At 75.2% G+C, this 56044-nt stretch carries 59 protein-coding genes, 1 rRNA gene and 1 pseudogene (1 of these 61 cut by a window edge); 10 read left to right on the top strand and 51 right to left on the bottom strand.

Going from position 1 to position 56044, the window contains the following annotated elements; all coding sequences use genetic code 11:
• The 9 genes from BM414_RS13375 to BM414_RS13415 all read right to left on the bottom strand — a co-directional run.
• Positions 1-259: ribosomal RNA gene (locus BM414_RS13375) — 16S ribosomal RNA — on the bottom strand; the annotation flags it as partial.
• 346 nt (positions 260-605) lie between these two features.
• The gene (gene dapB / locus BM414_RS13380) at positions 606-1412 is read right to left on the bottom strand and encodes a 4-hydroxy-tetrahydrodipicolinate reductase (protein WP_093579948.1); all 807 of its coding nucleotides are present in this window, start codon (positions 1410-1412) and stop codon (positions 606-608) included.
• On the bottom strand, positions 1409-1825 hold the full coding sequence (locus BM414_RS13385) for a VanZ family protein (protein ID WP_093579949.1): 417 nt from the start codon (positions 1823-1825) through the stop codon (positions 1409-1411). Before BM414_RS13385 ends, dapB begins: the two co-directional genes overlap by 4 nt.
• A 22-nt stretch (positions 1826-1847) precedes the next feature.
• The gene (locus tag BM414_RS13390) at positions 1848-3188 is read right to left on the bottom strand and encodes a M16 family metallopeptidase (protein ID WP_093580111.1); all 1341 of its coding nucleotides are present in this window, start codon (positions 3186-3188) and stop codon (positions 1848-1850) included.
• A gap of 40 nt (positions 3189-3228) precedes the next feature.
• On the bottom strand, positions 3229-5526 hold the full coding sequence (locus tag BM414_RS13395) for a polyribonucleotide nucleotidyltransferase (RefSeq protein ID WP_217644711.1): 2298 nt from the start codon (positions 5524-5526) through the stop codon (positions 3229-3231).
• Positions 5527-5770: 244 nt separating this feature from the next.
• Positions 5771-6040, bottom strand: coding sequence for a 30S ribosomal protein S15 (gene rpsO, locus BM414_RS13400; RefSeq protein ID WP_093579950.1), 270 nt, complete (start codon positions 6038-6040; stop codon positions 5771-5773).
• 126 nt (positions 6041-6166) lie between these two features.
• Positions 6167-7135, bottom strand: a complete 969-nt coding sequence (locus tag BM414_RS13405) for a bifunctional riboflavin kinase/FAD synthetase (protein WP_093579951.1) — start codon at positions 7133-7135, stop codon at positions 6167-6169.
• Positions 7136-7166: 31 nt separating this feature from the next.
• Positions 7167-8306: a branched-chain amino acid aminotransferase gene (locus BM414_RS13410; protein WP_175551584.1), complete on the bottom strand. Its 1140-nt coding sequence runs from the start codon at positions 8304-8306 to the stop codon at positions 7167-7169.
• 115 nt (positions 8307-8421) lie between these two features.
• Positions 8422-8745: an antibiotic biosynthesis monooxygenase family protein gene (locus tag BM414_RS13415; protein ID WP_093580114.1), complete on the bottom strand. Its 324-nt coding sequence runs from the start codon at positions 8743-8745 to the stop codon at positions 8422-8424.
• A 73-nt stretch (positions 8746-8818) separates the two neighbouring features.
• Between BM414_RS13415 and BM414_RS13420 the strand changes: the two genes are divergently transcribed.
• A complete protein-coding gene (locus BM414_RS13420) occupies positions 8819-9499 on the top strand; it encodes an HAD family hydrolase (RefSeq protein WP_245784701.1) in 681 nt (226 codons plus the stop codon).
• A gap of 21 nt (positions 9500-9520) precedes the next feature.
• On the opposite strand, the gene truB is transcribed toward BM414_RS13420, so the two are convergent.
• The 11 genes and pseudogenes from truB to rimP all read right to left on the bottom strand — a co-directional run bounded on the left by truB (position 9521) and on the right by rimP (position 19627).
• Positions 9521-10441, bottom strand: coding sequence for a tRNA pseudouridine(55) synthase TruB (gene truB, locus BM414_RS13425; RefSeq protein ID WP_093580116.1), 921 nt, complete (start codon positions 10439-10441; stop codon positions 9521-9523).
• The gene (locus tag BM414_RS13430; protein ID WP_093579953.1) at positions 10438-11754 is read right to left on the bottom strand and encodes an MATE family efflux transporter; all 1317 of its coding nucleotides are present in this window, start codon (positions 11752-11754) and stop codon (positions 10438-10440) included. Before BM414_RS13430 ends, truB begins: the two co-directional genes overlap by 4 nt.
• Positions 11751-12758, bottom strand: a complete 1008-nt coding sequence (locus BM414_RS13435) for a DHH family phosphoesterase (protein ID WP_093579954.1) — start codon at positions 12756-12758, stop codon at positions 11751-11753. Before BM414_RS13435 ends, BM414_RS13430 begins: the two co-directional genes overlap by 4 nt.
• A 4-nt stretch (positions 12759-12762) precedes the next feature.
• Positions 12763-13008 (bottom strand): hypothetical protein, encoded by a 246-nt coding sequence (locus BM414_RS13440; protein WP_093579955.1) that lies wholly within the window; start codon positions 13006-13008, stop codon positions 12763-12765.
• A 73-nt stretch (positions 13009-13081) separates the two neighbouring features.
• Complete coding sequence (gene rbfA / locus BM414_RS13445; RefSeq protein WP_093579956.1) at positions 13082-13567, bottom strand: 30S ribosome-binding factor RbfA; 486 nt, start codon at positions 13565-13567, stop codon at positions 13082-13084.
• 81 nt (positions 13568-13648) lie between these two features.
• Positions 13649-13942: a DUF503 domain-containing protein gene (locus BM414_RS13450; RefSeq protein ID WP_093579957.1), complete on the bottom strand. Its 294-nt coding sequence runs from the start codon at positions 13940-13942 to the stop codon at positions 13649-13651.
• A gap of 91 nt (positions 13943-14033) precedes the next feature.
• Positions 14034-15866, bottom strand: coding sequence for a translation initiation factor IF-2 (gene infB, locus BM414_RS30825; protein WP_245784702.1), 1833 nt, complete (start codon positions 15864-15866; stop codon positions 14034-14036).
• Between the two features lie 1263 nt (positions 15867-17129).
• Positions 17130-17276, bottom strand: a pseudogene (locus BM414_RS31375) (translation initiation factor IF-2 N-terminal domain-containing protein); the annotation flags it as partial.
• A 94-nt stretch (positions 17277-17370) separates the two neighbouring features.
• Positions 17371-17751, bottom strand: coding sequence for a DUF448 domain-containing protein (locus BM414_RS13460; protein WP_093579959.1), 381 nt, complete (start codon positions 17749-17751; stop codon positions 17371-17373).
• 8 nt (positions 17752-17759) lie between these two features.
• A complete protein-coding gene (nusA, locus tag BM414_RS13465) occupies positions 17760-18893 on the bottom strand; it encodes a transcription termination factor NusA (protein WP_093579960.1) in 1134 nt (377 codons plus the stop codon).
• Entirely contained in the window at positions 18890-19627 is a 738-nt protein-coding gene (rimP, locus tag BM414_RS13470; protein ID WP_217644712.1) for a ribosome maturation factor RimP, read from the bottom strand. The genes nusA and rimP overlap by 4 nt, the downstream gene beginning before the upstream one ends.
• A 234-nt stretch (positions 19628-19861) precedes the next feature.
• Here rimP and BM414_RS13475 point away from each other — a divergent pair, with 234 nt between their 5' ends.
• Positions 19862-20344: a hypothetical protein gene (locus tag BM414_RS13475; protein WP_093579961.1), complete on the top strand. Its 483-nt coding sequence runs from the start codon at positions 19862-19864 to the stop codon at positions 20342-20344.
• 24 nt (positions 20345-20368) lie between these two features.
• On the top strand, positions 20369-20827 hold the full coding sequence (locus BM414_RS13480; RefSeq protein WP_093579962.1) for a ferritin-like domain-containing protein: 459 nt from the start codon (positions 20369-20371) through the stop codon (positions 20825-20827).
• 654 nt (positions 20828-21481) lie between these two features.
• Here BM414_RS13480 and BM414_RS13485 read toward each other — a convergent pair.
• The 5 genes from BM414_RS13485 to dxr form a co-directional block, all read right to left on the bottom strand.
• Positions 21482-23389, bottom strand: a complete 1908-nt coding sequence (locus BM414_RS13485) for a penicillin-binding transpeptidase domain-containing protein (protein WP_093579963.1) — start codon at positions 23387-23389, stop codon at positions 21482-21484.
• A 109-nt stretch (positions 23390-23498) separates the two neighbouring features.
• Entirely contained in the window at positions 23499-24350 is an 852-nt protein-coding gene (locus BM414_RS13490) for a GNAT family N-acetyltransferase (RefSeq protein WP_093579964.1), read from the bottom strand.
• A 27-nt stretch (positions 24351-24377) separates the two neighbouring features.
• Positions 24378-25556 (bottom strand): flavodoxin-dependent (E)-4-hydroxy-3-methylbut-2-enyl-diphosphate synthase, encoded by a 1179-nt coding sequence (ispG, locus tag BM414_RS13495; RefSeq protein ID WP_093579965.1) that lies wholly within the window; start codon positions 25554-25556, stop codon positions 24378-24380.
• A gap of 41 nt (positions 25557-25597) precedes the next feature.
• A complete protein-coding gene (locus BM414_RS13500; RefSeq protein ID WP_245784703.1) occupies positions 25598-26944 on the bottom strand; it encodes a M50 family metallopeptidase in 1347 nt (448 codons plus the stop codon).
• A 38-nt stretch (positions 26945-26982) separates the two neighbouring features.
• Positions 26983-28185 carry a 1-deoxy-D-xylulose-5-phosphate reductoisomerase gene (dxr, locus tag BM414_RS13505; RefSeq protein ID WP_093579966.1) on the bottom strand — a complete coding sequence of 401 codons (1203 nt, stop codon included), beginning with the start codon at positions 28183-28185 and terminating at the stop codon, positions 26983-26985.
• A gap of 115 nt (positions 28186-28300) precedes the next feature.
• On the opposite strand from dxr, the gene BM414_RS13510 reads away from it, so the two are divergent.
• The gene (locus BM414_RS13510; protein WP_245784704.1) at positions 28301-28621 is read left to right on the top strand and encodes a DUF2631 domain-containing protein; all 321 of its coding nucleotides are present in this window, start codon (positions 28301-28303) and stop codon (positions 28619-28621) included.
• Positions 28622-28732: 111 nt separating this feature from the next.
• Here the strand turns inward: BM414_RS13510 and BM414_RS13515 are convergent, their stop codons facing one another.
• The 3 genes from BM414_RS13515 to BM414_RS13525 form a co-directional block, all read right to left on the bottom strand.
• Positions 28733-29467, bottom strand: coding sequence for a VIT1/CCC1 transporter family protein (locus BM414_RS13515; protein ID WP_245784705.1), 735 nt, complete (start codon positions 29465-29467; stop codon positions 28733-28735).
• A gap of 8 nt (positions 29468-29475) precedes the next feature.
• Positions 29476-30651, bottom strand: a complete 1176-nt coding sequence (gene rlmN, locus BM414_RS13520) for a dual-specificity RNA methyltransferase RlmN (protein ID WP_093579968.1) — start codon at positions 30649-30651, stop codon at positions 29476-29478.
• 62 nt (positions 30652-30713) lie between these two features.
• On the bottom strand, positions 30714-32096 hold the full coding sequence (locus BM414_RS13525) for a hypothetical protein (protein ID WP_093579969.1): 1383 nt from the start codon (positions 32094-32096) through the stop codon (positions 30714-30716).
• Between the two features lie 126 nt (positions 32097-32222).
• On the opposite strand from BM414_RS13525, the gene BM414_RS13530 reads away from it, so the two are divergent.
• Genes BM414_RS13530 through BM414_RS13540 form a run of 3 tightly spaced genes read left to right on the top strand, consistent with a single transcriptional unit; the run spans position 32223 to position 34740 of the window.
• Positions 32223-32867, top strand: a complete 645-nt coding sequence (locus BM414_RS13530) for a TrmH family RNA methyltransferase (protein WP_245784706.1) — start codon at positions 32223-32225, stop codon at positions 32865-32867.
• A gap of 32 nt (positions 32868-32899) precedes the next feature.
• A complete protein-coding gene (locus BM414_RS13535) occupies positions 32900-33664 on the top strand; it encodes a polyphosphate kinase 2 family protein (protein WP_093579971.1) in 765 nt (254 codons plus the stop codon).
• Positions 33661-34740, top strand: coding sequence for a GNAT family N-acetyltransferase (locus BM414_RS13540; RefSeq protein ID WP_093579972.1), 1080 nt, complete (start codon positions 33661-33663; stop codon positions 34738-34740). The genes BM414_RS13535 and BM414_RS13540 overlap by 4 nt, the downstream gene beginning before the upstream one ends.
• 67 nt (positions 34741-34807) lie before the next feature.
• On the opposite strand, the gene BM414_RS13545 is transcribed toward BM414_RS13540, so the two are convergent.
• From BM414_RS13545 to rpsB, 5 genes are all read right to left on the bottom strand, one after another.
• On the bottom strand, positions 34808-36040 hold the full coding sequence (locus BM414_RS13545; protein ID WP_245784707.1) for a phosphatidate cytidylyltransferase: 1233 nt from the start codon (positions 36038-36040) through the stop codon (positions 34808-34810).
• Positions 36041-36061: 21 nt separating this feature from the next.
• Positions 36062-36619 carry a ribosome recycling factor gene (gene frr, locus BM414_RS13555; protein ID WP_093579973.1) on the bottom strand — a complete coding sequence of 186 codons (558 nt, stop codon included), beginning with the start codon at positions 36617-36619 and terminating at the stop codon, positions 36062-36064.
• A gap of 72 nt (positions 36620-36691) precedes the next feature.
• Positions 36692-37480, bottom strand: coding sequence for a UMP kinase (gene pyrH / locus BM414_RS13560; protein ID WP_093579974.1), 789 nt, complete (start codon positions 37478-37480; stop codon positions 36692-36694).
• A gap of 153 nt (positions 37481-37633) precedes the next feature.
• Complete coding sequence (gene tsf, locus BM414_RS13565) at positions 37634-38449, bottom strand: translation elongation factor Ts (RefSeq protein WP_093579975.1); 816 nt, start codon at positions 38447-38449, stop codon at positions 37634-37636.
• Between the two features lie 92 nt (positions 38450-38541).
• Positions 38542-39489: a 30S ribosomal protein S2 gene (gene rpsB / locus BM414_RS13570; protein WP_093579976.1), complete on the bottom strand. Its 948-nt coding sequence runs from the start codon at positions 39487-39489 to the stop codon at positions 38542-38544.
• Between the two features lie 302 nt (positions 39490-39791).
• On the opposite strand from rpsB, the gene BM414_RS13575 reads away from it, so the two are divergent.
• Positions 39792-40295, top strand: a complete 504-nt coding sequence (locus BM414_RS13575) for a M23 family metallopeptidase (RefSeq protein WP_175551585.1) — start codon at positions 39792-39794, stop codon at positions 40293-40295.
• Between the two features lie 47 nt (positions 40296-40342).
• On the opposite strand, the gene whiG is transcribed toward BM414_RS13575, so the two are convergent.
• The 15 genes from whiG to rpsP form a co-directional block, all read right to left on the bottom strand.
• Complete coding sequence (whiG, locus tag BM414_RS13580; RefSeq protein WP_093579977.1) at positions 40343-41146, bottom strand: RNA polymerase sigma factor WhiG; 804 nt, start codon at positions 41144-41146, stop codon at positions 40343-40345.
• Between the two features lie 74 nt (positions 41147-41220).
• Positions 41221-42156: a tyrosine recombinase XerC gene (locus BM414_RS13585; protein ID WP_093579978.1), complete on the bottom strand. Its 936-nt coding sequence runs from the start codon at positions 42154-42156 to the stop codon at positions 41221-41223.
• 79 nt (positions 42157-42235) lie between these two features.
• Entirely contained in the window at positions 42236-43486 is a 1251-nt protein-coding gene (dprA, locus tag BM414_RS13590; RefSeq protein WP_093579979.1) for a DNA-processing protein DprA, read from the bottom strand.
• Positions 43483-45003: a YifB family Mg chelatase-like AAA ATPase gene (locus tag BM414_RS13595; RefSeq protein ID WP_093579980.1), complete on the bottom strand. Its 1521-nt coding sequence runs from the start codon at positions 45001-45003 to the stop codon at positions 43483-43485. The genes dprA and BM414_RS13595 overlap by 4 nt, the downstream gene beginning before the upstream one ends.
• Positions 45000-45359 (bottom strand): YraN family protein, encoded by a 360-nt coding sequence (locus BM414_RS13600; RefSeq protein ID WP_093579981.1) that lies wholly within the window; start codon positions 45357-45359, stop codon positions 45000-45002. The genes BM414_RS13595 and BM414_RS13600 overlap by 4 nt, the downstream gene beginning before the upstream one ends.
• Before the next feature lie 131 nt (positions 45360-45490).
• Entirely contained in the window at positions 45491-45811 is a 321-nt protein-coding gene (locus BM414_RS13605; protein WP_073421822.1) for a DUF2469 domain-containing protein, read from the bottom strand.
• Positions 45808-46587 carry a ribonuclease HII gene (locus BM414_RS13610; protein ID WP_093579982.1) on the bottom strand — a complete coding sequence of 260 codons (780 nt, stop codon included), beginning with the start codon at positions 46585-46587 and terminating at the stop codon, positions 45808-45810. The genes BM414_RS13605 and BM414_RS13610 overlap by 4 nt, the downstream gene beginning before the upstream one ends.
• Before the next feature lie 176 nt (positions 46588-46763).
• Positions 46764-47483: a response regulator transcription factor gene (locus BM414_RS13615; RefSeq protein ID WP_093579983.1), complete on the bottom strand. Its 720-nt coding sequence runs from the start codon at positions 47481-47483 to the stop codon at positions 46764-46766.
• Between the two features lie 244 nt (positions 47484-47727).
• A complete protein-coding gene (gene lepB, locus BM414_RS13620; protein ID WP_093579984.1) occupies positions 47728-48630 on the bottom strand; it encodes a signal peptidase I in 903 nt (300 codons plus the stop codon).
• A gap of 87 nt (positions 48631-48717) precedes the next feature.
• On the bottom strand, positions 48718-49074 hold the full coding sequence (rplS, locus tag BM414_RS13625; RefSeq protein WP_093579985.1) for a 50S ribosomal protein L19: 357 nt from the start codon (positions 49072-49074) through the stop codon (positions 48718-48720).
• Positions 49075-49254: 180 nt separating this feature from the next.
• The gene (locus BM414_RS13630; protein WP_245784708.1) at positions 49255-49737 is read right to left on the bottom strand and encodes an NUDIX hydrolase; all 483 of its coding nucleotides are present in this window, start codon (positions 49735-49737) and stop codon (positions 49255-49257) included.
• A gap of 25 nt (positions 49738-49762) precedes the next feature.
• Positions 49763-50518: a tRNA (guanosine(37)-N1)-methyltransferase TrmD gene (trmD, locus tag BM414_RS13635; RefSeq protein WP_217644713.1), complete on the bottom strand. Its 756-nt coding sequence runs from the start codon at positions 50516-50518 to the stop codon at positions 49763-49765.
• Positions 50515-51039: a ribosome maturation factor RimM gene (gene rimM, locus BM414_RS13640; RefSeq protein ID WP_093579986.1), complete on the bottom strand. Its 525-nt coding sequence runs from the start codon at positions 51037-51039 to the stop codon at positions 50515-50517. The genes trmD and rimM overlap by 4 nt, the downstream gene beginning before the upstream one ends.
• Positions 51040-51056: 17 nt before the next feature.
• Entirely contained in the window at positions 51057-51293 is a 237-nt protein-coding gene (locus tag BM414_RS13645) for an RNA-binding protein (protein WP_093579987.1), read from the bottom strand.
• Positions 51294-51296: 3 nt separating this feature from the next.
• A complete protein-coding gene (rpsP, locus tag BM414_RS13650) occupies positions 51297-51809 on the bottom strand; it encodes a 30S ribosomal protein S16 (RefSeq protein ID WP_093579988.1) in 513 nt (170 codons plus the stop codon).
• Between the two features lie 158 nt (positions 51810-51967).
• Here rpsP and BM414_RS13655 point away from each other — a divergent pair, with 158 nt between their 5' ends.
• On the top strand, positions 51968-52366 hold the full coding sequence (locus BM414_RS13655; RefSeq protein WP_217644714.1) for a VOC family protein: 399 nt from the start codon (positions 51968-51970) through the stop codon (positions 52364-52366).
• Here BM414_RS13655 and BM414_RS13660 read toward each other — a convergent pair.
• Entirely contained in the window at positions 52363-54111 is a 1749-nt protein-coding gene (locus BM414_RS13660; RefSeq protein ID WP_093579989.1) for a proline--tRNA ligase, read from the bottom strand. The two genes, BM414_RS13655 and BM414_RS13660, sit on opposite strands and share 4 nt — an antisense overlap.
• A gap of 142 nt (positions 54112-54253) precedes the next feature.
• On the opposite strand from BM414_RS13660, the gene BM414_RS13665 reads away from it, so the two are divergent.
• On the top strand, positions 54254-54826 hold the full coding sequence (locus tag BM414_RS13665) for a hypothetical protein (protein WP_093579990.1): 573 nt from the start codon (positions 54254-54256) through the stop codon (positions 54824-54826).
• 43 nt (positions 54827-54869) lie between these two features.
• On the opposite strand, the gene BM414_RS13670 is transcribed toward BM414_RS13665, so the two are convergent.
• Together BM414_RS13670 and ffh are read right to left on the bottom strand one after the other, a co-directional pair.
• On the bottom strand, positions 54870-55973 hold the full coding sequence (locus BM414_RS13670; RefSeq protein ID WP_245784709.1) for an amidohydrolase family protein: 1104 nt from the start codon (positions 55971-55973) through the stop codon (positions 54870-54872).
• A protein-coding gene (gene ffh / locus BM414_RS13675) for a signal recognition particle protein (RefSeq protein WP_093579991.1) crosses the window boundary here: on the bottom strand, positions 55970-56044 show its 3' end. 1497 nt of this gene lie beyond the right edge of the window; the window shows 75 of its 1572 coding nt (coding positions 1498-1572); the start codon falls outside the window, past its right edge — the gene reads right to left on this strand; its stop codon occupies positions 55970-55972. The genes BM414_RS13670 and ffh overlap by 4 nt, the downstream gene beginning before the upstream one ends.

A 56044-nucleotide genomic window follows, 5' to 3' on the forward strand; every position in this document is an offset into this window, starting at 1 on the left:
CCACTACCCCACCAACAAGCTGATAGGCCGCGGGCCCATCCCCAGCCGGAAACCCTTTCCACCACCCACCATGCGGTGCGCGGTGACCATCCGGTATTAGCCCCAATTTCTTGGAGTTATCCCAGAGCCGGGGGCAGGTTGCCCACGTGTTACTCACCCGTTCGCCACTGATCCCCACCGAAGCGGTTCACCGTTCGACTTGCATGTGTTAAGCACGCCGCCAGCGTTCGTCCTGAGCCAGGATCAAACTCTCCGTAGATGTTCAATCACCGGCTGAGAACCGAGACCTGACAGATCTCGATCAATCAACCAAAGGAACCCAAGACCCGACCAGACACAAAGCCCGACCAGGCCACGGGGTACTACTTGGCACTGACTTTCGGCACGCTGTTGAGTTCTCAAGGAGCGGACGCACACCAACTCGACCCTCTCGGGCTTCGTCGGTGGCTTGTCCTACCTTACGCCGTCTCCCGGAGTCCTGCACCGCTGGGGTGCTCCTCCGTGGCCCTCGCGAGCTCCGTCCGGCGCGAAGAGAACCATACACGACTCCCGGGGGACGTGCACGGGAGGTCCCGGTCACACCTCGGGGCGCACGGACCGCGTGGTCAGAGCCCCAGGAAGGACTCGATGCCCACGGTGAGGCCGGGCCTGCGTCCGATCTCCCGGACGGCGAGGAGCACGCCCGGCATGAAGGACGCGCGGTCGTAGGAGTCGTGCCGCAGGGTCAGGGTCTCCCCTGCCGAACCCATGAGGACCTCCTGGTGCGCGACCATGCCGGTCAGCCGCACGGCGTGCACGGCGATCCCCTCGATCTCTGCACCCCGGGCACCGGGCAGCGAGTCGGTCGTGGCGTCCGGCGACGGCGGGAGGCCGGCGGCCCGGCGGGCGGCGGCCACGAGACGGGCGGTGCGGACGGCGGTGCCCGAAGGCGCGTCCACCTTGTTCGGGTGGTGCAGCTCGACGATCTCTGTGGAGGGGAAGAAGCGCGCGGCCTCCTGGGCGAAGCGCATGAGCAGCACGGCGCCGATCCCGAAGTTGGGCGCGATGACCACGCCCAGGTCGGGCTTGGGCTCGAGCCACTCGGCGACCGTGGCCAGCCGCTGCTCGTCGAAGCCCGTCGTCCCCACGACGCAGGAGATGTTCTGGTCGATGCAGAAGCGGATGTTGTCCATGACGACGTCCGGGCGGGTGAAGTCCACGACCACCTGCGCGCCGGCGTCGGCCACGTTGAACAGCCAGTCCCGCTCGTCGACCATCGCCACGAGCTCGAGGTCGTCGGCGTCGTTGACCGCCCTGACCACCTCGGTGCCCATCCGCCCCCGGGCTCCGAGCACGCCGACCGAGATGCGGGGCGGCTCGCCGACGGTCGCGGCGGTCGCCTGCTGGTCGGGTCGGGGGGTGCTCGTGGTCACCCGGTCAGGCTTCCCGGCGGCCCGTCCCGCCGCAAGACGGCCCGGGCGGTCCGCCGCTCCCCCAGCGTCCACGCCAGCAGGCCGAGTCCGACGCCGGCGGCGTCGGCCAGCCAGTCGAGGACCGAGCCGGAGCGCTGCAGCGCCGAGACCGCCTGCACGACCTCGCTCACCGCGGCGTAGACGAGCAGCAGCACCGCCAGCGGGCCCGGCCGCGTGCCCGCCCACCGCCCGGCGAGGGCCAGCGCCGCGAACAGCAGCAGGTGGACGACCTTGTCCACCCCCGGGGGCGCGGCCGGGACGTCGGACGCCGGTGCGAACAGCACGGCGAGCGAGACGAGCACCGTCACCGCGAAGGCGCCCCGGGACAGGGCGCCGTGCACGCGGAACACCGGGTGCGGACGCGGGTCGGTCATCGGTCTCCGGAGGGCGGGTGGGTCAGAGCCGGTCGAGGTCGGACTCGCGGTAGGGGCCGACGACGGCCAGGCAGGTCTCCCGGCCCAGCAGGTCGGTCGCCACCGCACGCACCTGGTCCTCGTCGACGCCGGCGATCCGGTCGAGCACCCCGCGCACCGGCACGTACTCCCCGTGCGACAGCTCGCTCTTGCCCAGCCGGCTCATCCGCGACCCGGTGTCCTCGAGACCGAGCACCGTCCCGCCGCGCAGCTGGCCCCGGCCGCGGGCCACCTCCTCCGACGTCAGCCCGTCGGCGGCCACCCAGGCCAGCTCCTCGCGGACGAGGCGCAGCACCTCCGGCACCCGCTTCTTGGCACACCCCGCGTAGACGGAGAAGGCGCCGGTGCCCGCGTAGGCCGTGAGCGCGGAACCGACGCTGTAGACCAGCCCGCGCTTCTCCCGGATCTCCTGGAACAGCCGCGAGCTCATCCCGCCCCCGACCGCCGTCTCCAGGACCGCGGCGGCGTAGCGCCGCTCGTCGAAGCGGCTGAGTCCGAGGCTGCCCAGGAGCAGGTGGGTCTGCTCGGTCTTCCGGTTCACCAGCCCGGCCGGGGAGGCCGGTCGGTCGAACACCAGGTCCGCCCCGCGGCGCAGCGGCGCCGGGGACACCGGACCGGAGAGCCGGTCGCCGAAGACCGCCATCACCAGGTCGAGCACCTGCTGGTGGTCCACCCGGCCGGCGGCGGTGACGACCATCGAGGGGACGGCGTACCGAGACCGGTACCAGCCGTCGACGTCCTCGCGGGTCAGGCCCTCGATCGACTCGACGGTGCCGAGCACCGAGCGCCCGAGCGGCGTGCCGCCGAAGAGCGTCTCGGCGAACAGGTCGTGCACCAGGTCGGAGGGCTCGTCGTCGCGCATGGCGATCTCCTCGAGCACCACCGTCCGCTCGGACTCCAGGTCCTCGGCGGTGTTGAGCGCCTCGGTCACCAGGTCACCGAGGAGCGTGACCGCCAGCGGCAGGTCGCTGGCGAGCACGTTCGCGTAGTAGCACGTGTGCTCCTTGGCGGTGAAGGCGTTCATCTCACCGCCGACGGCGTCCATGGCCGTCGCGATCTCCAGCGCGCTGCGGCTGCGGGTGCCCTTGAACAGCAGGTGCTCGAGGAAGTGCGAGGCGCCGGCGACCGGGTCCGTCTCGTCCCGCGAGCCCACGCCCACCCAGATGCCGAGGGTGGCCGAGTGGACGCCGGGCATCGTCTCGGTGAGCACGCGCAGCCCGCCGGGCAGCACCGTGCGCTCCACCCGGCCGCCGACCTCGTCGACGTCGATGACACGGGTGACACCGACCGGGGCCGGGGCGGACGTGAGGTCGGTGGACCCCACGCCAGCCCCGGCCCCGGTCGGAGTCGGGTCGGCGACCGTGTCAGGCCTCAGCGGGCGCGGGGGCGTCGGCCGGGGCCGCGCCGTCGCCGGCGGCGGCAGCGTCACCCTCGCCCTCCGCGGCCACCGGGACGAGGCTGATCTTGCCGCGGGCGTCGATGTCGGTGATCTCGACCTGCAGCTTGTCGCCGACGTTGACGACGTCCTCGACCTTCCCGATGCGCTTGCCACCACCCAGCTTGCTGATGTGCACCAGGCCGTCCTTGCCCGGCAGCAGCGAGACGAACGCCCCGAACGGCGTCGTCTTGACGACGGTGCCGAGGAAACGCTCCCCGACCTTCGGCATCTGCGGGTTGGCGATCGCGTTGATGCGGTCGACCGCGGCCTGGGCCGACGGGCCGTCGGAGGCGCCGACGTAGATGGTGCCGTCGTCCTCGATGGTGATGTCGGCGCCGGTCTCGTCCTGGATCGAGTTGATCATCTGGCCCTTGGGGCCGATGACCGCGCCGATCTTGTCGACGGGGATGCGCACCGTGGTCACGCGCGGGGCGTACGGGCTCATCTCGTCCGGGGCGTCGATGGCCTCGTTCATCACGTCGAGGATGTGCAGGCGGGCGGCGCGGGCCTGGGTCAGCGCCTGGGCGAGCACGTCGGACGGGATGCCGTCGAGCTTGGTGTCCAGCTGCAGGGCCGTGACGAAGTCCTTGGTGCCGGCGACCTTGAAATCCATGTCACCGAAGGCGTCCTCGGCACCGAGGATGTCGGTCAGCGCGACGTACTGCGTCTTGCCGTCGACCTCGTCGGACACCAGGCCCATGGCGATGCCGGCGACCGGGGCCTTCAGCGGCACACCGGCGTTGAGCAGCGACAGGGTGGAGGCGCAGACCGAGCCCATCGACGTCGAACCGTTGGAGCCCAGCGCCTCGGAGACCTGCCGGATCGCGTAGGGGAACTCCTCGCGGTCGGGCAGCACCGGCAGCAGGGCCCGCTCGGCGAGCGCGCCGTGGCCGATCTCGCGGCGCTTGGGCGAGCCCACGCGCCCGGTCTCCCCGGTGGAGTACGGCGGGAAGTTGTAGTTGTGCATGTACCGCTTGCGGGTCACCGGCGAGAGCGTGTCGAGCTGCTGCTCCATGCGGAGCATGTTCAGCGTGGTCACGCCCAGGATCTGGGTCTCACCGCGCTCGAACAGCGCCGAGCCGTGCACCCGCGGGAGGACCTCGACCTCGGCCGACAGCGGCCGGATGTCGGTCAGGCCACGGCCGTCGATGCGGACCTTGTCCCGCAGGATGCGCTGCCGGACGACCTTCTTCGTGACGGCGCGGAAGGCGGCCGACACCTCCTTCTCGCGGCCGGCGAACTGCTCGGCGAGCGAGGAGACGACCTCGTCCTTGAGCGCGTCGGTGGCGTCGTTGCGCTCCTGCTTGCCGGCGATCGACTGCGCCTGGGTCAGGCGGTCGAGGGCGGCGGACTCCACGGCGGCGTAGACGTCGTCCTGGTAGTCGAGGAAGCGGGGGAAGTCGGCGACCGGCTTGGCGGCCTTCTCCGCGAGCGCGGACTGGGCCTCGCACAGCTGCCGGATGAAGGGCTTGGCGGCCTCGAGGCCCTGGGCGACGACCTCCTCGGTCGGCGCGGTGGTACCGCCGCGGACCATCTCGACCGTCTTCTCGGTGGCCTCGGCCTCGACCATCATGATCGCGACGTCGCCGTCGGGCAGGAGGCGGCCGGCCACGACCATGTCGAAGACGGCGTCCTCGAGCTCGGCGTGGGTGGGGAAGCCGATCCACTGGCCGTCGACCAGCGCGACACGGGTGCCGCCGACGGGGCCGGAGAACGGCAGGCCCGACAGCTGCGTCGAGGCCGACGCACCGTTGATCGCGAGCACGTCGTAGAGGTGCCCGGGGTCCAGGGACAGGACCGTGATGACGACCTGGACCTCGTTGCGCAGACCCTTGGCGAACGTCGGGCGCAGCGGGCGGTCGATCAGCCGGCAGGTGAGGATGGCGTCCTCGCCCGGACGGCCCTCGCGGCGGAAGAACGAGCCGGGGATGCGCCCGGCGGCGTACATCCGCTCCTCGACGTCGACCGTCAGCGGGAAGAAGTCGAAGTGCTCCTTGGGCTGCTTGCCGGCCGTGGTGGCCGACAGCAGCATGGTGTCACCCATGCTGACGACGACCGAGCCGGCGGCCTGCTTGGCCAGCCGCCCGGTCTCGAAGGTGATGCTGCGGCTGCCGTGGCTGCCGTTGTCGATGACCGCGGTGGCGGTGGTGACCCCGTCCTCGGGGTCGTACTCGGCAGCCACGCCGTTGGTGCTCGGGCTGCCCTGGGTGGTGGGTGCGGACACTGTGTCCTCTTCCTACGTCGCATGCGGCGACGTCCTCTTCGTGGCGTCCTGCGCCGGACTGCTCCGGGATGACCGGTCTTCGATCGAAGCCCACGGGTGTCGTTCCCGCACGCGGGGGGACGTACCCGGGGGCCACCACCGAGGACCGATCAGCGTCGGGGTGCGCGGCGCGGTGCCGTGGTCCTCGCGGAGCGGGTGCCCCACGAGAGAGGGGACCGTCCCGGCGGGACGGTCCCCTCTGGGGTCAGCGGCGCAGACCGAGCCGCTCGATCAGCGAGCGGTAGCGGTTGATGTCCGTCTTGGCCAGGTAGTTCAGCAGCCGCCGGCGGCGACCGACCAGCAGGAGCAGACCCCGCCGGCTGTGGTGGTCGTGCTTGTGCTGCTTGAGGTGCTCGGTCAGGTCACTGATCCGGCGGGTGAGCATCGCGACCTGGACCTCGGGCGACCCCGTGTCCCTCTCGACCGTCGCGTACTGGGTCATGATCTGCTGCTTCGTCGCGCTGTCGAGCGCCATGGAGGGCCTCCGGGCCAGGTCGCGTGTGGCCCCCGGTCTGACTCACGGGGGCAGGTGACACACATCGCCGCGCACTTGCGGCGTCGAGGACATTACCAGCGCGGCCCGGGACGGCCGCGGCGGTGATCACCCGGCGGGGGGCAGCCCCAGCACGGTGCGGGTCCGGGTGACGTCGTCGGCCATGGCCGTGACCAGCTCGTCGACGCCGGTGAAGGCGGTCATCGGGCGCAGCCGCGAGACGAACTCGACGCCGACGTGCTCGCCGTAGAGGTCGCCGGCGAAGTCGAGGACGTGGGCCTCGACGGTCCGCCGCGAGCCCTGGAACGTCGGGTTGGTGCCGACCGAGATCGCCGCCGGTGCGCTGCCGAGCGTCGCGCCGGAGGGGTCGCGGGTGACCAGGTGCCCGGCGTACACGCCGTCGGCCGGGATGGCGGTGAACGGTGGGGTCTCGACGTTCGCCGTCGGGTAGCCGAGTTCCCGGCCGCGCCGGTCCCCGCGCACCACGACGCCGTCGACCCGGTGCGGCCGGCCCAGCGCCCGCGCGGCGCTCTCCATGTCACCGGCCGCGACGCAGGCGCGGATGTAGGTGGAGGAGATCGTGACCTCGCCGTCGGCGGAGGCGTCGCCGGCCAGCGGGACGCCCTCGACGGCGAAGCCGAACCGGCGCCCCTCCTGGGTCAGCGACGTGACCGTGCCCGCGGCCTTGTGCCCGTAGGTGAAGTTCTCGCCGACGACGACCATCGAGGCGTGCAGGTGCTCGACGAGCACGCCGTGGGCGAACTCCTCGGGGGTCAGCCGGCTGAACTCGGGGGTGAACGGCAGCACGCACATGCCGTCGACCCCGAGACCGGCGACCAGCTCGGCCTTGCGGTCGAGCGAGGTGAGGATCGCCGGGTGCGAGCCGGGGCGGACGACCTCGGTGGGGTGCGGGTCGAAGGTGACCAGCACGCACGGCCGGCCCAGCGCCCGCGCGCGGGCGACGGCGGTGCCGATCAGCTGCTGGTGGCCGCGGTGGACGCCGTCGTACATGCCGACGGTGACCACCGTCCGGCCGAGGTCGGCCGGGGTGTCGCCCTGCCCGCGCCAGCGCCGCACGCGCCCCCTCCCCGTGTCGTCGCCGGGTCGCTCAGGCGACCCGGTGCAGCCAGCCGCGGGTGTCGGGCACCCGGCCGTGCTGGATGTCGAGCAGGTGCTCGCGCAGGCCCGTGGTGACCGGGCCCGGGGCGCCGTCGCCGACGGTGAAGTCGCCGGTGCGCGCCTTGACCTCGCCGACGGGGGTGATGACCGCGGCGGTGCCGCAGGCGAAGGTCTCGGTGACCGTGCCGTCGGCCACGCCCGAGCGCCACTCGTCGACGCTGAACCGGCGCTCGGTGACCCGCATGCCCCGCTCGCGGGCCAGGGCGATCAGCGAGTCGCGGGTGATGCCGGGCAGCAGCGTGCCGGTGAGCTCGGGGGTGACCAGCTCGGCGTCGTCGCCGGAGCCGAGGACGAAGAACAGGTTCATCCCGCCCATCTCCTCGACGTAGCGCTTCTCCACCGCGTCGAGCCAGACCACCTGGTCGCAGCCGGCGGCGATGGCCTGCTCCTGGGCGAGCAGGCTGGCGGCGTAGTTGCCGGCGCACTTGACGTCGCCGGTGCCGCCGGGCGCAGCCCGGATGTAGTCCTCGGAGAGGTACACCGACACGGGGTGCACGCCGCGCGGGAAGTACGCGCCGGCCGGGCTGGCGATGACGAGGAACAGGTACTCGTGCGCCGGCCGCACGCCGAGGAAGGGCTCGGTGGCCAGCTGGTACGGGCGGATGTACAGCGTCTGGTCGGGGCCGGTGGGGACCCAGTCGCGGTCGGCGTCGACGAGCGCGTCGACGGCGGCGAGAAAGGCCTCCTCGGGCACCGGCGGCATCGCCAGCCGGCGGGCGCCGCGGGCGAAGCGGGCGGCGTTGGCCTCGGGCCGGAAGGTGGCCACGCTGCCGTCGGGCTGCGCGTAGGCCTTGAGCCCCTCGAAGATCGACTGCGCGTAGTGCAGCGCGGCGGTGGCGGGGTCGACCTGCAGCGGCGCGTACTGCGTCAGCCGCGCGTCGTGCCACCCGCGGCCGGCCTCGTAGCGGGCCACGAACATCGAGTCGGTGAAGTGCCGGCCGAAGCCGGGGTCGGCCAGCACGGCCTCGCGTTCGGCGGCGGGCCGGCGGGACACGCCCTCCACGGTCACCGGCACGCCCTCGGTGAAGACCCGGGAGGAGGTGCGGCTGTCGGCGAGCGTGTCGGTCATGTCTCCCACCTGGGCGGACTCGGAGCACGGACCGGCGGACGACGGCCCGCCGACCACAGTAGCGCCGGGAGCGGCGGCGGCCGGGAGCCGACCGCCGCCGCCTCCCCGTCCGGGCTCAGGGGCGGTCGGGGGCGGAGCTCTCGACCACCTCGTAGGACCACAGGTGGTGCGAGTCGCTGGCGGCCGGGGCGAGCTCGTCGCCGCCGCCGTCGTGGGCGCGCGCGAAGTCCTGGCCGCCCTCCCAGCTGCGGTAGGCCTCCTCGCTCTCCCACCGCGTGTAGACCAGGTACTGGTCGGTGCCCTCGATCGGGCGCAGCAGCTCGAACCACTCGAAGCCCGGGGTCTTCTCCACCGCTCCGCCCCGGCCGCGGAAGCGCTCCTCGAAGCGCTCCTGCGCGTGCGGCGGCACCACGATCGCGTTGATCTTCACGACGCTCATGGACGCCCCCTTCCCGGCCCGGTCGCCGGTCAACCGCCCTGCGGGGCATCCCGGCGCGGGCGACGATGCCCCGGTGACCCAGGACAAGCGGCCCGGCGTGCTCCTCGACGTCGACGGCACCCTGCTCGACACCAACTACCTGCAGGTCCTCGCCTGGTGGCAGGCCTTCCGCGACACCGGGCACCCCGAGGTCTCGATGGCCGCCTGCCACCGGTCGATCGGCATCGGCAGCGCCGAGCTGGTCACCCACCTCCTGGGGGACGACGCGGACGACGTCGAGGAGGTGATGGAGGCGAAGAGCCGCCGCTACGAGCCGCTGCGCGAGCAGGTGGCCGCCTTCCCCCGCGTCGACGATCTGCTCGGCGCCTGCCGCGAGCTCGGCCTGGCCGTGGTGCTGGCGACCAGCGGCGAGGAGTCCGACCTGGAGTGGATGCAGCCGGCGATCGGGGGCGAGGACGTCGTCGACGGGGCGACGACGTCGGGCGACGTGGACTCGGCGAAGCCGGCGCCGGACCTGCTGCAGACCGCCGTCGCCGACCACGGCCTGGACGCCGGCCGGACGGTCGCGGTCGGGGACACGGTCTGGGACGTGCAGGCGGCCCGCCGCGCGGGGCTGCCCTGCATCGCGCTGACCTGCGGCGGCATCTCCCGCGCCGAGCTGGAGCAGGCCGGGGCCGACGAGGTCTACGACGACCCCGCCGACCTGCTCGCGCACCTCGGGGACTCGCTCGTCGGCAAGATCGCGCGCGGCTGACGGTCCCGCCGCCGGGCGCGTTCAGCCGGGCGGGAAGCCGACCGCGACCCGGGCGCTCGACCCGGTGTCCTCGAGGAGCGCGACCAGCCGGCCCGCGGGGTCGACGGCGGCGGTGAGCCCCGGCCGCCCGGTGGCCGGGACACGCTGGCCGTACCCGACGGCACGGGCCTCGTCGTCGGACAGCCGCCGCTCGGGGTAGACGGCGGTGGCCGCCTCGGTCAGGCCGAGCACCCCCGCTCCCCCGCCGCCGGCGAGCGCGGCCGCGGCCTCCTCGACCGGGGCGGCCTGCGCGGTGGTGAACGGGCCCGACGCGGTGCGGCGCAGCGCCGTCAGGTGCCCGCCGACGCCCAGGGCCGCCCCGGCGTCGCGGGCGATGGCGCGCACGTAGGTGCCCGCGGTGCAGGCGACGGTGACCTCGACGTCGACCAGGTCGGGCGTGGACCGGGTGACCCGGTGCACGTCGATGCGGTGCACGGTGACCGCGCGCGGCTCCAGGACGACCTCCTCGCCGGCCCGCACGCGGTCGTAGGACCGGCGGCCGCCCACCTTGACCGCGCTCACCGAGGAGGGCACCTGCAGCAGCGGGCCGGTCCGGGCGGCCAGCGCGGCGCGGACGGCGTCGTCGTCGAGGGCGCCGGCGGGGGTGGTGGTGAGGACCTCGCCCTCGCGATCGTCGGTGACCGTCGTCTGCCCGAGCCGGATCGTGGCGTCGTAGACCTTGTCCGAGCCGCCGAGGTGGCCCAGCAGCCGGGTCGCCGTCCCGACGCCGAGCACGAGCAGGCCGGTGGCCATCGGGTCGAGGGTGCCGGCGTGGCCGACCCGGCGGACCGACAGCACCCGCCGGGCCCGGGCGACGACGTCGTGCGAGGTCATCCCGCCCGGCTTGTCGACCAGGAGGATGCCCGGCGTCACGTCGGCGTCGGCGGCACGGCGGCGGCTCATGCCCCCACCGTCGCAGGTGCGGTCAGCCACTTCTCCCCCGCCACCCGGACCAGGACGGCGACCAGTCGCAGCGCGATGAACGCCGTCAGCCCGGTCCAGACGCCGGCCAGACCCCAGCCCAGCGGGCCGGACAGCAGCGACAGCGGGAGGAACCCGACGAGGGCGGCGCCGACGGTGACGGTGCGCAGGTAGCCGACGTCGCCGGCGCCCATGAGCACGCCGTCGAGGGCGAAGACGACGCCGGCCAGCGGCTGGAACCCGGCGAGGAACCACCACACGAGCTCGGCCTGCGCGCGCACCGCGGGGTCGTCGGTGAACAGCGGGACCAGCACGCCGCGGCCGGCCAGCAGCAGCCCGGCGACCAGCACGCCGGTGCCCAGGCCCCACAGGGTGACCCGCCGGGCGGTGGCGCGGGCCTCGCCGGGGCGGCCGGCACCGAGGGCGTGACCGACCAGGGTCTGCGCGGCGATGGCGTAGGCGTCGAGGACGAGGGCCAGGAAGAGGAACAGCTGCAGCGCGATCTGGTGCGCGCCGAGCTGGGCCTGGCCGGCGCGCGCGGCGACCCCGGCGGCGACGAGGAAGGCCAGCTGCAGCACGGTGGCGCGCAGCAGCAGGTCGCGGCCGAGGACCAGCTGCGCCCGGACGGCGGCCGGCCGGAACCGCCAGTCGGCCCCCTCGCGCAGCAGCGCCCGCACGAACAGGGCCGCCGTCAGCGACTGGCCCGCGAGGTTGGCGACGGCGGAGCCGGGCAGCCCCAAGCCGGCCGGGTACACCAGCAGCGGGCACAGGACGAGGCTCGCCAGGCTGCCGGCGAGCACGAAGCGCACCGGCCGGCGCAGGTCCTGGACGCCGCGCAGCCAGCCGTTGCCGGCCAGCGACACCAGCAGCAGCGGCGCGCCGCAGCCGGCGATCCGCAGCCACTGCTCCCCCGCCGCGGCGACCTCGCCGGGGCCGCCGGCCAGTGCGCGGGTCAGCGGGCCGGCCAGGACCTGGAACAGCACCACGACGGCGGCGCCGAGCAGCAGCGCGAGCCAGGTGGCCTGGACACCCTCGGCGACCGCTCCGGCGCGATCCCCGGCCCCGGCCCGGCGGGCGGCGCGCGCGGTGGTGCCGTAGGCGAGGAAGTTGAGCAGCGCGGCGGCCCAGGCCAGCAGCCCGCCGCCGACGGCCAGGCCGCCGAGCGGGACCGTGCCCAGGTTGCCCACCACGGCGGTGTCGACGAGCAGGTACAGCGGCTCGGCCGCCAGCACCACGAGCGCCGGGACGGCCAGGGCCAGGACCGATGGGGTGCTGCGGCGCGGGGACCCGCTCATCGCCTCGCGAGCTGCTCGCGGATCGCCGCCACGGTGCCCTCGCGGTCGAGGTGCGAGGTGAAGCCGGCGGCACCCCGGTGTCCGCCGCCGCCGAGGGCCATGGCGACCCGGGCGACGTCGGTGCCGCCGCGGGAGCGCAGCGACACCGACCACGAGCCGTCGTCCTGGCCCTTGAGCACGCAGGCGACGTCGGCCTCGGCGGTCGCGCGGACGACGTCGACCAGGGCCTCCAGCTGCTCACCCGGCAGCCCGTGCTCCCCGGCCTCGGCGGTGCTCGACCAGGTCCACACCAGGCCCGCGCCGACGCCGGGCTCGAGGACGGCGCGGCCGGCGACCGCCGACAGCAGCCGCAGCCAGCCGAAAGGGGCGGTGTCGAACAGCCGCTGGCTGACGGCGGCGTGGTCGATGCCCGTGGACAGCAGCCGCGCGGCCAGCTCGTGCGTGTCGGGCCGGGTGCTGCTGAACCGGAAGGAGCCGGTGTCGGCGGCCAGGCCCGCGTAGAGCAGCGTGGCCAGGTGAGCGTCGAGGTCGACGCCGAGCTCGTCGAGCAGGCCTGTCACCAGCACCACGGTCGCGGGTGAGGTGGGGTCGACCAGCCGGACGTCGCCGAAGCCGGGGTTGCTGGCGTGGTGGTCGACGACGACGGACGTGCCGGCGTCGCCCAGCAGCGAGGCCAGCTCCCCCAGCCGCCCGGGTGAGGCGGCGTCGAGGCTGACGAAGACGTCCGGGGACGCGGGGACGGCGGTGGACGGCACCAGGCCCTCGGCGCCGGGCAGCCAGCCCAGCGACTCGGGCAGCACGGGGCGGCCGGGGAACGTGGCGGTCACCCGGGCGCCGCGGCGGCGCAGTCCCTCCGCGAGGGCCAGCGTGCTGCCCAGGGCGTCGGCGTCGGGCTGCACGTGCCCGCTGAGGACCACGGTGGCCCCTGCGTCGGCGGCCGCGGCCAGCACGCCGGCCGGGGTGCGCGCGGGCACCCCGGCGGTCGGCGCGGTCGGTGCGGTCACCGGGTCAGGAGTCGGGGCCGGGATCGGCCACCGGTGACGCGTTGCTGTCCTCGGTGACCAGCCCGCCGCCGGGCGGCAGCGGCGGGCCGCCGTCGTCGGGCTCGTCCTCGGCGATGGAGGGCACCTCGCCGATCTGGCCCTTCCGGCCGCCCTCGGTCGGGTCGCCGGCGTTCGGCTCGGCGCGCCCGCCCAGCTCCGAGCGGCCCTGCCCCTGGTCGGGCAGGTGGGGATCCGGGTCGTTCTCGCTCACGAGGCCTCCTCGCTGGCGCTCGTCGGCCGCGTTCGCGGCGCTGCTGCGTTCTCGCGTGGACTCGCGAGCTCGCTCACGAGGCGCTCCTGGTCTGGGTCGGGGCGTCGTCGGCCTCCTCGGCACCGGACTCGTCGTCGTCCGCCTCCGGGTGCCGGTAGGGGTCGGCGTCGCCGGCGTAGGTGGCGTTCTCGCGCAGGCGGGCGAGCTCGGCGTCGGCGGAGCGCACGCGCTCGAGGGCCTCGTCGAGCTCCCGCGCGGTGTCCGGGACGACGTCAGCGACGAAGGTCAGCGTCGGCACGAACTTGATGCCGGTCTGCCTGCCGACCGTCGAGCGCAGCACGCCGGTGGCGCTGGCCAGCGCCTTGGCGGAGTCCGCGGTCGCGGCGGCGTCGCCGTAGACGGTGTAGAAGACGGTGGCCTCGCGCAGGTCGCTGGTCACGCGGGCGTCGGTCACGGTGACCATGCCCAGCCGCGGGTCCTTGACCTGCGACTCGATCGCGGCGGACACGATCTGGCGGATGCGGACCGCGAGCTTGCGGGCGCGGGCGGGGTCGGCCACGGCAGACCTCCGGGAGTCGGGGCGTCCGGGGACACCAGGTGGACGGTCGGACGGGCGGCGGCCCACCCGGGGTGGGGGTCCTCAGTCTTCGTCGGAGAACAGCTGCCGGTGCGTCGACAGCAGCGTCACCTCCGGCCGCTCGGCCAGCAACCGCTCGCAGGCGTCGAGGACGTCGGTCACCTGGCCGGCGTCCCCCGCGACCGTGGCCACCCCGACCTGCACGCGGCGGTGCAGGTCGAGGTCGCCCACCTCGGCGGCGGCCACGGCGAAGCGGCGCCGCAGCTCGGCCACGATCGGCCGGACCACGGCGCGCTTGCCCTTGAGCGAGTGGACGTCGCCCAGCAGCAGGTCGGCGGTCAGTGACCCGGTGAACACCGAGCAACGACCCCCTTCTCCCCACTGCCCGCAGGCTCGCAGCGGGGCCCGGGTGGGGGCCCCGCTGCTGCCGGGCGACGTGCTGCGCTTCCTACGCGCGCGGCTTCTCGCGCATCTCGAACGTCTCGATGACGTCCTCGAGCTTGATGTCGTTGAACGACCCGAGCCCGATACCGCACTCGTAACCGTCGCGGACCTCGGTCACGTCGTCCTTGAAGCGACGCAGCGACTCGACGGTGAGGTTGTCGGCGACGACGACCCCGTCCCGGACCAGCCGGGCCTTCGAGTTCCGCGTGATCACGCCGCTGCGGACGATCGAGCCCGCGACGTTGCCGATGCGCGGCACCCGGAAGACCTCGCGGACCTCCGCCGAGCCGAGCGCGACCTCCTCGTACTCCGGCTTGAGCATGCCCTTGAGGGCCGCCTCGATCTCCTCGATCGCCTGGTAGATGACCGAGTAGTACCGGACGTCGACACCCTCGCGGTTGGCGAGCTCGGTGGCCTGACCCTCGGCCCGGACGTTGAAGCCCAGGACGATGACGTCGTCGGCCAGCGCCAGGTCGATGTCGCTCTTGGTGATGCCGCCGACGCCGCGGTGGATGACCCGCAGCGAGATGTCGTCGCTCACCTCGATCTTCATCAGGGCCTCCTCGAGCGCCTCGACGGTGCCCGAGTTGTCGCCCTTGATGATCAGGTTGAGCTGGCGGTTCTCCTTGAGCGCGGCGTCGAGGTCCTCGAGGCTGATCCGCTTGCGCATGGAGGCGTTCTGCGCGTTGCGGATGCGGGCCTGACGACGGTCGGCGATCTGCCGGGCGACGCGGTCCTCCTCGACGACGAGGAAGGTGTCACCGGCACGCGGCACGGAGGTGAGCCCGACGACCTGCACGGGGCGGGCCGGCAGGGCCTCCTTGAGCTTGTTGCCGTGCTCGTCGAGCAGCGACCGGACGCGCCCGTAGGCGTCACCGGCCACGATCGAGTCGCCCTGGCGCAGCGTGCCGCGCTGGACGAGGACGGTCGCGACGGGGCCGCGGCCCTTGTCCAGCTTGCCCTCGATGACCACGCCCTGCGGGTCCTGCTCGGCGTTGGCGCGCAGGTCCAGCGAGGCGTCGGCGGTCAGCAGGATCGCCGTGAGCAGCTCGTCGAGACCCTGGCGGGTGGTCGCCGAGACGTCGACGAACATCGTGTCGCCGCCGTACTCCTCGGCCACGAGCCCGTACTCGGTGAGCTGCTGACGGATCTTGGCGGGGTTGGCCCCCTCCTTGTCGATCTTGTTGACCGCGACCACGATCGGCACCTCGGCGGCCTGGGCGTGGTTGAGCGCCTCGACCGTCTGCGGCATCACGCCGTCGTCGGCCGCCACGACCAGGACGACGATGTCGGTGACCTTCGCGCCTCGGGCACGCATCGCGGTGAACGACTCGTGACCCGGGGTGTCGATGAAGGTGATCGGACGCTCGTAGTCCTCCAGCTCGGTGACGATCTGGTAGGCGCCGATGTGCTGGGTGATGCCACCGGCCTCGCGTGCCACCACGTTGCTGTTGCGGATGGCGTCCAGCAGCTTCGTCTTGCCGTGGTCGACGTGACCCATGACGGTGACGACCGGCGGGCGGGCGACCCAGTCCTCCTCGTCACCCTCGTCGCCGAAGGTGAGGTCGAAGGTCTCGAGGAGCTCGCGGTCCTCGTCCTCGGGGCTGACGACCTGGATGTCCCACTCGATCTCCGCGCCGAGCAGCTGCAGCGTCTCGTCGTTGACCGACTGCGTCGCGGTGACCATCTCGCCCAGGTGGAACAGGGCGGTGACCAGCGCGGCCGGCTGGGCGCCGATCTTCTCGGCGAGGTCGGTCAGCGAGGCGCCGCGGGGCAGCCGGACGACCTGTCCGTGGCCACGCGGCAGGGCGACGCCGCCCATGCTGGGCGCCGCCATGGAGTCGAACTCCTGACGCCGCTGCTTCTTGCTCTTGCGCCCGCGGACCGGACCACGGCCGCCGGGACGCCCGAAGGCACCCGCAGTACCCGCACCCGAGCCGCCGCGACCGCGACCGCGGCCACCGCCGCCACCACGGAAGCCGCCACCCGCGGGGGCGCCACCGGCACCGCCGCCGCCACCGGGGCCACCGCCACCGGGACGGAAACCGCCACCGCCGCCACCACCGCCGGGACCACCCGGACGGCCACGGCCACCGGGGCCACCGGGGCCGCCGGGGCCACCACCGGGACGGCCGGCACCGGCCGGACGCGGCGGCATCATGCCGGGCGAGGGGCGCTGCGGCATCATGCCCGGGTTCGGGCGGGGGCCGCCCGGACCGGCCGCGGGACGCGGACCACCCGGACGGGGACCGCCGGCACCGGGCGCCGGGCGGGGACCGCCGGCACCGGGACCGGGACGGGGGCCGCCCGCCGCGGGACCGGGGCGGGGGCCGCCGGCAGCCGGGCCGGGACGCGGACCAGCGGCAGCCGGACCCGGACGCGGGGCGCTGCTGAAGGGGTTGTTGCCCGGCCGCGGAGCCGGACGGGGACCCGGACGCGCGCCGGCACCGGGAGCACCGCCACCGGGACGGGGCGCGCCGGGCGCCGCCGGGCGCGGGGTGCCGGGACGCGCGGCACCCGGGACGGGACCACCGGCCGGACGCGGCGCGGGCGCACCCGGCCGCGGAGCGCCGGGCGAGACCGGACCCGGACCCTGCGGCGCGGCCGGCTGCTGGGTCGGGGCACTGGCCGCCGGCGCCTGCGGTGCACTGGCCGCCGGGGCCTGCGGTGCACTGGCCGCCGGGGCCTGCGGTGCACTGGCCGCCGGGGCCTGCGGTGCACTGGCCGCCGGGGCCTGCGGTGCACTGGCCGCCGGGGCCTGCGGTGCACTGGCCGCCGGGGCCTGCGGTGCACTGGCCGCCGGGGCCTGCGGTGCACTGGCCGCCGGGGCCTGCGGGGCGGCGGGCTGCTGGACCGGGCGCGGACCGGGCATCGGAGCGCCCGGACGCGGGGCGCCGGGGCGCGGACCGGGCGTCGTGCCGGCCGACGGCGCGGGCGCCGACGGGGCGGCCGGCGCCTGCGGAGCGCGCGCGGCGGGAGCCTGCGTGGGCGCCGGAGCGGCCGGACGGGGCGCGAACGGGCCGGGACGGGCCGCGGGGGCACCGCCGCCGTTGCCACCGCCGTTGCCACCGCCGCTGCTGCCGGTGGATGCGCCGAGGGCCTCCCGGAGCCGCCGGGCCACGGGGGCCTCGACGGTCGAGGAGGCGGACTTCACGAACTCGCCCTGCTCCTTGAGCTTGGCGAGCACGGTCTTGCTGTCGACCCCGAACTCCTTGGCGAGTTCGTGGACGCGGGCTTTGCCTGGCACGGATCTCCTCTGGTGAGGCCGGCGGCTCGCCCGCGCGACCTCGTCGTCAGTGGTACATGGTCTGGCTTGTCATCGTGGGGACTTCACGGCTTGCTCATCCGACGACGTCCTGCTCTCGACGTGCGGACCGGCCGGTCGCCGGTCCGTCTGTGGGAAGTGCGGTCTGTCGTTCGTTCGCGGTCGCCCGCTCCGGGGTCCTGCCCGGCGCGTCGGCGCCGAGGACGTGGGCCCGGAGCGGACCGGCCTCCACCGCAGCGCCGCCCGGTAGGCGCAGCGCCCGGGGGAAGGCCCGGCGTCGCTCCGCTGCGTGCAGGCACTCCGGTGTGGGGTGCAGGGACGCGCCCCGGCCGGGGAGCCTCCGCCGGGGGTCCGGCACGAGGGTCCCGGACCGGAGGACGACACGCAGCAGGTCGGTGACCGGAGCGCGGTTCCGGCAGCCCACGCAGGTGCGCACCGGGATCGACGTTTCGGCCACCCCGTACTCTAGCGCGCCGCGGGACCCCGTTGTTCCGGCCGCCGGGGACCGGAGCGCAGGGCACCTCCCCCAGGGGACGTGCGCCCACCCGGCGCCCCGGCGCGGACCGGCGGCGGGCCCGACCGCAGCGGCGGCCGGCCGACGCCCGGCGAGGGGGTGGCGTCGTCGGGCTGGGCGTCGCTGCGGATGTCGATCCGGCAGCCGGTGAGCCGGGCGGCGAGGCGGGCGTTCTGCCCCTCCTTGCCGATGGCCAGCGACAGCTGGAAGTCCGGGACGACGACCCGCACCGCCTTGGCCTTCGGGTCGACCAGCGTCGCGCTGCTCACCCGGGCCGGGCTGAGCGCGGAGGCCACGAACGTCGCGGGGTCGTCGGACCAGTCGACGATGTCGATCTTCTCGCCGTGCAGCTCGCTCATCACGTTGCGCACGCGCTGGCCCATCGGCCCGATGCACGCGCCCTTGGCGTTGAGCCCGGGCACCGACGTGCGGACGGCGATCTTCGAGCGGTGCCCGGCCTCGCGGGCGACCGCGACGATCTCGACGCTGCCGTCGGCGATCTCGGGGACCTCGAGGGCGAACAGCTTGCGGACCAGGTTCGGGTGGGTGCGCGAGACGGTCACCTGCGGGCCGCGGTGGGTGCGGGCGACCGAGACGACGTAGGCGCGCAGCCGGCTGCCGTGCGGGTAGCGCTCGCCGGGCACCTGCTCGGCGGCGGGCAGGACGGCCTCGACCTTGCCGATGTCGACCAGCACCGAGCCCTGGGCGTTGCGGCGGGCGTCGGCCTGGACGACGCCGCTGACGATGTCGCCCTCCTTGCCCGCGTACTCGCCGAAGGTCTGCTCGTGCTCGGCGTCGCGCAGCCGCTGCACGATGACCTGCTTGGCGGTGCTGGCCGCGATCCGGCCGAAGTCGCCGGGGGTGTCGTCCCACTCGCGCACGACCTCGCCGTCGGCACCGAGCTCCTGGGCCAGCACCGCGACCTCGCCGGACTTGCGGTCGACGTGCACCCGCACGTGCTTGGCCGCGCCGTCGGCGTGGCGGTAGGCGGTCACCAGCGCCGTCTCGATGGCCTCGATGACCGTGTCGGCGGGGATGCCCTTCTCCCGCTCGACCGCCTTGAGGGCGGTCACGTCGATGTTCACTGTCCTCCTCCGTCGTCGTCGCCCTCGTCGTCGTCCAGCTCGTCGTCCAGCTCGTCGTCCAGCTCGTCGTCGTCGGGCTCGTCCTGCGCGGGCCCGTCGTGCGCGGGCTCGTCCTTGCCCGGGCGGCCGAACTCGACCTGCACCCGGCCGGCCCCGAGCTCGGCCCAGGACACCTGCCGGGGCGTCGGCGGGCGCTTGCGCGCGCCCGGCTTGGCCTTCGCCTCGACCGCGAGGGTCACACCCTCCCCGTCGACGGCGGTGATCCGTCCGGTCACCTGCTCGGCCGCCCCGGCCGGGCCGACGGTCACGGTCACCAGGCGGCCGGTGTTGCGCCGCCAGTGCCGGGGCTCGGTGAGCGGCCGGTCCACACCGGGGCTGGTCACCTCGAGCACGTAGGGGGCGCGGCCGAGGTCGCCGTCCTTCTCGTCGAGCACCGCCGACACCGCACGGCTGACCTCGGCGACGTCGTCGAGGGACACGCCCTGGTCGCGGTCGACGACCACGCGGACGACGCTGCGCCGGCCGGCGGGGGTGACCACCAGCTCCTCGAGGTCGTAGCCGGCAGCGCCGACCACGGGCTCGATCCACCCGGCCAGCCGCGTGGCGGCCGGGTCGTCCTGCCGCGACCTGGCGGCCGCGTCCTGCCGCGACCTGGCGGCCGGGTCCTGCCGCGACCTGGCGGCCGGGTCCTGCCGCGACCTGGCGGCCGGGTCCTGCCGTGACCTCGCGGACACGGGCTCCCTCCTCTGCAACCGGTCGGAGCTCGTGCTCGGCGGACCGCACCGCCCGGGGCCGCGCCGATGGCGCGGGCTCGCGCGGCACCGGCCGCGGCGTACCCGGGGAATGGTCAGGCTACCGCTCCCCCGTGCGCCCGGGCGCGGGCGCCGGGGGCGGGGAGTGCTGCGGCCGCACCGACGCGCCACGGCCGCTGCCCGGCGGACCGGGCGGCTCCTGGGAGACTGGCGGCGATGTCCGACTCCCCCGCCTCCGCCGGGTTCCCGCGCCGGCGCCTGCTGACCGGGACCGCCGGGCTGGCGCTGCTGCTGGCCGGCTGCACGTCGGGCGGGTCCGGGGCGGCGGCGGAGGAGACTACCGCGGCGCAGGAGGACCGCCTCACGGCACAGGTCCCCGTGCAGGAGGCGGTGGTGGCCGCCTACGACGCGGCGCTCGCCGCCGACCCAGCGCTCGGCGGCACGGTCCCCGACCTCCCCGGTCAGGCCCGCGAGCAGCTGGAGCGGCTGCGCGCGGCGGCACCGGGAGCGACCGCCTCGTCGTCGTCCGTCCCGCCCGGGCCGCCGGCCGGGACGGACGTAAGGGCGTGGCTGCGCGACCAGGTGTCCGCGGCGGCCACCGCCCACGCGGCCGCCTGCGTGGAGGCCTCGGGCGCCGGGGCGGCACTGCTGGGGTCGCTGGCGGCGGGGCTGCGCGGGCACGCCGCCGCTCTCGCATGAGGTCCGGCACGAGGGAGGCGCGACGTGGCTGACGACGGGACCACCGCGAGCACGGAGGACGCCGCCCTGGGCGACGTCCTCGCCGCCGAGCACGCCGCGGTGTGGGGCTACGGCGTCGTCGGCGCGGCCCTGCCCGTCGACGGCCGGGCACCGGCCGCCGAGGGTGAGCAGGCCCACCGCGACTCCCGCGACCGGCTCTCGGAGCTGCTCGACGGGCGGGACGCCGACCCGGTGCCGGCCGCGGCCGGCTACCGGCTGCCCTTCCCGGTGCTCTCGGCGGTCGACGCCGCGGCCCTGGCGGTCGTCCTCGAGGAGGGCGTCTCGGCGGCCTGGGTGGCGCTGCTCGACTCCGCCGGGGACGCCCCGGTGCGGCAGCTGGCGGTCGACTCCCTCGGCGCCGCCGAGGAGCGCGCGGTGACCTGGCGCGCCGCGGCCGGCCGGACCCCCGTCACCACGGCCCTGCCCGGACTCCCCGGCTCCTGAACCGGTGAGGGACCGGGAAGCGGACGGCGGCGCGATCCTACGGTCGCCCGATGCCGTGGATCCGGACCCCGCCCGAGGACGGCGCCCCGCCCGACGTGGCGGCCGCCTACGACCGTGACCGGGAGACACTCGGGTACGTCCCCACCTACACGCGCGTCTTCGCCCACCGGCCTGCCGTGCTCGAGGCCTGGCACGCCCTCGACGGCGCGGTCGAGGCGTCGATGGACCCCCGCCGCTACGAGCTGGCCACGCTGGCCGCCGCCCTCCGGTTGCGGTCCAGCTACTGCTCGCCGGCCCACGGCAAGGTCCTCGCCGAGCAGTTCGACGGCCCGGTGGCCGTGGTGGACGCCGCGACCGACCCCGCGGCGGCACCGCTGTCGGAGGTCGACCGGGCGGTCATGCGGCTCGCGGACACGGTGGCCGCCGGAGCCGCCCGCATGACCGAGGACGACCTCGCCGAGGTGCGCGGACTGGGCCTGGACGACGCCGAGATCCTCGACGTCGTCCTGACCGCGGCGGCCCGCTGCTTCTCCAGCAGCGTGCTGGACGCGGTGGGCGCGGAGCCCGACGCGGCCTGTTCCGCGCTCGACCCGGCCGTCCGCGACGCGCTCGCCGTCGGCCGCCCCATCGCCTCGGCCCGAGCGGCGGCGCCCGTCATCCCAGGGCGCCGAGGAAGGCGTCGGTCACGGCGACGGCGACGCTGCTGGACCCGCCGCCCTCGACGAGCACCGCGAAGGCGATGTCGCCCTGCGGGCCGGCCAGCTGGTAGCCCATGAACCAGCCGTGCGCGTCCGGCGGGGTGTTGCTGCCGTACTCGGCGGTGCCCGTCTTGCCGTAGACCTCCCCGCGGTCGGCCAGCGCCTCGGCGGTCCCGGTGAGCACGACCTGCCGCATCAGCGGCCGCAGCTGGTCGAGCACCGCCCGGCCCGGACCGGCCGGCGCCGGCCCGGCCGGGTCGCCGCCGACGACCTCGACCGGGGCGGCCGGAGTGCCGCTGGCGACACCCGCGGCCACGAGTGCCAGCTGCGCCGGGCTCATGAGCACCTGGCCCTGGCCGATCGTGTCCGCCGCCTTGGTGGTGCCGGTCGAGTCGGCCGGGACGCTGCCGCTGAAGACGTCGACCGGCAGCTGCCAGTCGCTGCCCACGCCGTAGGACGCGGCCGCCGCGGCGAGGGCGTCGTCGGGCAGCTGCAGGCCGGCCTGGATGAACGTCGTGTTGCAGGACTCGGCGAAGGCCTCGGTGAAGGGCACGGTGCCGAGGTCGAACTGGTCCTGGTTCTCGAACTCGCGGCCCTCGACGACCGTCGTCCCCGGGCAGGTGACCGGGGTGTCCGGGGTGAGCCCGCCGGTGGAGAGCAGTGCCGTCGCCGTGATGGTCTTCATGCTCGAGCCCGGCGGGTACTGGCCGGTCAGCGCGTTGCCGGCCACGGCGGCCCCGTTGGAGGAGACGGCCAGGATCTCGCCCGTGCCGGGCCGCACGACGACCAGGTGGGTGGCCAGCGGCTGGGTGGCGACGGCGCCGTCGGCGGCGTCCTGCAGCACGCGGACCAGCGGCGTCTGGATCGGACGGCCGGCGGCCGGGTCGACGGCGGCGACCTGCCGGCCGGCGTCACCGGTGGACTCGTCGGCGCTGACCACCGAGACGGTGAAGCCGGGCGTGCCGGTGAGCTGCTCCTGGAAGGCGCGCTGCAGACCCGACAGGCCCAGCTGGTCACCGCCGGCGTAGGCGGCCACCCCGTCGGTGGTCGTCTCCTCGATCACCTCGGCGGTGGCCTCGCCGACCCGGCCGAGCAGTGCGGAGGCGAACCCGGTCGAGGGCGGGAGCAGGCGCGTCTCGGTGGGGAAGACGGCGCCGGGCAGGTCGAAGACCTGCGCGCGGATGGCCTCGAACGCCGGGCGGCGCAGCGCGATGACCGGGACGAACTGGCCGGGCGGCGCGGCCTGCACGTCGGCGGTGATCTCCTCGGCCGCGACGCCGGTGGCCGCCGACAGCGCGGAGGCGAGCGCGGGCAGGTCGGTGACCTGGCCGGTGTCGACGCCGACGTTGACGACCTCGGTGGGGGCGAACAGCGGCGTGCCGGCGGCGTCGGTGACCGCGGCGCGCTCGGGCAGGGCGCGGGCCAGGAGCAGGCGCTGGCCCTCCCCCAGCTCCGGGTGCACGACGGTGGGCTCGGCGACCACCTGCCAGGCGTCGGCGCCGTCCCCGTCCCCGTCGCGCAGCTCCAGGGTGGCGTCGTAGGTCCAGTCCGGAGCGGCGTCGAGGTCCCAGGTGGCGGTCCACGCGGCGGTGGCGGTGCCGTCCTCGACGGTGACCGCGCCGAGCTCGGCGCCGAGCGTGGCGCCGGGCAGGTCGGCGGCGGTCTGCTCGAGCAGCGCGCCGGCCGCGTCGGGGTCGGTGGTCGCGGCGGCCGCGGCACCGGTGTCCCCGCCCGACCAGTCGTCGAGGAAGGCCTGCGCGGCGGCGCGGACGTCGTCGTCGGAGCTGCCGGAACAGGCCGCCAGGGCGGGGGCGGAGAGGAGGGTCAGGACCGTGCCGAGGACCGCCGTGCGTCGTGCTGCCACGTCGGGACACCCTGTCAGACCGCGGCGACGATCCGATGGCGACGTGCTGGAACGGCCTCCCTGCAGGGACCCGTCGCGAGCGTGCGAGTGACGGGGAGCAGGGAGGTCCTCAGAACAGGACGCTCGCGTAGCGGCCGACCTCGCGGAAGCCGACCCGGGTGTACACCGCTCGGGCCGGGGCGTTGTAGTCGTTGACGTAGAGGCTGACGACCGGGGCGATGCTGGTGCGGGCGTACTCGACGACGGCGGCCATCCCGGCGGCGCCGATCCCGCGGCCACGCCACTCCGGAGCGGTCCACACGCCCTGCACCTGGCAGGCGGCGCGCGACACCGCGCCGATCTCGGCCTTGAACAGCACCCGGCCGTCCTCGATCCAGGCCAGCGACTGCCCGGCGCGGACCAGGTCCTCGACCCGCGCCCGGTAGCCGACGCCGCCGTCGACCCGCAGCGGGCTGACGCCGACCTCCTCGGTGAACATCGCCACCGCGGCGGGCAGCAGCACGTCGACCTCGCGCGGCCGGACCGGACGGACGCGCGGCTCCGGGGCGACCGCGGGTGGCCCCTCGATGGCCATCAACGGCTGCCGGGGGCGGTGGTCGCGGGCCGGGCCCCAGGAGGGCTCGAGCAGCTCCCACAGCGGGTCGACCGCCGCGGCCGGCCCGACGATCGTCGAGCACCGCCGGCCGGCCCGGCGCGCGCGCTCGGCGAAGGCGACCGCCGCGGCCCGCTCCGCGCCGGGGACGGCGAACGGGATGAGGTTCGCCCCGGCCAGGCAGACCGCGTCGAGGCTGCGGCCGCTGCCGATGCCCCACAGGGGGGCGCCGAGGGAGGTCGGCGCAGTGCCGGCCACCTCGATGCGCCCGGCGAGCACGCAGGCCGCGACGGGGTCGGCGGCCAGCAGCCGGCGCACGGCCGGCTCGTCGGTCTCGTCGAGGACGCGGGCGGTCGGCGAGCGGAGCACGGTCGGACCCGGGGAGAGGGGGCGGGGTCAGCTGACGGTGACGACGGGCGGGCCCGAGGGGACGTCGGCGGCGGTGTGCTCGCCGGCGGGGGGCTGGGCGGCGGCGAGGCGCAGAGCCTCCTCGATCAGCGTCTCGACGATCTGCGACTCGGGCACCGTCTTGACGACCTCGCCCTTCACGAAGATCTGGCCCTTGCCGTTTCCGGAGGCCACGCCCAGGTCGGCCTCGCGGGCCTCACCGGGGCCGTTGACGACGCAGCCCATGACGGCCACCCGCAGCGGCACCTCGAGCCCGTCGAGGCCGGCGGTCACCTCGTCGGCGAGCTTGTAGACGTCGACCTGCGCGCGCCCGCACGAGGGGCAGCTGACGATCTCCAGGCCGCGCTGGCGCAGGTTCAGCGACTCGAGGATCTGGGTGCCGACCTTGACCTCCTCGACCGGCGGGGCGGAGAGGGAGACGCGGATCGTGTCGCCGATGCCCTGGGACAGCAGCGCGCCGAAGGCGACGGCGGACTTGATCGTCCCCTGGAACGCGGGGCCGGCCTCGGTGACGCCCAGGTGCAGCGGGTAGTCGCACTGCGCGGCCAGCAGCTCGTAGGCCCGCACCATGACCACCGGGTCGTTGTGCTTGACCGAGATCTTGATGTCGCGGAAGTCGTGCTCCTCGAACAGCGAGCACTCCCACAGCGCCGACTCGACCAGCGCCTCGGGCGTGGCCTTGCCGTACTTGGCCAGCAGCCGCTTGTCCAGCGACCCGGCGTTGACGCCGATGCGGATCGGGATGCCGGCGCCCTTGGCCGCCCTGGCGATCTCGCCGACCTTGTCGTCGAACTTCTTGATGTTGCCGGGGTTCACCCGGACCGCCGCGCAGCCGGCGTCGATCGCGGCGAACACGTACCGCGGCTGGAAGTGGATGTCGGCGATGACCGGGATCTGCGACTTCCTCGCGATGATCGGCAGCGCCTCGGCGTCGTCGGTGTCGGGGACGGCGACCCGCACGATCTGGCAGCCCGAGGCGGTGAGCTCGGCGATCTGCTGGAGCGTGGCGTTGATGTCGGCGGTCTTGGTGGTCGTCATCGACTGCACGCTGACCGGGGAGTCGCTGCCGACGCCCACGCCGCCCACGTCCAGCTGCCGCGTCTTCCGGCGCGGTGCCAGGACGGGCGGGGGCGCGGCGGGCATGCCGAGGGCGACGGGGATGGCCATGACCTCGAGTATCCCCGCATGCACGGGGTCGGCGCCGTCGGCTACTGCAGTGTGATGGGGTTGACGACGTCGGCGATGAGCAGCAGCCCCGACAGCGCGATGAACAGGCCCGCGACGAGGTAGGCGACCGGCATGAGCCGGGCGATGTCGAAGGGGCCGGGATCGGGACGGCCGCGCCAGCGGGCGACCACCGAGCGCAGCTTCTCGTAGACCGCCCCGGCCACGTGCCCGCCGTCGAGCGGGTAGATCGGCACCAGGTTGAACAGGAACAGCACCAGGTTGACGCTGGCCAGGAGGCTGAGGAAGAAGCTCAGCTTCTCGGCGCCGCTGAACTCCTGGATGGCGAACACCTCGCCGGAGATGCGGCCCACGCCGACCACGCCGATCGGGCCGTTGACGTCGCGCTCCTCGCCGAGGAACGCCGCCCGGAACAGCTGCGGCACCCGCTCGGGGATCTCCAGCAGCCGCTGCACCGACTGGGACACGACCATCCCGAAGTAGCCGGGCAGGTCACCGGCCGACTGGCGGGCGAACCCGAACACCGGGCTGACGCCGAGGTATCCGGCGGTCATCGTGCCCTCGCCGTCGTCGGTGGCGACGACGTTCTCGATCGGTGTGACGGTGAGCTCGCGCTGCGCCCCGTCGCGCTCCACGGTGAGCGACAGCGACTGCCCGGCCGAGCCGCGGATCGCCTGCTGCACCGTCGTCCAGCTGTCGTAGGCGGTGGGGTCGACCTGCTGCCCGTCGACCGCCACGATCGTGTCGCCCGGCCGCAGGCCGGCCTCGGCGGCGGGGCTGGCCACCGGCCGCGCGCACCCGGGGGTGCCCTCCCCGCAGACCTGCCCGGCGTCGGCGCCGCTGGTGACGATCGGGATGCCGCAGACGTCCCGGTCCTGCTCCTCGGCGAGGGCGATGCTCCGCGCGCCGGCCGGGACGACGCACGCCGGCACCGTGTCGAGCTGGGTGGTGATGACGTTGGTGCCGATCGCGGTCAGCGTGATGCCGAAGAAGACGACGGCGAGCACCAGGTTGTGGAACGGCCCGGCGAACATGACGATCACGCGCTGCCACCAGGGCTTGGCGTAGAACACGCGGCCGGCGTCGCTGGGCCGGACGTCGTCGAGGGCCTGGCCGCGGACCTCGGCGATGAACCTCCGCATGCGGGTGGCGCGCTTGCTCTCGCCCTCCTCGGCCGGCGGGATCATGCCGACGATGCGGATGTAGCCGCCCAGCGGGATGGCCTTGATGCCGAACTCGGTCTCGCCGCGGCGGCGGGAGAACACCGTGGGGCCGAAGCCGACCATGAACTGCGGGACCCGCATGCCGAACTTCCGCGCCCAGAAGAAGTGGCCGTACTCGTGGAAGCCGATGCTGAACAGCAGGCCCACCGCGAACGCGGCGATCCCGAGGACGGTCAGCAGGATGCTCAGTTCGGGCCTCCGGCAAGGGCGGCGCGGGCGTGCTGCCGGGCCCAGCGCTCGGCGGCCAGCACGTCGTCCACGCAGGTGGGGGCGCCGAGGTCCGGCGCGTCGTCGAGGGTACGCGCGACCAGGCCCACGACGTCCGGGAAACGCAGGCGCCCCGCCACGAACGCCGCGACCGCCTCCTCGTTGGCCGCGTTGTAGACCGCCGGGACGACGCCGCCGGCCTCCCCCGCCGCGCGCGCGAGCCGCACCGCCGGGAACGCGTCGGGGTCCAGCGGCGCGAACTCCCAGGTGCTGGCCGTCGACCAGTCGAGAGCCGGCTGCACGTGCGGCAGCCGGTCGGGCCAGGCCAGCGCCAGCGCGATCGGCAGCCGCATGTCCGGCGGGCTGGCCTGGGCGATCGTGGCGCCGTCGGCGAAGGTGACCATCGAGTGCACGATCGACTGCGGGTGCACCACGACGTCGATGTCGGCGTAGGGGACACCGAAGAGCAGGTGCGCCTCGATCAGCTCCAGGCCCTTGTTGACCAGGGTGGCGGAGTTGATCGTCACCACCGGCCCCATGTCCCAGGTCGGGTGCGCGAGCGCCTGTTCGACGGTGACGTCGGCGAGGTCGGTGGCGGCGCGCCCGCGGAACGGGCCGCCGCTGGCGGTGAGCACCAGCCGGGCCACCTCGCTCCTGTGCCCGCCGCGCAGGCACTGCGCCAGCGCCGAGTGCTCGGAGTCCACCGGCACCAGCTGGCCGGGGGCGGCCGCGGCGGTGACCAGGTCCCCGCCGGCGACCAGCGACTCCTTGTTCGCCAGGGCGACGACGTTGCCCGCCCGCAACGCCGACAGCGTGGGGCCGAGGCCGACGGAGCCGGTGATCCCGTTGAGGACGACGTCGGCGCGGCGGGCGGCGAGCTCCTCGGCGGCACGCGGTCCGGCGAGGATCTCCGGCAGCGCGTACTCCCCCTTCGCCCAGCCGCGCTGCGAGGCCGCCGCGTAGAAGGCCAGCTGCAGGTCCTGGGCCGCCGTCGCCCGGGCCACCGCCACCGTGCGCACGCCGAGGGTCAGCGCCTGCTCGGCCAGCCGGGCGACGTCGCCCCCGCCGGCGGCCAGCGCGGTGATCCGCAGCCGGTCGGGGTTCTGCTCGGCGACCGCGATCGCCTGGCGGCCGATCGAGCCGGTGGAGCCCAGCACGGTGACCTCGCGCGGCTCGCTCATGCGGCGATCCTGCCAACCCGCGCTCCGGCACGCGCGCACGGCAGCCCGACCCGCCTTCCTGACCCGCCGCGACCTCGGCCGGTGGGCGACGGGCGGGACTGGCAGGATGGGGGGCGTGAGCGAGCACCACGGCCCAGGGGTCCGTCAGGACAACGCGCTGACCACGCGGGTGAACCAGCCCGGCCGCGAGGAGGGCATCGTCCGCGCCGGCGACCACCCGATCGAGGAGGAGCGCCCCGAGGACTGGGGCTGGCACCACCGCATGCGGAAGGCCCCGCAGATCGCCGGCTGGCTCTCCGTGCTCGCCCTGCTGTCCTACCTCTGGGGCAACCACGAGGCCCGCTTCGAGGACCTGTGGCTCGTCGGCATCGCCGCGGGGCTCGTCGTCCTCCTGCTGTGGGACCTGCGCCGCAAGCGCACCGCCTGGCGTCCCTAGGAGGACCTCCCTGCCCCCCACCGCTCGCAGGCTCGCGGCGGGACCCTGCAGGCAGGCCACCCAACGCCCGACGCCCGATCCGGCTCCCTGCCGGGTCGGGCGTCGGTCGTCCTAGGAGGTCGTGACGCCGATCGCCGCGCCGATGAGGTAGGTGGCCCCGGCCGCGACCGCACCGAAGAGCAGCTGGCGCAGGCCGGCGAACCACCACGGCCGCGGGGTGAAGCGCGAGGACAGCGCGCCGGCCACCACCAGGCCCAGCCCGCCGCACAGCAGCGCCACCCACAGCAGCGAGAGCCCGAGCAGGTAGGGCAGCAGCGGCAGCACCGCGCCCAGCGAGAAGGTCAGGAACGACGAGACCGCCGCCGTCGTCGGTGAGGGCTGGTCCTCCGGGCTGACGCCGAGCTCGGCGAGGACGTGCAGCCGCAGCGCCACCTCCGGGTCGCGGGACAGCTGGGTGGCCACCTCGGTGGCCAGCCCCTCCTCGACGCCGCGGGCGCGCAGCATGCCGACCAGCTCGGCGTGCTCCTCCTCGGGGTGGTGCTCCAGCTCGCGCCGCTCCTTGGCGACCTCGAGCTCGAGCTGCTCGTTCTGCGTCTTCACCGACGTGTACTCACCCAGCGCCATCGAGATCGCGCCGGCCACGAGGCCCGCGACGCCGGAGAGCACGATCGTGCGGGGCGCCGCTCCCCCACCGCCGACGCCGGCGACGAGGGCGGTGTTGGTGACCAGCCCGTCCATCGCACCGAAGACGGCGGCGCGCAGCCAGCCACCCGAGGCGTCGGCGTGGTGGTGCTCGTGCAGGGCCGCCGGCTCGCCCTGGGGGCGGTCGTCGGTACCGGCCGTCACACGTCGGCCTAGGCGCCCAAGGGCACCGGGGGCTCGAGCGCCGGGGTGGGCGTGGCGACCGTGGGGACGCCGTCGGCACCCCCGGCGACGAGGTCGGCAGCCGCGAGCTGCCCGCAGGCGCCGTCGATGTCCTGGCCGCGGGTGTCGCGGACCGTCGTCGGCACCCCGTGCGCGCGCAGCCGGGCCACGAACTCCCGCTGCGCCGGCAGGGGGCTGGCGTCCCAGGGGCTGCCCGGCGTCGGGTTCAGCGGGATGAGGTTGACGTGCGCCAGCCGCTCGGCCAGCAGCCGGCCCAGCTGGTCGGCGCGCTCGGGCTGGTCGTTGACGTCGCGGATCAGCGCGTACTCCACCGAGTACCGGCGGCCGGTCCGGGCGGCGTAGGCGTCGGCGGCGTCGACCACCTCGGCCACCTTGTGCCGGGTGTTGATCGGCACGAGGGTGTCGCGCAGCTCGTCGTCGGGGGCGTGCAGGCTCACCGCGAGGGTGACGTGCAGGTCCTCCTCGGTCAGCCGCCGGATGGCCGGCACCAGGCCCACCGTGGAGACGGTGACCGACCGCTGCGACAGGCCGAGGCCCCAGGGCGCGGGGGTCAGCAGCGCGTCGAGGGTCCGGCGGACGCGCGCGTAGTTGGCCAGCGGCTCGCCCATGCCCATGAAGACGACGTTGGACAGCCGGCCCGGGCCGCCGGGGATCTCACCGGAGGCCATGGCCGCAGCGGCCGCGACCGCCTGCCCGATGATCTCCGCCGCCGAGAGGTTGCGGGTCAGCCCCTGCTGCCCCGTGGCGCAGAACGGGCAGGCCATGCCGCAGCCGGCCTGGCTGGAGATGCACACGGTGGCGCGGTCGGGGTAGCGCATGAGCACGCTCTCGACCAGCGCGCCGTCGTGCAGCCGCCACAGCGTCTTGCGGGTGCGGCCGCCGTCGGCGGACTGGTGCCGGACCGGCGTGAGCAGCCCCGGGAGCAGGGCCTCGGTCAGCGTCTCGCGCACCGCGACCGGCACGTCGGTCATCCGCGCGGGGTCGGTGGTGCCACGGAAGAAGTGCCGGGCGAGCTGGTCGGCGCGGAAGGCCGGCTGCCCGAGCCCGGCGACGGCGGCACGCGCCTCCTCGCGGGTCAGGTCGGCGAGGTGGCGCGGCGGCTTGCCCCGGCGGGGGGCGTCGAGGACGAGCGGCAGGGCAGTCATGGCGTGTCCATGGTCCCACCCGTGCGCGGCGCGTGGGCCGCGCCGCGGGTGAGGTCCCTCGCTCAGCGCCCCCGGCCGCCGGCCACCGTGGTCTCCGGTGCCGTCGTCGGCGTCGGCGTCGGCGTGGCGGTCTGGTCGACGTCGTCCGTGCCCGTCGGGGGCTCGTCGGTGGGCTCGGGGGTCGTCGGCGGGGTGGGCACCGTCGTGGGGGTGGGCACCGTCGTCGGGGTGGGGGTCGTCGTCGGGGTGGGGGTCGTCGTCGGGATGGGCGTCGGTGCGGGGATCTCCTCCACGACGGGGTCCTCCACCGGCGTCACGGTCGGCGGCGGAGGAGGCACGACCGGGTCCACCGCGGTCCCGGCGGGGACCGCAGGCCCGACCGGCTGCACCACGGGTGGGGCGGCCGGGAGAGCGGCCGGCGCCGGCGGGACGACGACCTGTCGTACCGGCTGCAGGACCGTCGCCGGTGGGGTCGTCGGAGACGACGGGGCGCGGGCGGGCACCGGCGCGGGGGCGACGACGAGTTCCTGGGCGGGCTCGACCGGCGGCGGGACGGGAGTCGACGGCGCGGCCGGGACGACGAGGACCCCCGGCGGCCGGATCGGCGGCGGGGTGCGCGGGGTCGAGGGAGCCGCCGTGGGCGAGGACTGCACGGCCGCGGTCGGGACCGCGCCGGACGACGAGCCCGCCACCAGGGCCGCCCCCGCGACGGCGCCGGCGGCCATGAGCGTCAGGACGGCGGTGACGCCCAGCCGGCGCCGCGGCCGCACGCGAGGTGCGACGACGACCCGAGGGCGCACGGTCCCGACGTCGGCCGGGCCGGCGGCCGCCAGGACCGTCTCGAGCGCGTGGGCCTCGGGAGCCGGGTCCCAGCCGAGGGCGGGCAGGACCGCGGCGTCGTCGTCCGCAGCGTCGGCGACGTCGTCCTCTGAGGCGTCGTCCTCCGCGGGGAGGGGCTCCGCGGTGAGGGGCTCCGCTGTGTCGTCCTCGAGGACGGGTCCCTCCGGCGCCGCGACATCCTCGAGGGCGACGTCTGCCAGGGCCGTGACACCGGACACCTGGCCTTCGCGAGCGTCGTCCGCGAGGGTGTGGTCCCCCGGGGCTGTGTCTGCGGCCGGGACCTGCTCGGGCAGGACGTCCTCGTCCACGGCGTCCTCGACAGTCTCGGCCTCGAGGACGTCGACCCCCGGAGCGTCGGCCTCCTCCGGAGCGTCGGCCTCCGGAGCGTCGGCCTCGGAGGCGTCGGTCTCGGGCGCCACCTCCCGGACGTCGGCCACCGGCACCGGGGCCGGCTCCGGCTCCGGCTCGTTCACCCAGCCGGGCAGCCAGTCCTGCCACACCTCGACCGTGGGTACCGCGTAGTCCTCCGCCGCCCCCACCGGGTCGATCGGGCTCCCGGCTCCCCCGAGGTCGCCGCGCGCCTCGTCGTCCTGCTGCGCCGCCATCTCACCTCGCCGTCACTCAAAGTCATGTTCCGCTCACCCCGTGGAGTGGTCATCGTGCCCGACGGATCCGGCCGGGTGCCGGAGGCGCGGCCGGGCGGGAGCGGGCGGACCGCTAGCGTCGGCCGGGTGGCCGAGGCGGATCGCGACCCCAGCCCGCTCGACGCGGTCGGCGTGGGGCCGTGGGAAGGGCCGTGGCCGCAGGACCCGCGCTACGACCCGGAACTGCTCGCCTCGGGCGACCGGCGCAACGTCGTCGACCGGTACCGCTACTGGACGGTCGAGGCGATCGTGGCCGACCTCGACCCGCGCCGGCACGCCTTCCACGTCGCCATCGAGAACTGGCGGCACGACCTGAACATCGGGACCGTCGTGCGCACGGCCAACGCGTTCCTCGCCGCCGAGGTGCACGTCGTCGGCCGCAAGCGGTGGAACCGCCGGGGCGCGATGGTGACCGACCGGTACCTGTCCGTGCGGCACCATCCCGACGCGACCGCGCTCGGCACCTGGGCTCGCCGGCAGGGACTGCCGGTGCTCGCCGTCGACAACCTGCCCGGCGCCCGCCCCCTGGAGACCGCTCCCCTGCCGCGGGCCTGCGTGTTCCTGTTCGGCCAGGAGGGGAGCGGGCTGTCGGCGGAGGCACGGGCCGTGGCCGGGGACGTCCTGTCGATCGCGCAGTTCGGCTCCACCCGCTCCATCAACGCCGGCGTCGCCGCGGGCATCGCCATGCACGCCTGGGTCCGGCAGCACGCCGACCTGACCGCCTCGGGCTGACAGCCGGGGGCCGGTGCGTCAGGCTCAGCCGGGTGGGACGACTCGATGACGTGGACCTGACCCAGCGACTCGGCAAGCGCGAGGCGAAGGAACAGCTGACCGCGGCCCAGCAGCGGCTCGTGCACCTGCGGCTGTTCCTCGGCGGCCAGCTGGGCACTCCCCTCGGACCACCGGTGTGCGTCCTGTTCGAGGGCTGGGACGCCTCGGGCAAGGGCGGGGCGATCAAGCGGCTGGTCGACGAGCTCGACCCCCGGCACGTCCGGGTGGCCCAGTTCGCCGCCCCGACGTCCACCGAGAAGCGGCACCACTTCCTCTGGCGGTTCTGGCCGGTGCTGCCCGGCTGGGGCGGCATGGCCGTCCTCGACCGCACCTGGTACGGCCGGGTGCTCGTCGAGCGGGTCGAGGGCTTCGCCTCCGAGGAGGCGTGGCAGCGGGCCTACGGCGAGATCGTGGACCTCGAGACCACGCTCGCCGCCGAGGGCATGATCCTGGTCAAGTTCTGGCTGCACGTCTCGCCCGAGGAGCAGATGCGCCGCTTCGAGTCGCGCTCCGCCGACCCGTACCGGGCGTGGAAGCTGACCGACGAGGACTGGCGCAACCGCGAGAAGCGCCCCGCGTACGAGGCCGCCGTCGAGGAGATGCTCGCGCGCACGGACCACCCGGCCGGGCGCTGGACGCTGGTCGCCGGTGACGACAAGCGGACGGCCCGGGTGGCCGTGGTCCGCACCGTGTGCGAGGCGATCGAGTCCGCCCTGGCCGCGCGCGGGATCGACCCCGACGCCGTCCCCCCGGAGTGAGCGCCCTCGTCCACCTCTGCACGCCGGCCGACTGGCGTGCGGCGCTCTCCACCGGCGCGCTGCAGCCGGCCGGGGCGCCCTTCGTGCACCTCTCGCACCCGGAGCAGGTCCACCTCCCCGCCGAGCGGCTGTTCCCCGGCCGGCCGGACATGGTGCTGCTCGTCGTCGACCCCGCACGCCTGACCGGCCCGGTGGTCGAGGAGCCCGGCGTCCCCGGCGACCCCGCCGGCATGCGCTTCCCGCACCTGTACGGGCCGTTGCCGACGGCCGCGGTGGTCGCCGTCGTGCCGTACCGCCCGCCGGTGCAGCCGGTGCTGCCCGCGCCCGACGACGCGCTGGGCCGGGCGCTGGCGCACCAGCTGTCGCTGCGGACGCGGCGGGCTCCGGAGGTGCGCGACGTCCCCGGCGGGGTCGCCGTCCTCGACGCGCGCTTCCCGTACTCGCGGGACCACAACCGGCTGCTGCTGGACGGCCCCGTCGACGCCGGCACGGTGGCGCGGGCGGCCGGCGACGTCGTCGACGGGCAGGTCCTCCCGGCCACCCTGCGCTGGCCCGGCGCCGGCGCGGTCGCCGCCGAGCTGGCTGCCGCCGGCTGGGAGGCCGAGGAGCTGCTGGTGATGGCGCGGCCCGCCGCCGCCCGGCTGCCCGGCGGCGAGCGGGCGGAGGTCGTCGCCCAGACCGACGTGCACCCGCTGTGGGAGGCCGGCTGGCGGGCCGGCCTGGCGGGGATGCCCGACCTCGACGAGGTGGTGCGGCAGCTCGTGGGCCGCGAGCAGCACAACGACCCCGTCGTCGCGGTCACCGACGTGGCGGCTCGGGAGGACGGCCGGGTGGTGGCGGCCGGACAGCTGCGGGTCGACGGCGCGACGGCGGTGGTCGAGTCGGTGATGACCGAGCCGTCCGCCCGCGGGCGGGGCCACGCCGCCGCCGTCCTCGCCCGGCTGGTCGGGCTCGCCGCGGACGCCGGCTGCGACCTCGTGGTCCTCGAGGCCGACGCGCGCGACTGGCCGCGGCACTGGTACGCCCGCCGCGGCTTCGCGACGGTCGGGTCGACCTGGGAAGTGGTCAGCCCGTAGGTCCGCTCAGCACGGTCTCCTCCAGGGCACCGCCCCGAGCTCGCGGGGGTGGGGAGGAGGTCCTCCGTCAGAGCGGGGGCGCGACCCAGGACAGCAGCAGGTAGGACACCGCGGCCGACGGCAGCAGGCTGTCGAGCCGGTCCATGATCCCGCCGTGGCCGGGCAGCAGGGTGCCCATGTCCTTGATGCCGAGGTCCCGCTTGATCAGCGACTCGCCCAGGTCGCCCGCCGTGGCGGTGACCGCGAGCGCGACGCCGACGAGGACCCCGCCCCACCACGGCCCGTCGAGGGCGAGCACGACGAACGGCGTGGCGACGAGGACGCAGGCCACGACCGACCCGGCCATGCCCTCCCACGACTTCTTCGGGCTCACCGTGGGCGCCATGGGGTGCCGGCCGAACAGCACGCCCGCGGTGTAGCCGCCGACGTCGTTGCCGACCACGGTGGCGATGAAGGCCAGGACCCGTGCGGCGCCGTCGTCGGGGACCAGCAGCAGCACCGCGAAGCCGGCCAGCAGCGGCACGTAGAGGGCGACCAGCGCGCCGGCGGTGGCGTCGCGGAGGTAGTCGTCCGGGCCGTCCCCGAGCCGCCACAGCAGCACCGCGACGACGGTCAGCAGGAACCCGACGACGAGGCCGTCGGGGCCGCGGGTCCAGGCCAGGGCGAGCATCGCGACGGTGCCGACGAGCAGCGGCGGCAGCGGTGCACGGGCACCACCGGACTCCAGGGCGCGGACCAGCTCGATGACGCCGACCGGGATGGCCACCCCGATGACCAGCAGGAACGCCGGCCGGTAGACGACCAGCGAGGCGATGATGACCCCGCCCAGACCCAGGCCCACGGCGACGGCGGCGACCAGGTTCCGCCCGGCCCGGCTGCTCGAGGGCGGGACCAGGTCCGGCTCGGGATCCGGTCCGGGGACCGGCCCGATGTCCGGTCCGGCGTGCTGGGCAGCGTGAGGGGCGGTGTCCGGGGCGGTGTCCGGGGCGGTGTCCGGGGTGGTGTCCGGGGTGGTGTCCGCTCCGGGGTCTGTCACCGCGTCGGCCGCCGCCGGGACGGCGAGCTCCCGGGTCGCCGGCGCGGCGGCCATCTCCTGGGTCGCGGGCGCCGTGGCCTGCGGCGCGGCGATCGGGCTGGTCGGCGGCGCCGTCGGCCTGATCGGCCCGGTGGCCCGGGCGGCGGGGGGCGGCGACGACGGCGGTTGCGGCGACGGCGGCGAGGGACGCCGGACCACCGGGATCGGCCCGGTGTCGGCGTCCCCGGACGGGCCGGCCCCGGCGGCGTCGGGACGGGAGGTCATGGCAGGGGTCGGGCGAGCGGCTCAGACCTCGAGCAGCTCGGACTCCTTGTTCTTCACGGCCTCGTCGATGCCCGCGACGTGCTGGGCGGTGAGGTCGTCGAGCTCCTTCTCCGCGCGGCGCACGTCGTCCTCGCCGGCCTCGCCGTCCTTGGCGATGCGGTCGAGCTCCTCCTTGGCCCGGCGGCGGACGTTGCGGATGGCGACCTTGGCGTCCTCGCCCTTCGACCGGGCCATCTTCACCAGGTCGCGGCGGCGCTCCTCGGTGAGCTGCGGGAACACCACACGGATGATCTGGCCGTCGTTGGTCGGGTTGACGCCCAGGTCGCTGTCGCGGATGGACTTCTCGATCGCCGAGAGCTGGCTGATGTCGTAGGGCTTGATGACCGCCATGCGCGCCTCGGGCACCGTGATCGACGACATCTGCGGCACCGGCGTGGGGGCGCCGTAGTAGTCGACCAGGACCTTGTTGAACATCGAGGGGGCTGCGCGGCCGGTGCGCACCGAGCCGAGGTCCTCCCGCGCGACCGACAGGGCCTTGTCCATCCGCTCCTCGGCGTCGAGCAGGGTGTCGTCGATCACGGGTCTCTCCTCCTGCAGCGGGATCGTCCCCGCCGTCGTCCTACGGTGCGGTGTGCGCGTGCGGGCGCGCGCTCAGCTGATCAGCGTCCCGATCCTCTCACCCGCCGCGGCGCGGGCGATGTTGCCGTCGCGCAGCAGGTTGAAGACCACGATCGGCATCCGGTTGTCCATGCACAGGCTGATCGCGGTGGCGTCGGCGACCTTGAGCTGGTCGGCGAGGACGGTGGCGTACTCCAGGTCGTCGTACATCGTCGCCGCGGGGTTGGTGCGCGGGTCGTCGTCGTAGACGCCGTCGACACCGTTCTTGGCCATGAGCAGCACCTGGCAGCCGATCTCCAGGGCACGCTGGGCGGCGACGGTGTCGGTGGAGAAGTACGGCATGCCGGCTCCGGCGCCGAAGATGACCAGCCGGCCCTTCTCCATGTGCCGGACCGCCTTGCGCGGGATGTAGGGCTCGGCGACCTGGCCCATGGTGATCGCCGTCTGCACCCGGGTCTCCAGGCCCACCTGCTCGCAGAACGCCTGCAGCGCCAGGGCGTTCATGACCGTACCCAGCATGCCCATGTAGTCGGCGTGCCTGCGGTCCATGCCGGCCTCGGCGAGCTCGGCGCCGCGGAAGAAGTTGCCGCCTCCGACGACGACGGCGACCTGGGTGCCGCCGTGGACGACACCGGCGAGCTGCTCGGCGATGCTGTGCACGATGCCGCCGTCGACACCGACGCTGCCGCCGCCGAACGCCTCGCCGGAGAGCTTGAGCAGCACCCGCTGGTAGCCGTCGCCGTCGGCGGGCTGGAAGGCGCTGGGGGCCGAGAGCGGCGGGTGCGCTGCGGCCGGGTGCTGCGTCGTGGCGGTCTCGGTCAACTGCTCATCCCTCGCTCGACGTCGTTCTCCTGATCCTGCCAAACGGCGCCCGGCGCGCCAGCCGGGGCCGGACACACCACCGGCCCCGTCCCTGTGCGGGGACGGAGCCGGTGTGCGTTGCCTCGGTGTGCGTGCCTCGGTGCGGTGTGTCGCTCAGGCCTGGCCGACCTCGAAGCGGGCGAACCGCTGCACGGTCAGGCCGGCCTCGTCGACGATCTGCTTCACCGTGCGCTTGGGCTCGGTGATCGATGGCTGCTCGAGCAGGACGAAGTCCTTGTAGTAGGCGTTGACCCGGCCCTCGACGATCTTGACGATCGCCTGCTCGGGCTTGCCCTCCTCCTTGGCGGTCTGCTCGGCCACGCGCCGCTCGGTCTCGACCGCCTCGGCCGGGACCTCCTCGCGGCTGAGGTAGCGCGGGCGCGCGGCGGCGATGTGCATCGCCAGCGACCGCGCGGCCTCCTCGTCGCCGCCCTGGTACTGGACGGCGACCCCGATGGCCGGGGGCAGGTCGGTGGCCCGCTTGTGCAGGTAGACCGCGGTCGGGCCCTCGAAGGTGGCGAAGCGGGCGAGCACGAGCTTCTCGCCGATGCGGGCGGACTCGGACTCGATCAGCTTGGCGACGGTCTGGCCGTCGACCTCGGTGGCCATCAGCGTGTCGAGGTCGTTCGGCGACTGCTCGAGGACGATCTCGATCAGGCGCTCGGCGAGGGCGACGAAGTCGGCGTTCTTGGCGACGAAGTCGGTCTCGCAGTCGAGCTCGAGCAGGGCGCCGTGCTTGCTGACGACGATGCCGTTGGTCGTGGAGCGCTCGAGGCGCTTGCCGACGTCCTTGGCACCCTTGATGCGCAGCAGCTCGATGGCCTTGTCGTACTCGCCGTCGGCCTCGGTCAGGGCCTTCTTGGCGTCCATCATGCCGGCGCCGGTGGCGTCGCGGAGGCGCTTGACGTCGGCAGCGGTGAAGGCGGGCATGTCACTTCCTCACGGGTCTGGATGGGTGGTGCGGACGTGCCGCGGCGCCGCCGCCTGCACCCCGTCGGGGCGCGGACGGCGGCGCCGTCGGGTCAGCCGTTCTGGGCGCCCTGGGTGCCGGTGGCGGTGTCGCCGGTGGCGGGCACGCCCGCGACCGGCGCGATCTCCTCGGCGGTGACGGCCGGCGGGGCGACCGGCGTCTCCGGCAGCGGGGCCACCTCGGCCGGCGCAGCCTCGGCCGGGGCGGCGTCGGCCTGGCCGGTGAGCAGCTCGCGCTCCCAGTCCGGCAGCGGCTCCGCCTCGCCGATGGCCGGCTCGGCACCGTCCTCGCGACCGGCGTTGGCCTGGGCGGCCGAGCGGGCCATGAGCCCCTCGGCAACGGCGTCGGCGACCACGCGGGTCAGCACGGCGATGCTGCGGATCGCGTCGTCGTTGCCCGGGATCTTGTAGTCGACCTCGTCGGGGTCGCAGTTGGTGTCGAGGATCGCGACGACCGGGATGCCCAGCTTGCGGGCCTCGCCGACGGCGATGTGCTCCTTCTTGGTGTCGATGATCCAGATGGCGCTCGGGACCTTCGACATGTCGCGGATGCCGCCGAGGCTGCGCTCGAGCTTGGCCTTCTCGCGGCTGAGGACCAGCTGCTCCTTCTTGGACAGGCTGACCAGCACGCCGGTCTGCTCCATGTCCTCGAGCTCCTTGAGCCGCTGGAGCCGCTTGTGCACCGTCTGGAAGTTGGTGAGCATGCCGCCCAGCCAGCGCTGGTTGACGTAGGGCATGCCGACGCGCTGCGCCTGCTCGGCGACGACCTCCTGCGCCTGGCGCTTGGTCCCGACGAACATGATCGAGCCGCCGTGCGCGACGGTCTGCTTCACGAACTCGTAGGCCGAGTCGATGTAGCCCAGCGTCTGCTGCAGGTCGATGATGTAGATGCCGTTGCGCTCGGTGAAGATGAAGCGCTTCATCTTCGGGTTCCAGCGACGGGTCTGGTGCCCGAAGTGGACGCCGCTGTCGAGCAGCTGCTTCATGCTGACGACTGCCATGTGGCCGCAGCCTCTCCTGCTCACGCGCGACCGCACGACGGCCGCGCTCCTCGGTTGACGCGGGCACCGGGTGGTGTCCCGCCCTGGCGTCCCGCGGCGCCACCGACCCGGGAGGACCGGGACCGAGGTGGGGCTGCCCCGCCGCTGGGGCGGGAGGGAGGACGCGCGGAGTCGACCCGTGCAGACGGGTCGCACCGCTCAGCATACGCGGTGCACCCAGCGCTCCTCCCCCGCCGTCGCGACCGTCCACAGGTCCGCGGTCCGGGACCGATCCGGACGCGGCGACGGCGAGGCTCGGCGGCGTGCCCGCCCGTCTGCTCCTCGTCGTCCTGCTGGCCTGCGCCGCCGTGCTCGCCCCCGCCACCGCGGTCGCCGAGCCGGCCGCCCGGGTCCCCGTGCCGTGGACGTCGCCGCTCGGCGACCCGCCGGAGGTCACCCGGCCGTTCGCTCCCCCACCCTCGCCCTACGGTCCCGGCCACCGCGGCGCCGACCTGGCCGGCGTCCCCGGCGGCGTCGTCGCGGCGGCCGGGGACGGCGTCGTCGTCTTCGCCGGGATGGTGGCGGGGCGGCCGGTGGTCAGCGTCGACCACACCGGCGGGCTGCGGACGACGTACGAGCCGGTCGACCCCGCCGTCGCGGCCGGGCAGGCGGTGTCCCGCGGCTCGCCGCTCGGGACGCTGCTGGCCGGTCACGAGGGGTGCCCGGCCGCCGCGTGCCTGCACTGGGGCCTGCGCCGCGGCGAGGTCTACCTCGACCCGCTGTCGCTGCTGCGCCCGCCGCAGGTCCGGCTGCTACCGCTCGGCTGACCCCGTGGGCACCCCGGTGGGGTGCTCGACGACGCCCGTCCCGGAGGTCAGGCGATGTCGACGAGCTTCGTGCGCAGGTGCAGGACCGCCTTGGTGTGCAGCTGGCAGATCCGGCTCTCGGTCACGCCGAGGACGCGGCCGATGTCGGCCAGGGTCAGGCCCTCGAAGTAGTAGAGGCTGACCACGACCTTCTCCCGCTCGGGGAGCTGCTCGACGGCGCGGGCGAGCAGCTGGCGGGCCTCGCCGTGCTCGGCCATCGCCTGCGGGTCGAGGGCGTTGGCGTCCCGCAGGGTGTCGACCAGCCGCGGGGCGCCGCCGTCGTCGTCGGTGAGCAGCTCGTCGAGGGCGACCACGTTGACCAGGGAGAGCTGGCCGAGGAACTTGCGCACCTCCTCGACGTCCATCTCCATCGCCGCCGCGATCTCCTCGTCGGTCGGGCTGCGCCGGAGCTGGTTCTCCAGCGCGGCGACCGTCCGCTCGAACTGCCGGGCGCGCATGCGGACCGACCGCGGGATCCAGTCGGTGCTGCGCAGCTCGTCGATGATCGCGCCGCGGATGCGGGCCATCGCGTAGCTCTCGAACTTCACCTCGCGCGAGGGCTGGTAGCGGGTGATCGCGTCGATGAGCCCGAAGGTGCCGTAGGAGACCAGGTCGGCCTGCTCGACGTGCGCCGGCAGGCCGCTGCCGACCCGGCCGGCGACGTACTTCACGAGCGGGGCGTAGTGGAGGATCAGCCGGTCCCGCAGGCCGGGCGCCCGGTCGGCGACGTACTGGGTCCAGAGCTCGAGCAGCGCGGCGTCGGCGTCCTCCTCGGACTCCCCGCCGATCCGGTGGATGGTCGCCTCGGGCACGTCGGCTCTCCCCGCTTCGTGGTGGCTCGGGTCCCGCAGGACCCCTCGGACTGTCTGGCTGGTGGGCGCGGGGCTCAGGCCCGCGGGTGCGCCTGCGCGTGCACCGCTCGCAGCCGCTCGACGGTCACGTGTGTGTAGATCTGCGTCGTCGCGAGGCTAGCGTGGCCGAGCAGCTCCTGGACGGAGCGCAGGTCGGCGCCGCCCTCGAGGACGTGGGTCGCCGCGGAGTGCCGCAGGCCGTGCGGGCCGACGTCGGGGGCGCCGGGCGCGCGGGCGACCGCGGCGTGCACCGTGCGGCGGGCCTCGCGCGGGTCGAGCCGCCGGCCGCGGGCGCCGAGCAGCAGCGCCGGGCCGGAGCCGGAGGTCGCCAGGGCCGGGCGGCCCCGGGTCAGCCACGCGTCGAGCGCCTGCTCGGCCGGCGCGCCGTAGGGCACGCTGCGCTCCTTGCGGCCCTTGCCGAGGACCCGCAGCAGCCGCCGGCCGCGGTCGACGTCGTCGACGTCGAGTCCGACCAGCTCGCTGACCCGGATGCCGCTGGCGTACAGCAGCTCGAGGACCACGGCGTCGCGCAGGCCCACCGGGTCCTCGGCGCCGGCGGTCGACTCGACGACGGTGCGCGCCTGGTCGGGAGCGAGCACGTCGGGCAGCGTCCGGTGCGCCTTGGGGCTGACCAGCCGCAGGCCGACGTCCTCCGGGGTGTGCCCCGAGCGGCGCAGCCAGGCAGTGAACGACCGCGCGGCGGCGGCGCGGCGGGCGGTGGTCGCGCGGCTGGCGCCCTTGGTGCGACCCTGGGCGAGCCAGCTGCGCAGGGCGGCCAGGTCGAGCTCGTCGACCCGGGTGCCGCCACGGCGGGCGAGGTGGTCCAGCAGCCAGACGGCGTCGGTGAGGTAGCCGCGGACGGTGTGCGCGGAGAGGTCCCGCTCGTCGCGCAGCGCCCGCTCGTAGCCCTCGAGCGCGGCGGCCAGCGCGGGCGGCAGCGTGGCGCGGGCGTCGGCGGTCCGGGCGGTCACGGTCCGACCGTCCGACGGCGCCGACCGCCGGTCAAGGCGCCGCGCCGGTCGGTCGTCCGCGACGGATGCGTGCCCGGCGTCAGGCCCCCTTCCGCGGTGGCGGCGCCAGCCGCCAACCCGTGCCGGTCCACTGCACGAGGTCGGCCAGTTCCAGGGCCGGCAGGACGCGCATGGCCTCGAGCGGGTCGCAGCCGGCGACCGCGGCCAGCCGCTCGGCGCTGACGCCGGTCCGCACCGGGCAGGCGTCGAGCACCCGGCGGCCGAGGTCGGACAGGCCGTCGCGCGGGGTGGCGGGCCGCTGCACCGGGGCCGCGAGGTCCTCGCCCAGGGCGCCGACCGCCTCGATGACCTGGGCGGCGTTGCCCACCAGTCGCGCGCCTCCCTCGGGCTCCCGCAGCAGCTCGTGGCAGCCGACCGACATCGCGCTGGTGACCGGGCCGGGCACGACCAGCACCTGCTTGCCGAGCCCGCGGGCCCGCCGCGCGGTGGCCTGCGCGCCGGAGCGGGCCGCGGCCTCGACCACCACGGTGCCGCGGGTCAGCCCGGCGATGATCCGGTTGCGGACCAGGAAGCGGTGGCGGTGCGGCGCCGCGCCGGGCGGCCACTCGCTGACCAGCAGGCCGCCGGAGTCGACGATGCGCTGGAACAGTGCCGAGTGGGCCGCCGGGTACGCCCGGTCCACGCCGCAGGCGAGGACCACCACGGTGGCGGCGCCGGCGGCCAGCGCTCCGCGGTGGGCGGCGACGTCGATGCCGTAGGCGCCGCCGGAGACCACCGTCCAGCCGCGCTCCCCCAGTTGCGCGCCGAGATCGGCGGCCACGTGTTCGCCGTAGGCGGTGGACGCGCGCGCCCCGACCACGGCCACCGAGCGGTCGACCGTCCCGTCGAGGGGCGGGTCCCCGCGCACCCACAGCCCCACCGGCGGGACCAGCGCGGTGGTCCGGTCCTGCTGCGCCGGCTCGTCGCCGCCGGTGTGCGCGGCAACGGTGAGCGGGTGCAGCGCCAGCGCAGGCCACTCGTCGTCCTCGGGGACCACCAGGCGGGCGCCGCAGCGCTCGGCGCGGCGGAGGTCGGCGAGGCTGGCGTCCTCCTCGGCGCGCGCACCGACGAGGGTGCGGGCCTTCTCCGGCGCCGTGCCGGCCCGCAGGGCACGTGTGGCGGCGACCGGTCCGACGTCGTCGGTCCACCGCCACAGGTCCACCGAGCCGGGCTCCGCCGCGCGGGTCAGCCAGGCCCGGGCGCGTCGAAGACCGGGCACGGCGACGCCGCCGACCGCGGCCGGGCCGGCGAGGGCGTCCTCGAGGTCCTCGTCGAGGGTCGGCGCGTTCACGCCGCCACCCGCTGCAGCCGCATGCCCAGCGCCTCGGCGACGTCGTCGCCGTCGGGGACCGTGCGCCCGGCCAGGTCGGCCAGCGTCCAGGACACCCGCAGCACCCGGTCCAGACCGCGGACCGAGAGCAGGCCGCGGTCCAGCGCCCGTTCGGCCAGGGCGAGGGCGGGACGCGGGACCGGCCACCGCTCGCGCAGCAGCCTCCCGGGCACCTGGCTGTTGAGGGCCGGCCCGGTGCCGGCCAGCCGGGCGGCCGCGGCGGCGCGGGCGGCAGCCACCCGCGCCGCCACCGCGGCGGTCGGCTCCGGGGCCGCGCCGGCGCCCATCCAGGCCGCGCGGGTGACCGGCGGGAGCTCGACCCGCAGGTCGATGCGGTCCAGCAGCGGGCCGGACAGGCGCGACTGGTAGCGGCGCCGCTCCAGCGGGCTGCACGTACACGCGGCGTCGCCGGCCGCGCCGGCGCACGGGCACGGGTTGGCCGCGAGCACCAGCTGGGCGCGGCACGGGAAGGTCGCCGACCCGGCGGCCCGGCTGATGGTGACCTGGCCGCGCTCCAGGGGCTGGCGCAGCGTGTCCAGCGTCGCCCGCGGGAACTCCGGCGCCTCGTCGAGGAAGAGCACGCCGCGGTGGGCACGGCACAGCGCGCCGGGTCGGATGGCACCGGACCCGCCCCCGACGAGGGCGGCCATGGTGGCCGTGTGGTGCGGCGCCTCGAACGGCGGCCGGCTGAGCAACGGGGCGCCCGGCGGCAGGGTGCCGGCGACCGAGTGGATGGCGGTGACCTCGAGCGCGGCCCGCTCGTCGAGGACGGGCAGCAGTCCGGGCAGCCGCTCGGCGAGCATCGTCTTGCCTGCACCGGGCGGACCGGTCAGGAACAGGTGGTGCCCGCCGGCCGCGGCCACCTCGACGGCGCGCCGGCCGGCGGCCTGCCCCACCACGTCGCCCAGGTCGGGCGCCGGTGCCGGCGGCGGCAGTGGACCGCGCCGGTGGGCCGCGAGCCGGGTGCGGCCGGACAGGTGGCCGACCAGGTCGCCCAGCGTCCGCGCGGCGAGCACGTCGACCCCGTCGACCAGGGCGGCCTCCTCCGCGTTGCCGGCCGGGACGACGACGGTGCCGTGTCCGGCCCGGGCGGCGGCCAGCACCGCGGGCAGTGCGCCGCGGACCGCGCGGACCGTGCCGTCCAGCCCCAGCTCGCCGAGCAGGACCAGCCCGTCGATGCTGTCGGCCGGCAGCGTGCCTGCGGCGGCGAGCACGGCGGCGGCCAGCGCGAGGTCGAAGCCGCTCCCCTGCTTGGGCATCGAGGCCGGCGACAGGCCGATGGTGATCCGGCGCATCGGCCAGGACGCCCCGGTGTTGACGACGGCGGCGCGGACGCGGTCGACCGACTGGCGCACCACGGCGTCGGGCAGCCCGACGAGCACCACCCCGGGGACGCCGGCGGACATGTCCACCTCGACCTCGACCACCGCCCCGGAGACCCCGGCCAGGCCGACCGACCAGGTGCGGGCCAGCGTCACGAGAAGGCCCCGCGCAGGTGGGTGACCAGCGCGGGCACGCCCGGTCGCACGAGCACGCCGACGACGTCGAAGCGCAGGTCCGGCGCGTGCTCGTCGTGGGCGGACAGCCACCGCTGGGCCAGCAGCCGCAGCCGCCGCTGCTTGGCCGGGGTCACCGCCTCGACGGGGTGTCCGAAGCCGGTCGCCCGGCGGGTCTTGACCTCGCAGAAGACGATCGCCGCCCCCTCGCGGGCGACGATGTCGAGCTCTCCGTCGCGGCAGCGCCAGTTGCGGTCGAGGACGGACAGTCCGGCGTCGCTGAGGTAGACCGCGGCGATGGTCTCCCCGCGGCTGCCGAGTTCGGTGGTCGTGGACACCCGTCGACCGTGACCCCGGACAGCACCCGCGACGGCCCGGGACGGCGCTCTGTGGACGGCGGCCCGGGCTGTGGACGGCGCATCCCGTCCCGTCGGCCCGGGCGGTCAGCCTCCCGGGCGTGCGATGCGGATCAGGTGATCCGTGGCCCGTCGGGCAGCTCGAGGTCGGGCTTGTCGAGCTCCTCCACGTTGACGTCCTTGAACGTCAGCACGCGGACGTTGCGGACGAAGCGCGCCGGCCGGTACATGTCCCAGACCCAGGCGTCGGAGAGCTTGAGCTCGAAGAACACCTCGCCACCGGCCTCGCGGACCTGCAGGTCGACGGAGTTGGCGAGGTAGAAGCGCCGCTCGGTCTCCACCACGTAGGTGAACTGCCGGACGATGTCCCGGTACTCGCGATAGAGCTGCAGCTCCATCTCGGTCTCGTACTTCTCCAGGTCCTCGGTGCTCATCGCGGCTCTCCGGAGACGGTGCACATGCCCCCATCATCGACCATGCCGCCGGGACCGGTGAGCTGGAGTTCCCGAACGGCGTGTGCGTCGCGCGCGCGGACGACGTTGACGAAGCGCGACCGGTGCTCGGGACAGGGCCCGTGACGCTCGAGGGCGGCGCCGTGCGCCTCGGTCGTGTAGCCCTTGTGCACCGCGAAGTCGTACTCGGGGAAGCGCTCGTGCAGGTCGAGCATGATCCGGTCCCGGGTGACCTTGGCCAGCACCGACGCGGCGGCCACGCAGGCGGCGACGCGGTCGCCCTTCCACACCGCCAGGCTGGGCACGCCCAGGCCGGGCACCGCGAAGCCGTCGGTGAGGACGTAGTCGGCCGGCGGGTCCAGAGCGGTGACCGCCCGGCGCAGCGCCTCGAGGTTGGTGACGTGCATGCCGCGGGCGTCGAGCTCGGACACCGGGATGACCACGACCGACCAGGCGACCGCGCGGTCGACGACCTCGTCGTAGACCCGGTCGCGCGCGGCGGCGGTGAGCAGCTTGGAGTCGGCGAGCCCGGGGACGCGGCCGCGCCGCCCGGCGGGCAGGACGCACGCGGCGGCGACCAGCGGCCCGGCGCACGCGCCCCGGCCCGCCTCGTCGGCGCCGGCGACGGAGGCGAAGCCCCGGCGGCGCAGCGACCGTTCCATGTCCCAGAGCGCGTCGCCGTCGGCGACGTCGGGACGACGGGTCCGGGCCGCCGGCGTCGCGGCGGCCCGGTGGGCGGGGGGAAGACGACCGGCCATCGCCGTCCGACACTACGACGCTCCACCGACAGCCCGACCGGGCCCTCGGGGAGGCGCGCGACGGCCACGGGCCGGTCCCCGGGGTCAGAGGGACCGGCCCGTGGACCGGAGCGGGCCCGGGGGCCCGCCGGCCGGACCGCCGAGGAGGCGGACGGTCCGGACGCGGAGGGAGGCGCTCAGATCTCCACGGGGGCCGGGACGGCGGTCACGGCGTGGGTGCCGCAGGTGCAGGACGCCGACCCGCGCGAGGAGAGGACGAGGGAGACGGCGTGCGCCCGGTCGCGGGCACCCAGCTTGCGCAGGATGGCCTTGACGTGGGACTTGACGGTGTCCTCGCTGATGAACAGGTTGCGGCCGATCTGCCGGTTGGACTGGCCCTGCAGCAGCTCGTCGAGGACGTCCTGCTCGCGCCGGGTCAGCGGCACCTCCGGGGTGAGCGGCTTGCCGACCGGGGCGGCAGCGGGCTCGACGCGGCGGATCTGCGGGTCCACGACGGTGCGGCCGGCGCGGGCGGCCAGGATCGCCCAGCCGAGCAGGGTCGGCGAGGTGTTGAGCATCAGGTAGCCGCGGACACCGGCGGCGACCGCCTCGTTGACCACGGCGGGGTCCTCGGAGGTGGCCAGGGCGACGACGGCGACCCGCGGGAAGCGGCGGCGCAGGTCGCGGACGACGTTGAGGGTGGCGGCGCGGCCGGCGCCCATCTCGACGACCACGGCGTCGGGCCGGGCGGTCTCGACGAGGGTCAGGGCGCGGCGCAGCTCGCCGGGCGTACCGACCGACTGCATGCCGGCGGTCTCGTTGATCATGCTGACCAGGCCGCGCCGCAGGACGGGGGCGTCGGCGAGGAGGAGCACGCGGGTGACGCCTCGGGTAGCGCTCGCCAGGGGTGCGGACACGACATTCTCCCATTCGGTGGACCGGGTGACTCTCGACTACTCCATCGGGATGAATGGCACACACCTTGAACACTTCCTGGTGATTTTTTCCGCGCCCCGTATTGGTAGTCGCCGTCACAGGGGAAACACGGGAAGGTGACCGACCGCGGATTGTCGACATGGGGACGCCATTTCCGGGAATGGCGCGGGAACGACGACGGCGCCGGCCCTCGGGGAGGGACGGCGCCGTCGGGAGGCGGGGCGGTCAGCCCGGTGGCGGGCGCAGCCGGCGTCTGCGGTTCCAGGCGGCGACCGGCAGCGCGCCCACCAGGCCCGCGCCCAGGGGCAGGTACTGACCGACCGTGCCGGAGACAGCGGCCGCCTCGGTGCCCTGGATGTCGGGGTCGTCGAGAGTGCCGAAGCGCGAGACCGGCCAGACGATGAGCGCCGCCTTGCCGATGACGTCGTCGACGGCGATGGTGCCGCTGTGGCGGTCCCCGACGTGGGAGCGGGAGTCGGCCGACGCCGAGCGGTGGTCGCCCATCACCCACAGCCGGCCCTCGGGCACCGTCACCGGGGCGAAGGCGCGGCTCTCCAGCGGGGTGTTCTCGTAGATGTAGGGCTCGTCGAGCGGCTGGCCGTCGACGGTCACCCGGCCCTCGGCGTCGCAGCACTCCACCGTCTGCCCGCCGGTGGCGATGACCCGCTTGACGTAGTCGTCCTCGCTGGGCGGGGCCACGCCGACGGCGCGGCCGAGCCAGAGCAGGCCGCCGGTGAACCAGTTCGACGGCTCGGACACCTCGACCTCGGGAGTCCACGTGTCCGGCCCCTGGAACACGACGATGTCGCCGGGCTCGGGATCGCCGAACCAGTACGGGATCTTGTTGACCAGCACCCGGTCACCGGTGCAGCCGGTGCAGCCGTGCAGCGTCTGCTCCATCGACCCCGAGGGGATGAAGAACGCCTGGGCGAGGAAGGTCTTGACCAGGAGCGCGAGCACGAAGGCCACGAGCAGCAGCACGGGCAGCTCGCGCAGCAGCGAGCCCTTCTTCTCCGGGGCGCCCTTCTGCCGCCGCCGGGAGCGGCCGCGTCCGGCGGCCGGCTCCTCGGGGGCGGGGTCGTCCCCCGGGACGACGTCGGCGGGCCCTCCGGACCGGTCGCTGCTCATCGGGAGCCAGCGTACGGCCGCGGGGGACCCGCCGTGGTCAGGCCGGGTCGATCCGGCCCGGAGTCGTCCGGGGGGAGCCGGGCGCGGTCAGCGCGCGACGGTCTCGCGGCGCTCCTTGATCTTGGCAGCCTTGCCGCGCAGCTCACGCAGGTAGTACAGCTTGGCGCGGCGCACGTCACCGCGGGTCAGGACCTCGATCTTCTCGACGACCGGGGTGTGCACCGGGAAGGTGCGCTCGACGCCCACGCCGAAGCTGACCTTGCGCACGGTGAAGGTCTCGCGGATCCCGCCGCCCTGGCGCCGGATGACGACGCCCTGGAAGACCTGGATGCGCGAGCGGTTGCCCTCGACGACGCGGACGTGCACCTTGACGGTGTCCCCGGGGCGGAACCCGGGGATGTCGTCGCGCAGCGAGTCGGCGTCGAGTACGTCCAGGGTGTTCATCGCGGCATTCCTCGGTCTCAGCAGTGGCTCGTCGTCGGTCCGGGCAGCGGGACGCCCCGCGCTCCGGACCCAGGGGGCTGCGACTCCGGGGACCCGCCGGCGGGCGCCTCCGGTCTGCAGCAGCTCTCTACTGTGCCACATCCGCGCCGGACTGCCGAGCGCGGCCCCGGAGGACGGGCGTCAGTCGACGACGCGGGGTGGCCGGCGCCACGGCCCGGCGAGCAGCTCGGGCAGCACGCCGGCGAGCTCGAGCGGCGCGAACTCCACGTCCGCGGAGGCGATCTCGGCGACCGTCCACCAGCGGTGCGGCTCCTCCCCCAGGACCTCCAGCTCGGTGCGGCCCGTGGCGTCGACCTCGTGGACGACGTCGCGCAGGACGAAGAAGGTCTCGCGACTGTCGACGTCGACGCCGGCGAAGGGGCCCACGTGGCGGCGGAACCAGACGGGGCCCTCCAGTGCCGCCGGGTCGACGACCAGGCCGATCTCCTCGGCCAGCTCGCGTGCGGCGGCCTGCCGGACGGTCTCGCCGTCCTCCACTCCCCCGCCGGGCGTGTACCAGAACAGCACGTCACCGGGCGGGATCGCGGGGTCGGTCAGCCGTGCGCCGAGGAGCAGCACCCGCCCGTCGGGGTCGAGGACGACGACCCGTGCCGTCGGGCGCACGATCGCCCGCCTCCCCACGCGGTGCTCAGGCACCGCCGAGCGCCGCCCGGTCGGCCGGGGTGAGCGCGTCCTCGGGCAGCGCGGCCAGCAGGTCCGGTCGCCGGGTCGCGGTCCGCCGCAGGGACTCCGCGCGCCGCCACCGGGCGATGGCCGCGTGGTCGCCGGAGAGCAGCACGGGCGGCACGTCGAGCCCGCGCCAGGACGCCGGCCGGGTGTAGGACGGCCCCTCGAGCAGCCCGTCGGCGTGCGAGTCGTACTCCACCGACTCCCGGTTGCCGACGACGCCGGGCAGCAGCCGGGTGACCGCCTCGACCATCACCAGCACCGCGGACTCACCGCCGGCCAGCACGTAGTCGCCGATCGAGACCTCCGACACCGGCCCGGCCCCCGCCGCCCACTCGGCCACGCGCTGGTCGATGCCCTCGTAGCGGCCGCAGGCGAAGACCAGGCCGGGCTCGGCGGACCACTCGGCGGCGACGGCCTGGGTGAACGGGCGCCCCGCCGGCGTCGGGACGACCAGCCGCGTCCCGGGCGGGCGGACGGCCTCCAGGGCCCGCGCCCACGGCTCGGGGCGCATCACCATGCCGGGCCCGCCGCCGTAGGGCGCGTCGTCGACGGTGCGGTGGACATCGTCGGTCCACTGCCGCAGGTCGTGCACGCCGACGGCGACCAGGCCGCGCTCGGCGGCCTTGCCCAGCAGTGACTGGCGCAGCGGTGCGAGGTACTCGGGGAAGATCGTGACGACGTCGATGGAGTAGGGGTCGACCCGGGACGGACTCACAGGTCGAGCAGCCCCTCGGGCGGGTCGACGACGACCACGCCGCCCGCGAGGTCGACGGTCGGCACGATCGCCGAGACGAACGGCACGAGCAGCTCACCGCCGTCGGCGCGTGCCACGACCAGCAGGTCGGCGCCCTCGTGGCGGACGGCGGTCACCTCGCCCAGATGCGTGCCGTCGGGCAGGCGGGCGGCCAGGCCGATGAGCTGGTGGTCGTAGTAGTCGTCGGGGTCCTCCAGCGCCGGCAGGTCGGCGAGCGGGACCTCGAGCAGGGTGTCCCGGAGGGTCTCGATCTCCTCGCGGGAGTCGTAGCCCTCGAACGCGAGCAGGAGCACCTCGCGGTGCCAGCGGGCGCCGGTGACGGTCAGCGGGCCGCGGTCGGCCGGGACCGTGCGGATGACGGCACCGGGGACGAACCGGTCGTCGGGGTCGTCGGTGCGGACCTCGATGGTGGCCTCACCCCGGACACCGTGGGGCCGGCCGATGCGGCCGACCACCACGGTGTCGTCAGGAGTGGGTCGCACGTCCGGGACGCGAGCGCTCAGCGCCCGTCGGTGTCGACGACGTCGACCCGCAGGCCGCGGCCGCCCACGCCGGTCATGACCGTGCGCAGCGCCTTGGCGGTGCGCCCGCCGCGGCCGATCACCTTGCCGAGGTCGTCGGGGTGGACCCGCACCTCGAGGGTCTTGCCGCGGCGGCCGCCGACCATGTCGACGGTGACGTCGCGCGGGTGGTCGACGATGCCCTTGACCAGGTGCTCGAGCGCCTCTTCGAGCACGTCTTACTCGGCGGGGGTCTCGGCCGCGGCGTCGGGGGCAGCGGCGTCGGGGGCAGCGGCGTCGGGGGCGTCGGTGGCTCCGGCGCCGATGGCTGCGGCGTCGGGAGCAGCGGCAGCGTCGTCGGCCTTGGGGGCGGCCTTCTTCTTCGGGGTGGTGGCGCCCGCGGCCGGCTCGTCGCCGTTGCTGCGGACGGCCTCCTCGTAGAGGGCCTTGCGGTCGGGCTTGGGGGCGGCGACCTTCATGGGCGGCGGGGCCGGCTCGCCCCTGAACTTCTGCCAGTCACCGGTGACGCGGAAGATGGCCGCGACCGGCTCGGTGGGCTGGGCGCCGACGCCGAGCCAGTACTGCGCGCGCTCGGTGTCGACCTCGATGAAGGAGGGGTCCTCCTTCGGGTGGTACTTGCCGATCGTCTCGATGACGCGGCCCTCGCGCTTGGTGCGCGAGTCGGCGACGACGATGCGGTAGTACGGAGCACGCATCTTGCCCAGACGCATGAGCTTGATCTTGGTGGCCACGGTGGCTCGGATTCTCCTCGAACGCTGTTCGTCGGTGCTCGCCGGACGGACGCGTGGGGTTACGCCGGGGCGGAGCCATGGACACGGCCGGCGTCGGTGAGAGGGCCGCGCACCGCCGTGTTCGACCGACCATGATGCCAGATGCCGGGAGGCGCGCAGTGACCAGCCGGGGTCTGCTCCACCACGTGGAGCTGTGGGTGCCCGACCTCGACCGGGCCGAGCGCTCCTGGGGCTGGCTGCTGACCACCCTGGGCGCGCGGCCGTACCGGTCCTGGGAGCACGGCCGGTCGTGGCGCCTCGGCGAGGTCTACGTCGTCGTCGAGCGCTCGCCCGACCTGTCCGCGGACACCCACGAGCGCCGCCGCCCGGGCCTGAACCACCTCGCGTTCTGGGCGGGGACCCCCGCCGACCTCGACGCCCTGGTGGCCGCGGCGCCGGAGAACGGGTGGCGGCTGATGTTCGCCGACCGCCACCCGTTCGCCGGCGGCCCGGAGCACCGCGCCGCCTACCTGGAGGACGCGGACGGCTACGAGGTCGAACTGGTCGCCGAGAGCTAGCCCCGGACGGCGGCCAGGACCGCGGCGGCGGCGTCGGCCACCGGGACCTCCGACCGCTCGTCGGTGGCGCGGTCGCGCACCTCGACCACGCCCTGCGCCAGCCCTCGGCCGACGGTGACGATCGTCGGCATCCCGAGCAGCTCGGCGTCCTTGAACTTCACACCGGGCGACACCTTCGGGCGGTCGTCGTAGAGGACGGTCAGGCCGGCGGCGACCAGCTCCTCGGACAGCGCCTGCGCGGCGTCGAACACCGCGGCGTCCTTGCCGGTGGCGACGACGTGCACGTCGGCCGGGGCGATCTCTCGTGGCCAGACCAGGCCCAGCTCGTCGTGGGTGGACTCGGCGATCGCGGCCACGGCGCGGGAGACGCCGATGCCGTAGGAGCCCATCGTGACCGTGACGAGCTTGCCGTTCTCGTCGAGCACCTGCAGGCCCAGCGCGTCGGCGTACTTGCGCCCGAGCTGGAAGATGTGCCCGATCTCGACGCCGCGGGCCAGCTCCAGCGGGCCGGAGCCGTCGGGCGCGGGGTCGCCCGCCAGCACCTCGGCGGCCTCGACGGTGCCGTCCCACGCGAAGTCGCGGCCGGCCACCAGGTCGAACACGTGCTTGCCGGGCTCGTTGGCGCCGGTGATCCACCGGGTGCCGGGCACCACGCGCGGGTCGACGAGGAAGCGGATGCCCGACGCGCTGTCCTTCCCGAGCACCTGCGGGCCGATGTAGCCCTTGACCAGCGCCGGGTGCTCCTCGAAGTCCGCGAACGGCTCGACCTCGGCCGGCGCAAGCTGCGCCTCGAGCCGCTTGACGTCGACCTCGCGGTCGCCGGGGATCCCGACGACGAGCGGCTCCCGCGCGCCGTCGGGGTGCACCAGCGTGACGACGACGTTCTTCAGCGTCGACGCCGCCGTGTACCCGGCGTCGGGGTACAGCTGCTGCGCGACGGCGACCAGCGTCTCGATGGTCGGGGTGTCGGGGGTGTCCTCGACGTGCGCCTCGGGCAGGCCGTCGAGCGGCACCGCCTCGGGGACGACCGTGGCGACCGCCTCGACGTTGGCCGCGTACCCGCCGGCCGAGCGCACGAAGGTGTCCTCGCCGATCTCGGTGGGGTGCAGGAACTCCTCGCTCTTCGAGCCGCCCATCGCGCCCGACATCGCCGAGACGATCACGTACTCCAGGCCGAGCCGGTCGAAGACCCGGATGTAGGCGGCGCGGTGCGCGGCGTAGGAGGCGTCCAGGCCGGCGTCGTCGACGTCGAAGGAGTAGCTGTCCTTCATCGTGAACTCGCGGCCGCGGAAGAGCCCGGCCCGGGGCCGCGCCTCGTCCCGGTACTTGTCCTGGATCTGATAGATCGACAGCGGCAGGTCCTTGTACGAGGAGTACAGGTCCTTCACCAGGAGCGTGAACATCTCCTCGTGGGTGGGGCCGAGCAGGAAGTCCGCGCCGCGCCGGTCCTGCAGCCGGAAGAGGTTGGGGCCGTACTCGGTCCAGCGGCCGGTCGCCTCGTAGGGCTCGCGCGGCAGCAGCGCCGGGAAGTGCACCTCCTGGGCGCCCATCCGGTCCATCTCCTCGCGGACGACGCGCTCGACGTTGCGGAAGACGCGGTAGCCCAGCGGCAGCCAGGTGAACCCGCCCGGCGCGGCCCGCCGGATGTAGCCGCCGCGCACGAGGAGGCGGTGGCTGGGCACCTCGGCGTCGGCCGGGTCGTCGCGCAGGGTGCGCAGGAACAGGGAGGACATCCGCAACAGCACGGATGGAGTCTCCCAGGGCGCGCGAGCGGGTTGTGCCTCAGCCGCTCGCAAGGGCGTCGCAAGCGCCGGCCGCGACCGTCGTCCCCAGCGAGCCGCCGACCGGCGGCCCGGACCCGGCCGAGAACCCCTGGAGCTCCCCCCCGTGCGCACGCCCCGCCGCCTGGCCGCCCTCGTCCTCGCCGTCTCCGCGAGCGCGGCGCTCGCCGCCTGCTCGTCCCCGGTCAGCGGCACGGCCACCCCGGTCCCCCAGGGCCAGGAGGCCTCGACCGACCCGGCCGCGCCCCCGGTGGAGGAGGCCGGCGACACCGACCCCGCCCCGGACGAGGCCCCGGGGACCGCACCGGGGACCGGGACGACCGACGCCGACGACGACCTCCCCGTCCCCGGCGCCGGCGTCCCGGGCGACGCGGGCCTGTGCCAGGCCGTCGTCGGCTGGTTCGGCTACGCCGGGCTGTCGCTGGTCTCCGTCGACGAGAACGGCCACGTCGACCCGGCCACCGTCGTCCCGCTGCTCGAGGCGATGCGCGACGCCCCCGCCGACCACCAGGACGCCGGCGCGCCGCTGCTCGCCGCCGCCGACGACGTCTCGGCGGCGGCCGACGAGGCGATCGACCTGCTCGAGTCGGGCACCGACGTGTTGACCGCGTTCGAGTCGCTGACCCAGCCGGTCACCGACTTCGCCGCCGCCTGCACCTCCGCCGGCGTCACCGTCTGAGTCCCGTCCCGTCCCGTCCCGGCCCCGGGACCGCCCGAACGGCCTAGACGACGCGGCCGCGCAGCACCCTGAGGACCGGGCGGGTGAGCGTGTCGAGGTCCGCGCGCGGGTCGGCGTCGTAGACCACGAGGTCGGCCGGCGCGCCCTCCTCGATGCCGGGCAGCCCCAGCCAGGTGCGCGCGGACCAGGACGCGGCGGCCAGCGCCGCCTCGGCGGGCAGGCCGGCCTGGCACAGCGCACGCACCTCGTCGGCGATCCGGCCGTGCTCGATGCCCCCGCCGGCGTCGGTGCCGGCGAACACCGGCACCCCGGCCTCGTACGCCGCCCGGACGACGGCGCCCGACTGCGCGTACAGCCGCCGCATCGTGCTCGCGTACGTGGGAAACCTCGCCTCTCCCGCAGCGGCGAAGCCGGGGAAGTTCTCCACGTTGACCAGCGTCGGGACGACGGCAGTGCCCCGCGTGGCCATCTCGCCGACCAGGTCCTCGGTCAGCCCGGTGCCGTGCTCGATGCAGTCGATGCCGGCGCGGACGAGGTCGGGCAGCGCGTCGGTGCCGAAGGTGTGCGCGGTGACCCGCGCGCCCTCCTCGTGCGCCGCCGCGATCGCCTCGGCGAGCACGTCGGCGGGCCACTCCGGCGCGAGGTCGCCCACCGACCGGTCGATCCAGTCGCCGACGAGCTTGACCCAGCCGTCGCCGCGCCGGGCCTGCACCCGCACCTCGGCGGCGAGGTCCGCGGGCTCGAGCTCGACGGCCAGCCCCGGCAGGTAGCGGCGGGTGCGGGCGATGTGCCGGCCGGCCCGGAGGATCCGCGGCAGGTCGGGCTCGTCGTCCAGCGCCCGGGTGTCCACCGGGGAGCCGCAGTCGCGCAGCGCGAGCACGCCGGCGTCGCGCTCGGCCAGCGCCTGCTCGCGCAACCCGGCGCGGTCCTCCACGAACACCCCGCCGCGGCCGATGCCGACGTGGCAGTGCGCGTCGACCAGGCCGGGCAGCAGCCAGCCGCCGCGGGAGACGGTCTCCGCGCCCGGCACCGGCTCGGACGTCAGCCGGCCGTCGCGGACCCACAGGTCGCGGTGCTCCCCCTCGGGGAGGACGACACCGCTGAGGTGCAGGTCGGGGCCGGAGAAGGGGAGGTCCGGGGCGCTCACCGCCCGGGCCGCTCGTCCCCGAACTTGCTGAAGTCGAGCTTGCTGAGGTCCGGCAGCGCCTGGCCCGGGGG

The sequence above is a fragment of the Geodermatophilus amargosae genome (assembly GCF_900116515.1).
Classification (GTDB): Bacteria; Actinomycetota; Actinomycetes; order Mycobacteriales; family Geodermatophilaceae; genus Geodermatophilus; species Geodermatophilus amargosae.

Excerpts from the sequence above, each read along its gene's own strand:
- rpsB (WP_093579976.1), bottom strand. The coding sequence starts at position 39,489 with ATGGCAGTCGTCAGCATGAAGCAGCTGCTCGACAGCGGCGTCCACTTC.
- BM414_RS13410 (WP_175551584.1), bottom strand. The coding sequence starts at position 8,306 with ATGACCGACACGCTCGCCGACAGCCGCACCTCCTCCCGGGTCTTCACC.
- rpsO (WP_093579950.1), bottom strand. The coding sequence starts at position 6,040 with ATGGCGCTCGACAGCGCGACGAAGCAGCAGATCATGACCCAGTACGCG.
- BM414_RS13430 (WP_093579953.1), bottom strand. The coding sequence starts at position 11,754 with ATGAGCGGGTCCCCGCGCCGCAGCACCCCATCGGTCCTGGCCCTGGCC.
- ispG (WP_093579965.1), bottom strand. The coding sequence starts at position 25,556 with ATGGCCATCCCCGTCGCCCTCGGCATGCCCGCCGCGCCCCCGCCCGTC.
- BM414_RS13605 (WP_073421822.1), bottom strand. The coding sequence starts at position 45,811 with ATGAGCACCGAGGACCTGGAGAAGTACGAGACCGAGATGGAGCTGCAG.
- BM414_RS13610 (WP_093579982.1), bottom strand. The coding sequence starts at position 46,587 with ATGGCCGGTCGTCTTCCCCCCGCCCACCGGGCCGCCGCGACGCCGGCG.
- infB (WP_245784702.1), bottom strand. The coding sequence starts at position 15,866 with ATGGCGGCGCCCAGCATGGGCGGCGTCGCCCTGCCGCGTGGCCACGGA.
- lepB (WP_093579984.1), bottom strand. The coding sequence starts at position 48,630 with ATGAGCAGCGACCGGTCCGGAGGGCCCGCCGACGTCGTCCCGGGGGAC.
- rlmN (WP_093579968.1), bottom strand. The coding sequence starts at position 30,651 with ATGACTGCCCTGCCGCTCGTCCTCGACGCCCCCCGCCGGGGCAAGCCG.
- BM414_RS13415 (WP_093580114.1), bottom strand. The coding sequence starts at position 8,745 with ATGAGCGTCGTGAAGATCAACGCGATCGTGGTGCCGCCGCACGCGCAG.
- BM414_RS13475 (WP_093579961.1), top strand. The coding sequence starts at position 19,862 with ATGTCCGACTCCCCCGCCTCCGCCGGGTTCCCGCGCCGGCGCCTGCTG.
- dxr (WP_093579966.1), bottom strand. The coding sequence starts at position 28,185 with ATGAGCGAGCCGCGCGAGGTCACCGTGCTGGGCTCCACCGGCTCGATC.
- rplS (WP_093579985.1), bottom strand. The coding sequence starts at position 49,074 with ATGAACACCCTGGACGTACTCGACGCCGACTCGCTGCGCGACGACATC.
- BM414_RS13545 (WP_245784707.1), bottom strand. The coding sequence starts at position 36,040 with ATGACCTCCCGTCCCGACGCCGCCGGGGCCGGCCCGTCCGGGGACGCC.
- BM414_RS13385 (WP_093579949.1), bottom strand. The coding sequence starts at position 1,825 with ATGACCGACCCGCGTCCGCACCCGGTGTTCCGCGTGCACGGCGCCCTG.
- truB (WP_093580116.1), bottom strand. The coding sequence starts at position 10,441 with ATGAGCCGCCGCCGTGCCGCCGACGCCGACGTGACGCCGGGCATCCTC.
- tsf (WP_093579975.1), bottom strand. The coding sequence starts at position 38,449 with ATGCCCGCCTTCACCGCTGCCGACGTCAAGCGCCTCCGCGACGCCACC.
- BM414_RS13525 (WP_093579969.1), bottom strand. The coding sequence starts at position 32,096 with ATGGCGGCGCAGCAGGACGACGAGGCGCGCGGCGACCTCGGGGGAGCC.